The sequence below is a fragment of the Halomonas sp. C22 genome (genome assembly GCF_007655045.1).
Taxonomy (GTDB): Bacteria; Pseudomonadota; Gammaproteobacteria; order Pseudomonadales; family Halomonadaceae; genus Vreelandella; species Vreelandella hamiltonii.
This window is the reverse complement of the sequence record NZ_VBVC01000001.1, coordinates 570,067-625,250: the sequence shown is the minus strand read 5'-3', so window position 1 is coordinate 625,250 and position 55,184 is coordinate 570,067. Positions and strand designations below refer to the sequence as shown.

Below are 55,184 nucleotides of genomic sequence, written 5' to 3'. Positions count from 1 at the left end.
AGTTGCCTTGGGCAACACGCACGTCGCTGCCTGTCGCGCTGAAATTGGCCCACGCAGCATTGACCTGAGGGTTACTGACGATGCTTTGCTGAATGGTGCTGACCACATCTGTCGAGCCCGGCGCGTACAGCGTGGAAGGCAGGTTTTGAGCCAGCGCAGTCAGCGGCAGGCAACTGAGCGTTGCCACGGCTGCGGGGAGCAAGCCGCGTTGTAGAAAAGTGGGTGTTGTTGGTGTTGTCGCGTTGTTCTTCATGGCCATGGATCCCTTATGAACGTTTCTCGCTGCAGATGAGCAAGTAGCCTTTCCTTTGCAACAACGCGGACACTTTGCATTGTCACCCCCTTGGCTGCTTACCCGCCGACACTGACTCATCTATCGCGTTTTGTTTTTGCCGCGCTCAATTGGCTAAGCATTGTCTAGCAAGAAAACCTTAGCAAATTGATATTAGCTTAAATTAAACGCCTGAGTGCCAGTGGCAAGCCATAAAAACAAAAGTCACAAAAATTTACAATAAAGTGCTGAAAAAAACATTCAGCCCGTCTCGAGAGGCGCTTTTCTGGGCCATTGCTGGAAAGCCAGGCCCATCAATATCAGCAACAGGCCAATCAGCGTCGAGCCCAGCAGCGGCTCGCCTACCACGACATAAAGCAGCATGAGTGACACCGGTGGAGAGAGGAATATCAGCGTAGATACCTTGGCGGTTCGAGAAGTTTTGTGGATTGCCAACTGCCAAAGCACGAAGGCAATGCCCATCTCGAATAGCCCCACGTAAACCCCGGATGCCAGTGCCACCATGCCATGCCACTGAAAGCCAGGCCCCAAAAGTAACAGAACGGTTAAAACAGGTAACCCGACACTGAAATTTTGCCATTGCCCTACCAACGGCGGACGTGCATCCCGCGCATTCAGCAACCAGTACAGTGCCCACAACAGCGTTGACGCAAGGGCCAGCGCAACCCCTAACGCATCTTCGAACGCAACGTTCAATACGTGGCCTCGGGTCGCAATCACCCATACGCCCGCATAGGCAATGAGCCCTGCCACGATGTCTCTACGCGTCAACCGATGTCCTAGCAAGGGGACTGCCAAAAACGCCATGGCCAATGCCCAGGTGTAGTTCAAGGCCATGGCCTCTTGTCCCGGCAGGCGGTCGTAGGCTGCAAACAACACCAGATAATATGCTACGGGGTTCATTAGCCCCGCCCACAGGGCCGTACGCCATCCATGCCTGAGCGCCTGGCGCATGTGACCCTGAACGGCCACCAGCCCCCCCATCAGCAGCCACGACACCAATGCCGCCAGCCACATCAGCTCTATCGGGCTCATCCAGGAGAGCGCCAGCTTGAAGGCAGTCGCGACCGTTGACCATAGCGCCACGGCCCCCAGCCCATACAGGATGGCTGTTCTGTCCTGGCTCATCGGTCTATGTGCCCAAGATCACGCTCGGGGTCGATATGATCACGCACCTGCTGCTTGAGGGTCTTGATGTCTGGAAAGCCGCCGTCACGCTTGCGCTCCCAAAGCAGCGCGTCATCGCACCAGATTTCGAAGCTGCCGCCATGGGAAGGCACCAACGCCACCTGATCGAGCTGCTCACCAAAGGTGGAAAGTAACTCTTGAGCGTACCAGCCGCTGCGCAGCAGCCATTGGCACTGGGTGCAGTAGCGAATCCGGATCTGCGGCATGACGTACTCCTTATCGGTCGATTCCCAGGCAAGCTAAATTATCGTGTTGATTACGCTATGATGTTGATCAACCATTCTGTCATCTTATATTAGCAACTGCCAAGGAACCCCGATGGCCCAGCCGGATGTTACACAAACGCGTCTCTATGAGTGGCTGACGGGCGATGATGATAGCCGCATGTGCGCCGATATCCCTGACGGCGCCTGCCAAGAGCAGCCGCGCAATTTTTTTCATCATTTGTGGGCGGCATTGGGCAACAAGCTGGCGGATGAACTTTCCAGTGCGCGGCTGGTGCTGCCCTGGTTGATGGGCATTATTGGTGCGCCGGTCTGGATGGTGGGCATGCTGGTACCCATCCGCGAGGCTGGTGCGCTGCTGCCTCAGCTTTTCGTGGCAGGATTTATCCGCTTGAAACCTCAGCGCAAGTGGGTATGGGTCACCGGAGCGCTGCTTCAAGCCTTGGCCGCACTGTGCCTCGCGCTACTGGCGCTCTGGGGCAGCGGAACAGTGGGCGGATTTCTGGTGCTGGCGGTACTGGTGGTGCTTTCATTGGCGAGGGGGCTTTCGTCGATCGCCACCAAGGACGTATTGGGCAAGACCATTGCCAAGCGCCGGCGAGGCACCCTGATGGGTTGGAGTGGCAGCGTAGCAGGGGCCGCCACGCTGGTAGCAGGGGGGGTATTGCTATGGTTCGGTGATCGTCCAGGTAACGTGGCGCTGGCCCTGCTGCTATGTGTCGCGGCGGCGGGATGGTTGCTCAACGCGTTCAGCGCCGCGCGTATCAAGGAAGTGCCGGGCGCCGTAGAAGGCGGTCAAAATGCCTGGGACAGCATCAAGCTCGGGGTCACCCTGATGCGTGAGGATCGCACCTTCCTGCACTTCAACCTGGCCAGGGCGCTGCTGCTCTCCAGTGCGCTCGCCCTGCCCTATCTGGCCTTGCTGGGTCAACAGCAAAGCGGCAGTGAGCTGGGCGGGCTAGGCATCATGGTGGTGGTGTCAGGGTTGTCAGCAATGATTGCCAGCCCCATCTGGGGTAAACGCGCGGACCACTCCAGCCGCCGCGTCATGCGTGATGCTGCCATCGGTACCGCACTGTGTTGCTGCCTAGGCGCGGGCATTGCCTGGCTACCGGGCGAGTGGACCCGCAGCGTACTGCCCTACGCCTGCGTTTATGCCCTGCTGATGATCATTCACCATGGGGTTCGCCTGGGCCGCAAAACCTACCTGGTCGATATAGCCAGTCAGGACAACCGAGCACTCTATGTGGCGCTGTCCAACACTTTCACAGGAGTGCTCATGCTGGCAGTGGGTGGCCTGATTGGCGGGCTGGCACAGTGGCTTGGCAGCAGCACTCTGCTGCTGGTGCTGGCGGTCACTGCACTGGGGGCCATGGTAAGCGCTCAGCGCCTTCCAGAAGCAGAGTGATCTTCAAGGATTGCAAACCCGTGCAACGCTCGCCATGATGGGCGGGAATCACGGCGTAACGTGGTTTTTTTGCTATCCTAGCTGTAATCAGTGGTAAGTGGCATCGCCTACCCTGCCTATAACGAGCCTCGCGCTGACGAACAGCGACACGGCTAGAATGACGAGAAGCAACAGGAATCCATTGATGAAACGATCTCCCTTGATCAGTCCGGAGTTACTCGAACGCATTGTTGATGCTTCTGAAGATGGCATTGTCGTTGCAGAGCAGGAAGGTGACGAAAACATTCTGATTTACGTCAACAAGGGCTTCGAGCGTCTGACCGGCTACAGTGCAGACGAAATCCTTTATCGAGATTGTCGTTTCCTGCAGAACGAAGACCGCGACCAGGATGCCCTCGCGTCGATTCGTGACGCCCTGCAGGATGGCCGCCCCTCTCGCGAAGTGCTGCGCAACTATCGCAAGGACGGCACGATGTTCTGGAACGAGCTATCGATTACGCCCGTTTACGATGAGGCCGACAACCTGATGTACTTCATCGGCGTGCAGAAAGATGTCACCGAACGGGTCGAAGCCCAACTGGCCCTGGCGGCGTTGAAGAAGCAGCAGGAGCTGGCCGAATAGCGTCTATTGCCATTCCGCATTTGACAGCGATTGGTCACCTTGCTCGGCAGCTCGCAATTTTTAACGGCGGTCAATGCAAGTTGTACTTGAACTTCGCCTCAACTGACGTTATATAGCGCCTAGGCGCTTGTTTAGCGTTAGGTGCTTCCATTTGTCATGGCTCCTGGACAGCAAAAGGAGCCATGGTTGAAGGAAGCCGTTGTGATGCCGGTGCGCCGGCTTGGGTTGGAGGGCATACCATGAGCCGTGACCCCTTGAATCGCGAGACTTACACCAACGACGGGCTGGACGCTGACGACTTCGACAACCTTGACGCGGTCAACGACGACCAGTATGCCAAGAGCAAGCCCAGCAAAGCCGATACCCTGCGCGCTCGGCGCCAGGTAGAGGCCTGGTTAGAAGAACGACGCCTGCAACGCGCCATCGAAGATGACTGGGACGAAGAAGAGTAGCGCCTTACGGGCAGATGCTCTGTCGTTCGAACAGGGGGCAATCATTGGATTGCCCCTTTTCATTTAATTCAGCGCGTAATGGATTCAGGATAGCCTGGGTAGCCACCCAAACCTGCTTGTGGGAGGCCAATTCATTGGGCGACGGCCTGGGCAGGCACTGGTGCCTGAATCGTCGCGAGCTAAAGCTCCCTCCCACAACAACCCCCTCCCGCAGCAGTGAGTGCCTCCAGGCCAGCTTGTGGGAGGCCAATTTCATTGGGCGACGGCCTGGGCAGGCACCGGTGCCTGAATCGTCGCGATCTAAAGCTCCCTCCCACAACAACCCCCTCCCGCAGCAGTGAGTGCCTCCAGGCCAGCCTGTGGGAGGCCAATTGATTCACGCCCGTCTGCGTAGAACTTTTCATTTCCGTACGTTTTTTCGTTTCATCCTGCTCACCTGACTCAGTACCGTGCGGCTGGCCTTTAGCCGCGCTGGGCACTATCATCTGTACACCAAGCCAGCACTGCTGGCCCCGCTTTTACCACAACCTAACGGATTTCCATGGCGCAATACGTATTCACCATGAATCGGGTTGGCAAAGTCGTGCCTCCCAAGAAGCAAATTCTCAAGGATATCTCGCTGTCGTTCTTCCCGGGCGCCAAGATTGGCGTACTGGGCTTGAACGGCGCTGGTAAATCCACGCTGCTGCGCATCATGGCCGGTGTCGATAAAGAGTTTGAAGGTGAAGCTCGTCCGATGCCCGGCATCAACGTGGGCTACTTGCCCCAAGAGCCGCAGTTGGACGACGAGAAAAACGTCCGGGATACCGTCGAGGAAGCGCTGGGTGCCCTCAAGGAAGCTCAGCAGAAACTGGATGCCGTTTACGCCGCTTACGCAGAACCGGATGCAGACTTCGATGCCCTCGCCAGCGAACAGGCGCGGCTCGAAAACATCATCGAAGCCGCCGACGCCCATAACATCGAGCGTAAGCTGGAAGTGGCCGCCGAAGCGCTGCGTCTGCCGCCCTGGGACGCCAAGGTAGGTAACCTTTCCGGGGGTGAGCGCCGCCGTGTTGCCCTCTGTCGCCTGCTGCTGTCCAGCCCGGACATGCTGCTGCTGGACGAGCCTACCAACCACCTGGATGCGGAATCGGTGGCCTGGCTGGAGCGCTTCCTGCACGACTACAACGGCACCGTCGTGGCCATCACTCACGACCGTTACTTCCTGGACAACGTGGCGGGCTGGATTCTCGAGCTGGACCGCGGCCAGGGTATCCCCTTCGAGGGCAACTACTCGCAGTGGCTGGAGCAGAAAGAGCAGCGCCTGACCCAGGAAGCCAAGCAGGAAGCCTCGCGCCAGAAGGCCATCAAGCAGGAGCTGGAGTGGGTACGCAGCAACGCCAAAGGCCGTCAGGCCAAAAGCAAGGCACGTCTCAATCGCTTTGAAGAGATGCAGTCCGGCGACTACCAGAAGCGCAACGAAACCAACGAAATCTACATTCCGCCTGGCCCGCGCCTGGGTGACAAGGTCATCGAATTCCACAACGTCACCAAGCGTTTCGATGACAAGCTTCTCTACCAGGACCTCTCCTTCACCATTCCCCAGGGTGCCATTGTCGGCATCGTCGGCGGTAACGGCGCGGGTAAATCGACGCTGTTCAAGCTGGTCACCGGCAAGGAGCAGCCGGATGCGGGCGACGTGGTAATCGGTGAAACCGTGGATATCGCCTACGTCGAGCAGTTGCGCGATGCGCTGGATGACAAGCAGACGGTCTGGGAAGCGGTGTCCGACGGCCAGGACATTCTCAACATCAACGGCTATGAAGTCTCTTCGCGTGCCTACGTGGGTCGCTTCAACTTCAAGGGCAACGACCAGCAGAAGCGCCTGGACGAGCTATCGGGCGGTGAGCGCGGGCGCCTGCAGCTGGCGCAAACCCTCAAGCAGGGTGCCAACGTATTGCTGCTGGACGAACCGTCCAACGACCTGGACATCGAGACGCTGCGCGCCTTGGAAGAAGCGCTGCTGGCCTTCCCCGGCTGCGCCATGGTGATCTCCCACGACCGTTGGTTCCTGGATCGTATCGCCACGCACATCCTGGCCTTCGAGGGCGACTCGGAAGTGGTGTTCTTCGACGGCAATTACACGGAATACGAAGAAGATCACAAGAAACGAGTCGGCAACGACACGCCGAAGCGCATGAAGTACAAGCGCATCGACGCCTGACCGCAGGCGCCTTTCGCCCGCTAAAGCGACCTCCCACCAGTGCCTTTCAGGGCGGGTGTGGGAGGGAGCTTCAGCTCGCGATGGCTGACTTTGCCAGGGCGCATGACGGCGCCCTTAGCCCGCCAAAGCGAGCCTCCCGCGTTAGACTTAGCCTGCAGGCCAAGTGAACTGACGCCCGCCCATCAGGTGCATATGGATGTGGTAGACCGTCTGCCCGCCCATTTCGTTACAGTTCATGACCACCCGATAGCCGTCCTCGGCAAACCCCTGCTGTTTGGCCAACTGGGCAGCGGTATATTGCAAGCGGCCGATCACCGGCAGGTCGTCAGGCGCAATGTCATTGAGCGTGGCAATGTGCTTTTTAGGGATGATGAGCTGATGCGTAGGCGCCTGAGGGCTAATATCGTTAAAGGCAAGCACATGCTCGTCTTCGAAGACGATATCCGCAGGAATCTCGCGGTTGATGATTTTACAAAACAGGCACTCCATCGCAGCCTCCTTGGTGTGGCGCGTTATTGTCAAAAGAGCTGGCTAAACGCGCCTATCGGAAACGGCGCTGAGCCAGCAGGTGGCGAACCAACGGGGCGAGGATCAACTCCATCGCCAACGACATGCGTGCACCGGGCACCACCAGCGTGTGGGGCCGCGTCATGAACGCATCCTTGATCATGGCCAGCAGCCAGGGGAAATCCACGGTCGAGGGGTCGCGAAAGCGAATCACCACGAAAGACTCGGCATCGGTGGGGATATCCTGCACCTCGAAGGGGTTGGAGGTGTCGACGGTAGGCACGCGCTGAAAGTTGATATGGGTACGCGAAAACTGCGGCTGGATATAGCGCACGTAATCGTCCATGCGCCCCAGAATGGTGTCGATGACCGCTTCCTGGGAATAGCCACGCAGCTTGGTGTCACGATCGATCTTCTGAATCCACTCCAGGTTCATGGTCGGCGCAACGCCCACCAGCAAATCCACGTGCCGGGCAATGTCGTACTCCTGAGTCACCAACCCGCCGTGCAGCCCTTCATAAAACAGCAGGTCGGTGCCACAGGGCAGTGCCTGCCATTCGGTAAAGGTGCCCACTCGGTAACCGGCTTCGATCTTCTGCTTGTCCTCTGCATGGATGTAGTGCCGATAGGTGCCAGTGCCGTGTTCACCGTACTCGACGAACAGGCTTTCCAGACGATCCAGCAAGTTGGCCTCGACGGCAAAGTGAGAAAGCTCATCCTTGCGCTCGGGCTCTTCGCGGAAGATGCGCTTGAGGTCATCGCGGGTATAGCGATGGAAGGCATCGCCATCCACCATGGCCGCGTGGACGTCTTCTCTCAGGAACATGCGCTCGAAGCTGCGACGCACCGTCGTGGTGCCAGCCCCGGAGGAGCCGGTGACGGCAATGATGGGGTACTCTCGGGACATCAGCTCCCCCTTGCCTCGGCGAGTGTCTGCTTCACCGCGTCAGGAATGGGCACCGGCTTGCCAGCCCCCAGATCCAGCAGCAGCTTGTTGATTCGGGCCGTGGCGACCACGGTCTCGCTGCCTTCCTTCAAGACACGCTGATAGACGGTCAATGCCTTGCCCTGAGGTTCAGGCACCGCCGTCTCGATAACCAGCACCTCCGGGAAGCGCGCTTCCTGCTGATACTGTATCGCCAGGTCCACCACGACGCTGGGATAGCCGCCCATATCCCACTCGGGCAAGTGCAGGCTACCCAGTGCTTGTGCCCTGGCTTCATGCAGCAGCGACACCAGGGCATCATGCCCCAGGTGGCGGCCGTAGTTCATGTCGGTCACCCGCACCGAGAGGGTATGGCGGTGGATCACCGCGTCTGCGGGAAATTCGATAGCAACGCGTTCCATGACGGCTCTCCTGCTTGGGTGACGAAAGGGGTCGTTAGTGATTCACTTCCCGGGCAATGGCGCGGAAGGCGATGTCACGGCGGAACTCGGCACCTTCCCACTGGATGGCCTTGACCCCCTGATAGGCCTGCTGCTGAGCAGCCGATACGCTGTCGCCCAGCGCCGTGACACACAGCACGCGCCCACCGGCCGTGGCGATTTCGCCTTCATCGGTCAGGGCAGTGCCGGCGTGGAACACCTTGCACTGGGCCTGCTCGGCATCGGTCAGACCGTGAATCACATCGCCTTTGCGATAGCTGCCGGGATAACCGCCCGCCGCCATGACCACGCCCACCGCCGCACGGCTGTCCCATTCACACTGCTTGCCTGCCAGCTCGCCTTTGGCACCCGCCAGACAAAGCTCCGCCAGATCCGACACCAGACGCATCATGATGGGCTGGGTTTCCGGGTCACCAAAGCGGCAGTTGTATTCGATCACTTTGGGTTGGCCCGCAGCGTCGATCATCAAACCGGCATACAGGAAGCCCGTGTACGCATTGCCCTCTTCAGCCATGCCTCGTACGGTAGGCAGGATCACCTGCTCCATGATGCGGGCATCCACCTCGGGCGTGACCACAGGCGCCGGTGAGTAAGCCCCCATGCCGCCGGTATTGGGGCCGGTATCACCATCGTAGGCACGCTTGTGATCCTGACTGGTGGCCATGGGGACGACATGTTCACCGTCGACCATGACAATGAAGCTGGCTTCTTCGCCGTCCAGAAACTCTTCGATGACGACCCGGGCACCGGCATCGCCAAAGGCGTTGGCTTCCAGCATATCGCGAATGGCGGCTTCGGCTTCGGCTTCGCTCATGGCCACGATCACGCCCTTGCCGGCGGCCAGGCCATCGGCCTTGATGACGATGGGCGCACCCATGCGGGCTAGGTAGTCAAGCGCTGGCTCGACCGCCGTGAAGGTCTGGTAGTCGGCGGTGGGAATAGCGTGGCGGGCCAGGAAGTCCTTGGTGAAGGACTTGGAGCCTTCCAACTGAGCAGCCCCCTGGGTAGGGCCAAAGATGGTCAGGCCCGCTGCCTGAAATTGATCGACCACCCCTTCCACCAGCGGCGCTTCCGGGCCAACGACCGTCAGGGCGATCTGCTCTTGCTGAGCAAACGCCACCAGTGCCGGCAGGTCGGTTGCGGCTATGGCCACATTGCTCAGCTTGGGCTCCGTGGCCGTGCCTGCATTACCAGGCGCTACGAACACCTGCTCGACCTGGGGGGATTGGGCAAGCTTCCAGGCAAGGGCATGTTCACGACCACCGCCACCGATCATCAAAACTTTCATGGGTATCCTTCTCAAAACAGGAGAGCATCGATGGGCGCATTATGCCATAACGCAGCCGCTAGCGGGGCGCCAAGCGCTGTCTGAAACCCAGCGCTGTTGTGAAGCTAAGGCTTGCCATCCGTTGGGTCGTCGTCTTCCTTGGTGGAAGGCTGGTTGAGCGTGTTCTGCCAAAAGCGCATGTTCTCCTCGGCCAGTTCACGCATGAACTCCATGGGCGTATGCCGCATGGCCTGCTGCCACTGGCTCTGGAGGCGCTTCTGCTGCTCCAGCATCAGCTGGGTGCCCTGTTCCAGATAGCGCGCCAGAGGCAGCGGTGACGACATGTCATACACGCGAATCAACTGGGCCAGCAGGTCGTTGGAGAACACTTCCGCTTCACTATCGGCCTGCTCCTGTTCGATAATGATCGACAGTAGAATCGTGCGCGTGAGGTCTTCGCCACTTTTGGCATCTTCGACACGAAAAGGCTCTTCGTCGATGATCAGACGGCGCAAATCTTCCAGCGTCACGTAGCGGCTTTGTTGTGTGTCGTACAACCTGCGGTTGGCATATTTACGAATGACGCGCACAGCGTATCTCCTTAAACGCGATAAAGGCTTTTGTCGCCATGGCTGCTATTGTGCCTGCAACACACGCCCATGCAAGCCAGCTTAACGGATTAGTGCCGCGATGCGCGGCCTGCCCACGACTAATAGACGACCATCATGAATCTGATTTTGCTCGACCCCAGTGAGGTGAACGGCCAACGAGCCCACCTGACCGACACCCGCCGCCTGACGCATCTGCGCGACGTACATCGCGCCCAGCCGGGGGACCAACTGAGCGTGGGCGTTCAGGGAGGCAACATGGGCAAGGCCGAGCTGATCGAGCTGAGCGACAGCGTTGCCACCTTCCACCTGGGCCCGCTGGAAACGCCTCCACCGCCCCCGCTACCGGTGCATCTGGTGCTGGCCTTGCCGCGCCCGCGCATGCTGGCCCGCACGCTGGAACATGTCACTGCGCTAGGCGTGAAACAGATTACCCTACTGCACACCCAGCGTGTGGAGAAAAGCTACTGGCAATCGCCGGAGCTACGCCCAGAAAAGGTGCACCAGCATCTCCTGCTCGGGTTGGAGCAGGCACGCGACACGCAGCTCCCGCAGGTCACGCTGTGCAAGGGCTTTCGCCCTTTTCTGGAAGATCACCTGAACGGCGTACTACACGAGCGACGGGGGCTCGTTGCTCACCCCGGCATGCCCGACGCCTGCCCACGCGGCATCGACGAGCCCTGTGCACTTTTCGTGGGGCCAGAGGGTGGTTTTATCGAATGGGAAGTCGAGCAACTGCTGGCAACAGGATGCGAGGGCATGCACCTGGGCCCGCGCATCCTGAGAGTAGAAACCGCCGTGACGGCGCTGCTGGCACGGCTGTTCTGACTCACCCTATTGATCAGGTTTGATCGTCTTCGGGGTCGTGGGGAACGTACTCGGCATTCTCCCCACACTCCGGTGTCTGCAGGAACGTTCTGCGCACATCCAGCAATCCAAGGTGGCTGATCGTGCGACGCCCCAGCAGCAGCGGGTAAATCATTTCTTCACGGTCGCGCAGGCTGAACTGCTCTTCATAGATGGTGTCGCCCATGCACACATCCATCAGCACCACGGGGCGTTCATCGCGCCCACCGGCGCCGCGCACGGTTTGCTCACGATAAAGCGGACGTTCGATTTCGTCGCTGAAGGTCTCACCGCTGGCCTGATCCTCCAGCTTTAAGCGAAAGCGCACCCAGTCTTCGCCATCCTTCTCGAAAATCTCGATGTCACGGGCGTCCAGCGACGAGGTCAGCGCACCGCTGTCCAGTTTGGCCTTGACGCCAATGCCCCAAGGCTCGATGAACGCATTCTCCACCCAGCCGAACACCTTGTCCTCAGCCTGTACGCTGGCACTCGCCATCAGCACACTCGCCAGAGCCGTCATGCCCATGGCCTTTCGCAGTCTATTCACCATCGCAACGCATCCTTGATAGTTGGATTAAAGGGGTAATGGAATTATGGCAGTCGCTCGAGCAGCGATTGAGTGGCAAAGCCATCTGGCACCAGCCCTTGATCACGTTGGAAGGCTCGCACACCTGCCTGGGTATTGGGTCCCATGATGCCATCGGCGGTGCCCACCGAATAACCGGCGTTGTTCAACCGCTGTTGCAGCGTTCTGACATCGTCGCGCGACAAAGGTGCCTCATGAGTGGGCCAGGACTGAGTAATGCCCTGACGCCCGGCAATGGCATCGGCCAATGTCGCCACCGCCAACGCATAGCTGGTCGCATTGTTGTAGCGCAAAATGGCACGGAAGTTGGGGCCTACGATGAATGCTGGGCCACTGGCGCCTGCTGGCACGATGACGGCAGCGCTATCGAAAGCAGGCAAATCGCCATTCACTGCTCGTACGCCCTGCGCGGCCCATTGGGCCGAGCTCAAACGCTCGGTTTGCGAGTAGTCGAACGCATCAGGCAGCACCACTTCGGCTCCCCAGGGCTGGCCTGCTTGCCAACCGGCGCGGGCCAGGTAGTTGGCCGTCGAGGCCATGACATCGGGAATACTGCCCCAGATGTCACGCCGTCCATCGTTGTCGCCGTCCACCGCATAGGCTTCGAAGCTGCTGGGGATGAACTGAGTATGCCCCATGGCCCCGGCCCAGGAGCCGCGCATCTCATCGGCGGCGATATCTCCCTGATCGATGATACGCAGCGCTGCCAGAAGCTCTCCGCGGGCAAAATCACGGCGACGGCCGTCGTAGGCCAGGGTGGCGAGTGACTCCAGCGTCGAAAAGTCACCAAAGTTGCTGCCGTAATTACTCTCGACACCCCAGATGGCAACGATGATTTCGGCAGGCACCCCATAGCGCTGCTGCATCTGTTGAGCAGTATCGCGATGCTGGGCATACTTTTCACGACCATTGGCAATGCGCGTACTGGACACTGCGCTATCGAGGTATTGCCAGATGGGCCTGACGAACTCGGGCTGATAACGATCCAGCTCGATCACGCGCTCGCGATAACGCACACCGTCCAGCGCTTTGGCCAGAGTAGCTTCACTGATCCCTTGATTGGCGGCGTAACGGCGGAAATCACTCAGCCACTGGTTGAAGCTGGCATATTGAACCTGCTCGGCGGCCCTCGCATCGACTTCGGTCATCAGTTGAGGGCTGGCTTGGGCAGATTGCCCCCCCAAAGCCAGCATCGTTGCCAGTATCAAGGCTGGCTTGAAGGTGGGCGCGAAAGCGGGTGATGCTTTGGATTTCAATAACATGTCATCGTCTCATGGCTGTCCTTGGCGTGGCTGTGATAATGGCTCAGAAACGGGTCTGATACCAGCCTCAGGCCATGAGCCGCCACAGCACCACCAGGTGGGCAGCCCCCACGATACCGGTCAGCACACAGCGTAACCCTGTGTACCAGCGAGGAAATCCTTCACGGCCATCGCGGCTGACATCGTAAAGACCAATGAGCACAAAGCCTGCCAACAGCACCCATAGCCCCGTCACCACATCGAACATCAGCGCAGGCCAGGCAATCAGGCTAGGCACCATGGCCAGCAGCAGGCGCCTGCCGTTACCCAGCCGCGAGACCTGCAGCGCACTGCCCCAATGAACGCCACCCAGAAACGACAGAATCACCGCACTGTAGTAAGTAAACCCGTAAATCGCCGTGACCTGCCAGGCGGTAGGCGCCCACCATGCTGCGCCACTCGCCGCAATGAACGGGATCAGCCCGGCCAGACCCAAGCCCCATGCCAATCGACATTCGTTCATGACGCGTCCTGCTTCCTTACTCATCGGTCTCCTCGAACTCTTCGGCAGAAATCAGCCAGCGGTGCCATTCACTGGGCAGCACACAAGGCGCATCGAATCTGGAAGGCGCGACTCGCCAGGGCTGGTGCCGTTCGAGGCCAAAGGGCAAGGACTCGAGGGCGGGCAGCCAGTATGCGACATAGAGACCTTTGGGGTCGTAATGCCCCGCCTGCTTCAGCACATTGAAATAGCGGTCTTGCCGAGGGTCTCGCCCTACTCCGGCAATGTAGCGCCAATTACCCCAATTACTGGCCACGTCGTAATCGATCAGGCAATGCTCGAACCAGCCAGCGCCCAAGCGCCAATCAACGCCCAGGTCCTTGACCAGAAAACTGGCCACGTTCTGCCGTGCGCGGTTGGATATCCATCCGGTCCCTTTGAGCTCGACCATCGCCGCATCGATGAACGGGACCCCTGTCTTGCCATCACGCCAGCGATTGAACGCCTCGCTGGGTACGGGGAGTTGCTCGCGACCAAATAACGTGGCCCCTTCCAATTGCGCGGCACGATGGAAATAGTCACGCCACAACAGCTCGAACACGATCCAGTAGCTGGACTCGCAGCTACCGTTGATGGCTTCCCAAGCCTTGACCTCACGATGTATTTGCCGAGCAGAGAGGCAGCCTCTGGCCAGCCAAGGCGAAAACCGCGTCGAAAAATTGGCGCCCAGCAAGCCATTGCGGGTCTTCTTGTAAGACTCAGCGCCGTTCTGCCGCCACAGATAGTGCTGCAGCCGGTCTCGGGCGGCAGATTCACCGCCTACGAATACAAAGCCTTGGCGCTTGTCTGGCTGCCAGGCCGCGCTCTGCTGACACACATCCTTGAGCGGCGGGAAGCCACGGGGGGCGTCGTCTGGCCACCCAGGCAGCGTCACTGGCATGCTCAGCGGCTCGGGGATCTCGCAATGCTTTTCCACATGGCGACGAAACGCCGAAAAGCTGGCGGGCAAATCTTCCAGCGTAAACGGCAGCGCCGAGGCGTCAATCAGATAACCGCTATCGGAACGCACCAGTGAACAATACTCGGGCAGCGACTCGGCCACTTGATCGATGTGGGCACGCTCTTCGCAGCCTGAGTGCTCGGCAACCAACACTTGTCGAGCATTGAGACGCGTGGCCATGGCCACCACCTCTTCGGCAGGGTGACCGATACGTACCAGCAGATCGCTGCCTAATTGCAGCAGCTCGCCTCGCAGCTCCATCAGGCTTTGCCACAAGAAACGCAGGCGCGCCGGGCCAAGGCGGCAAGTCTCTTCGCCTGATATGTTGGAGCGCAACCATGCGCGGTCCAGTACATAAAGGCAAACCAGTTGATCAGGGGCGGATGTGAAATGTAACAAGGGGTTGTCCGCTACACGGAGATTATCCTGTAGCCAGACAATATCAGTCGTGCTGTTCATGCTCGTGCCTCCTCGGCGTGCTGTGCTGTCTGGCTTCGCGTCGGCAACGTTCGCTGCAAAAACGCACTTCCTCCCAACAGCGCGCCCATTTTTTCCGCCAAGTAAATGGGCGCAGGCATTGAACGCAGTCTTTTTCCGGTAGGTCTTGTTTTCGTCTCATCTGTCCATCTCGCTACGCGTCAATCACCGCGCCACGCTTTCATACATGGACACTATATCTTATACAGTACATATATTGTATATAATTTGGCGAGCATAGTGTGCCGCTACACGCATTGCGTAAAAGACAGCCCTCCGTTGGCACAGCCATAAAAAAAGCCACCCGAAGGTGGCCTTTAGCTAACTCGTTGATTAGCTGTCAATCAGGGTCTGTTGGTCGAGGTTGACGTTTGGCGTTTTCCTCGGTTTCCAGCCCACTCTTCAATTCATGGGTGAGCGGATCATAATTGGGCCTGAGCTCGTCCTTCACCGTACCGCTCCATAGACGGGAGCCCACGAAGTAACCCGCCCTGCCAATCACGTGAGCGGCAATGGGCGCTGTGATCAAAATAAAGACGATGATCGCGAACGCACGTGCGACCACCCCTACTTCGGCAAAGTGCATGGCCGCCGCCAGCATGATCAAGATAACGCCCAGCGCGGCGGCCTTGGTAGTGGCATGCATGCGGGTCAACAAGTCGGGCAGGCGCAGCAAACCGATGGAAGCCAGCAGCATGAAGCTGGCGCCGGTCAACACCAGCGTTCCTTTGACAAAATCAATCATCACGCGGTCCCCCACGTTCCAGAAAGCGAGCGAATCCTATGGCGGCCAAGAAGCCCATCAGCGCGATGACGATGGCGGCATCCAGAAAGCTCGATACACCTGACTGAATGGCGTACACCCCCACCAGCCCCACTACCGTGGTGGAAAACAGCTCCAGCGCCACCACTCGGTCCGGCAAGCTGGGGCCTCGCACCACGCGCACAAAGGTCAATATCAGGGCGCAGCCCATCAAGACCTGGCTAATCAAAATCACGGTATCCATCAGCGAAATAACTCCAGGGCTCGGTGCTCCATCTCTTTGAGGCTGCGTCTCAGCTCATCTTCATCGTCCAGGAACATGGCATGGATATAGAGCACTCGGCGATCATCCGAGACGTCCAGACTCAAGGTACCCGGCGTCAGCGAAATCAGGTTGGCCACCATGGTGATCTCCATTTCCGTGCGTGCCGCCAGCGGCAGTGCAATGACGCCTGGCTGCATGTGCCAGGGTGGCGTCAGGATGTCGAACGCGACACGTAGATTGGCCTGCACCAGCTCTTTCATGAAGAAACCGATGAAGCCGATGATGCGCGGCACTCGTAAAGGGTATCCCTTCAGCGCCTCGACCTGAGGCTCGATCAATACCAGCGCAATATAACCAAACACCATGCCTACCAGCAGGTTCAAGCCCGAGAAATCACCGCTCAACAGTACCCAGGCCAGGCCGAGTAACAAGTTCCAAATTGCACCGGTCATGGAGCTTCCTCCTGAACTTCACTCGCCTGATCCACGCCCGCATCTGCCGCTTCCAGCAGTGCATCGATGACATTCGCTGACTCGCCGAGCACGGCTTCAATGTAGCCTGCCGGGTTCATCAATTGATCGCCAATCTGATTCATGACCTGCATGATGGGCTCGGCGAAAACACCCACCAGCAGCGACATCATGGCCAATACGATCACCGGCAGATACATCATCCACAGGCTCGGTTTGAGCATACGGCCATCATCGCCTGTGGGCGTTTGGGTTGCAGGCACCTTGTTCTCTTCCGGCAAGGCTTTCCAGAACACTTCGTTCCAGATCTTGACCATGGAGTAGAGGGTCATCAAGCCCACGGCCAAAGCAATCCCGGTGGCTACATAGGCGCCCGCTTCCAGACCTGCTCGCACCAGTACGAACTTGGCGAAGAAACCGGACAGCGGCGGTATGCCTGCCAACGAGAAAGCCGAAATGAAGAACGCGACGGCAAGCCAGGGGCGCTCGCGATAAAGCCCGCCCATCTTCTTGAGCTGATAGGTACCCTGCAAGCGGTGCGTGATACCACTGATCAGGAACAGGTTCGTTTTCACGATGATGTTGTGCATGATCGCAAACACGCCACCGGCGATGGCCAGCGGGGTATAGAGCGCCAGACCAAGAATCATGTAGCCAATCTGGCTGACGATGTGAAACGAGAGAATACGGCGGAATTCATACTGCGCCGCCGCCCCCAGCACGCCGGTCACCATGGTCAAGACTGCCCCCCACAACATGATGTCCTGGAGATAGCCCATGGTCTGATCGAAGATCAGCGTGAAAACGCGGAACAGCGAGTACACCCCGACCTTCGTCAGCAGCCCGGCAAACAGCGCCGATACCGCCACGGGCGGCGTGTGATAGGACGCGGGCAGCCAGAAAAACAGCGGAAACGCGGCCGCCTTGATACCAAAGGCCACCATGAACATCACGGCCAGCACTTCCACCATGCCACTGTGTTCGGCTTCGTCCATGCGCAGGGCGATATCGGCCATGTTCAGCGAACCGACCGTGCCATACAGCAGACCGACGGCGGTCAGAAAGATCACCGATGCCAACAGGTTCAGCGTCACATACTTGATGGCTCCTTCCATCTGGGCACGCTCGCCACCCAGAATCAGCAGCGCAAACGATGCCACCAGCATCACCTCGAACCACACGTAGAGGTTGAACATGTCGCCGGTCAGGAAGGCTCCGGCCACACCGGCCAGCAGCAGGTGCATCAGCGGGTAGTAGCCGAATTTTTCATGGCCACGCCCGGTGGTGGCCAATGAGTAAATACCCATGGCCAGACCGATGATGCCGGTCAGCAGGATCATCACCGCACTGAGCATGTCCGCCACCAGTGTAATGCCGAATGGCGCGGGCCAGTTGCCCATCTGCATGGTGATATAGCCGTCGTTCAGTACCGCGACAAACAGCCAGAGACTGACCGCCAGCAGCGCAACGTTACCGGCAACGGCCACAAAACGCTGCATGGGCCGCGACCGCCAGAACAGCAGCGATATTGCCCCCGAAAGCAGAGGCAACAAAACGGGAAGTGCGACTTCAGGCCTCACGTGTCGGTATCCTTCATCTTGTCCAAATCATCCGCCTTGACGATTTCATAGGCGCGGCGAATCAGTACGACGGCAAACGCCAGCACGCCAAACGCGATGACGATGGCGGTCAGCACCACTGCCTGGGGCAGCGGGTCAGCCACGGGCCCCAATGGCTGCAGCATGCCCTCGGGAATCAGAGGGGGTGCGCCACGGGTCATGCCTGCGGTGGTAAAAATCAACAAGTTGGCGCCGTTGGAAAGCAGCAGCAAACCGATCACCAGCTTGACGATCGAACGTCGCAGCATCATGAATACGGCAGTGGCGTACAGCAAACCAATCGCCAGGGCCATTAACGGTTCCATGGGGAGCCTCCTGTGTTATCCGGGGTATGCAGCTCAAGGCTCATCCTTGTCCACCTCCATCAACGCCATGACCATGCCCATGACGGAACCCAACACCGCCAGATAGACGCCCACGTCGAAGATCAGCGGCGTAGAGGCCTTGAACTCGATACCGGGAATCGTCCACCACTGTGCGGTCAAGAAGGGCTCACCCATGAACCAGGCGGGCACCACCGAGATCATGCCCAACAGCAGCCCCGCCCCGACCAGGTCGCGGGGGTCGACCATGCGCAGCACTTCTCGGGTGGCGCTGGCACCAAAGGCGAACAGGTAAAGCGCAAACGCCCCCGCCGCCACCAGCCCGGCGATGAAGCCGCCGCCGGGCTCGTCATGGCCACGCAGCAACAGAAAAATAGAGAACATCAGTTGCAGCGGCATCAAAAAGCGTGCCGCCGTATTGAGAATGATCGTACCTGACTTAACCATCGTAGGGCTCCTTGACGCTGCTCTTCTCCGCCTCTACTGATTTGCCCTGGGGGCCATCGTGACGCAGTTTCAACATGGCAATGACACCAATGGCGGCCAGCGCCAGCACGAACATTTCGCCCAGCGTATCCAGGGCACGGTAGTCCACCAGAATCACGTTGACGATGTTGCGCCCATGAGCCAGCGGTGCGCTGTTCTCGACCATGTACGTGGAAATGGTTTCGAACTGGTCGATGCTCCATGCCGTCATGATCAACAGGAAGATCATGACCCCCATGGCAGCTGCCACGGCACCGTCACGCACGCGCTCGAGGCTGGTCGAGAGGTTGGAGTAACGCGGCAAGCGAAACAGCACCAGCACCAGCAGAATGACCGTCATGGTCTCTACCAGCAGCTGGGTGATGCCGAGATCGGGGGCACTGAACAGAATGAAGATCAGCGCAATCGAGAAGCCCATGATGCCAACCGACACCACGGCTCCCAGGCGCGAGCGCGAGATGGTGGCAAAAATTGCCCCCATGGCCATGGTACCGACCACGATGATTTCATGAAAACGTACGTCCAGCGTCAGCGCCAGCTGGGGCGAGTGGCGCAGCAGAATCGAATTACCGACCAGGCCGATCAACACCACCAGCATCACCAGAATGTAATTACGCATGTAGCCATTCTGCAGAATATGGGTCTGCCACTCGGAGAAGCGTACGACGCCATTCATGAAGCCTTCATAGCCTGCTTCCGGCCCATAGCGCATGACCGGTGCCAATCGCGCCAAATGGCTGCGCACCTCGTCCCAACGCTTGAACAGCAAAAAGCCCAGCGCCATGCTCACCAGCGACATGATCAACGCCACGTTGATACCGTGCCACAGCGACAGGGTAACCGTCAGCGCATCGCCCACTACCGAAGTGGCCGCAGCGGTCAGCAGTGCATCCACCCCCAGCAGCGCGGGCGCCAGCCCCAGCAGTAGCGAGCCGCAGGCCAGCAGTGCAGGCCCCAACAGCATGCTAAACGGCGCTTCATGGGCGACCTTGGGAGTGGCATGCTGCGCGCCAAAGAAAGGGCGCAGCGCAATGATGGCCGCCACGGCAATGGTCAGAATGGCCGAGAAGAACGCAAACAGCACCAGCATCAGACGCACGCTGTCGGCGCCCAAGGCAGCCTCCAGCATCAGCTCCTTGCCAATGAAACCGAACAGCGGTGGAACCCCGGCCAACGACAGCGCCGCCACGAAGGCAATCGTCGCCGTCACGGGCATGGCTCTCCGCAAGCCCCCCATGGCCGTGACATCCTTGGTACCCGTTTCATGGTCCAGAATACCCGCCACCATGAAGAGCGCGCCTTTGTACATGGAGTGCGCCAGCAGGAAGGTGACGAACGCCGTCATGGCATAGTCGGAGCCAATGCCCAGCAGCATGGTCAAGGTGCCCAGCGCCATGATCGTCGAGTAGGCCAGCAGCTTCTTGATATTGGTGTGGTGGATCGCCAGGAAGGCGCCCGTCAGCATGGTGGTCGCACCCACCACCGAGAGAATGCCCACCCACATGCCGGTACCGCCCAGTTCGGGCTGCAGGCGCGCCAGCAGGTAGATACCCGCCTTGACCATGGTGGCCGAGTGCAGGTAAGCCGAGACCGGCGTTGGCGCCGCCATGGCATTCGGCAGCCAGAAATGAAACGGGAACTGCGCCGACTTGGTGAACGCCCCGAGCAGCAGGCAGATCAACATGGGCGTATAGAGCGCATGCTCGCGCAGGTTGTCGTCGGACTGCAGAATCTCGCTCAGCGACCAGCTGCCGCTGGCCACACCCAGCAGGACCAGTCCCGCCATCAGCGCAAGGCCACCGGAAACGGTCACGAACAAGCCCTGGCGAGCCGACTTTCTGGCCTCGATATCGTTATGGTTGAAGCCGATCAACAGATACGAGGTGATACTGGTCAGTTCCCAGAACACGAACAGGGTCAACAGGCCATCGGCCATGACCAGCCCCATCATGGAGGCCATGAAGGCCACCAGCGCCAGATGGAAGCGGGCAATATCCGGATGGCCTTTCAAGTACCCGCCAGCATAGATCAGTACGCAAGTACCGATGACGGAAATCAGCAGGCCAAACAGCAGCGACAGGCCATCCAGCAAAAAGCTCAGGCTGATCCCCAGCGAGGGCACCCACGCCCACTCCAGCAGTTGCGGCCCTTCAGTCAGCACCACCGGCGCTTGGCCAATCAGCCACGCGGCCATCAGCGCTGGAAACAGCGCAAGCACCAAACTGGTTCGTTCCCTACACCAGAGGTTGAGCAGCGGTGACGACGCTGCCAGCACGAAGCCTATTAAAACGGCAAATTGCATCCGGCGTTCTCTCCCTAAAATAAGCGCAAACTATTCCCGTGAGCGGCGCATGGTACGACATGTGCCGCTTAAACGTTGAATAAATGTGATTTTATATGCACAAACCTTATACCAGCCCTTCGAAAAACTCCAGCCACCTCGCTGGCATAAAAAAGCCGCTCGGCCAGTGGCCAAAGCGGCGTCAGCGCGAGCAGAAATCTTACTGAGCGGGCACGGGCAACCAGCCCAACAGCTCATTGTTGACCACGGCCAACAGGGCATCGATATGGTCATCGCGATCATTCAGGCAAGGAATATAGCTGAACGTCTCGCCACCGGCCTCCATGAAGCTGTCGTGAATTTCCTCCTTGATCTCTTCGAGGGTTTCCACACAGTCGGAGGAGAAGGCAGGTGACAGAATGGCAATGTGCTTGTGGCCCTGCCTGGCCAGCTCGGCCACATGGTCCACGGTTTGCGGGCCTACCCACTTTTCCGGGCCAAACTGTGACTGGAAGGCGGTATCGACCTCCTCCTTGCTCAACCCCAGACGCTCACGCATCAAGCGCGTGGTTTTCTGGCACTGGCAGTGGTAGGGGTCGCCTTCCATCAGATAGCGTTCCGGCACACCGTGGTAGCTGGCCACGAGCTTGGTGGGACGGCTTTCAAAGCCGTCGTACGCCTCTTGCACCGAGTTGGCCAGCGCCTGGATGTAAGCCGGATGTTCAAAGTAGGCCGGCACCGTACGCAGGTAGGGCTGCCACTTCATCTTCATCAGCGTGCGAAAGGCCTGATCGTTGGCAGTAGCCGTGGTGGGCGAGCCGTACTGCGGGTAGAGGGGGAAGAATACGATGCGTTCGCAGCCCTTCTCTTTCATGCGATTCAGCACGCTTTCCGTGGAAGGGTTGCCATAGCGCATGCAGAAATCGACCTCGACACTGTCGCCATACAGCGCTTTCAGCCGGGCGGTCATCTTTTCCGTTTGTGCACGGGTAATGGTCAGCAACGGGCTCTCGTCTTTTTCGGTGTTCCAGATGCTTTTGTAGGCATGGCCCGACGTAAAGGGGCGCTTGGTCAGAATGATGAGCTGCAGCAGCGGCTGCCATTTCCAACCCGCATAGTCCACGACCCGCTTATCCGACAGGAATTCGTTGAGATAGCGCCGCATGGACCAGTAGTCAGTCGCATCGGGAGTCCCCAGATTGGCCAGCACCACGCCCACCTTGGCGGGGGCAACCGGAGGATGACTGCTTGGCGCGTGGGCCAAGCGCCCTTCACCTGGTTGATCCTTTACAACGCTGTCGGCCATCTCACTTACTCCTGGGGGCTGTCGATCATTCACAATGGTCTAAATCTTATCACTTTTCAGCAAAGACGCGGGATAAAGTTATACTATCAACATAATTTGTATAACTGTAGGCCAACCCATGTCCAAGCCTTTGCTACTCATTCTGGGCGACCAGCTTAGCCCGTCGCTTCCGACACTTCGCCAGGCCTCTGAAGGCGCAGTAGTGGCGTTCTGTGAGGTCGCTGAAGAAGCACGCTACGTCCCTCACCATATACACAAGATCGGCCTCTTTCTGGCCGCCATGCGACATTTTGCCCAACAACTGCGCGACCAAGGCTTCAACGTTCATTACAGCCGCATGGACGATGCGGATAACACCCAATCATTGATCGATGAAGCCGAGCGGCTGGCAAGACAGTACCAGTGCGATGAAATTCGTGTGACGCGCCCCGGCGAGTGGCGGCTGTGGAACGCCATGCAGCAGCGTCAGGCCGCTTCACTGCCCTGGAAAATCCTGGAAGACGACCGCTTCTTCACCACCCCAGACGACTTTGCCCAATGGGCCAAGGGGCGTAAGCAAATCCGCCTCGAATACTTCTACCGGGAACAGCGTAAACGTACCAGGCTACTGATGGAAGGCGACGCCCCCATGGGCGGACAGTGGAATTTCGACCACGATAACAGAGAACCCTTACAGCCTGAGCTGAGCTTCCCCCAACTGCCCATGCACGGGCAGGATGAAATCACTAAGGAAGCGCTGGCCAATGCCGCCGAGTGGTTCCCCGAGCACATGGGCGAGATCGAGACCTTCAACTTGCCGGTCACCCGACGTCAAGCACTGGTAGACCTGAAGCACTTCATCACCCACGGGCTGGCCGACTTTGGCCGCTATCAGGATGCCATCAGCGACCAGTCACCCTACCTGTACCACTCGCGCCTCTCTGCTGCCATGAACATTGGCCTGCTCACGCCCTTCGAAGTATGCGAAGAAGCGGCTGCGCAATATCAGGCAGGCAAGGCACCGATCAACGCCGTGGAAGGGTTCATACGGCAGATTCTCGGGTGGCGTGAGTACGTGCGCGGCCTCTACTGGACGCGCATGCCGGATTACAAACGTGAGAACCAGCTGGGTTTTCAGCGCGACTTGCCCGCCTTCTACTGGGATGCGAAGACCGACATGCGCTGCCTGCAACGCGCCATCCAGATGACCATCGACCACAGCTACGCGCATCATATTCAGCGCCTGATGGTCACGGGCAACTTCGCCCTGCTCTGCGGGGTCAAGCCAGAGGCGCTGTGCGACTGGTACCTGGCCGTTTACGCCGACGCCTGCGAGTGGGTCGAGCTACCCAACACCTTGGGTATGGTGCTGCACGCGGACGGCGGCTTGATGGGCTCCAAGCCCTACTGCGCTTCCGGCAAATACATCGACAAGATGTCCGACCACTGCCAGCACTGTCGCTACTCCCCCAAGCAGGTCACCGGCCCCAAGGCCTGCCCGCTCAACAGTCTCTACTGGCATTTTCTGGAGACCCATGCCGAACAGCTCAATCGGAATCCACGCATGAAACTGATCTACGGCTCGCTGGCACGCATGAAAGAGGAAAAACGCGACGCCATGCGCCAGCAGGCAGAGCAGTTCCTGGCATCGCTCCCCACTGCCGCCGATTACGGGCAAGCCGCTCACACCCAAGGGTACACCCACGAGGAGCGCTCCTCATGAGCCGTTTCGCCACGCTGCATGCCGAACCACCGGTCACGCTCTACCACGATGGACACTGCCCCTTTTGTCGCGTCGAAGTGGCCTGGCTGGCCAAACACCGACACCAGCAGCGCATTCGTCTGGTCGATATTCAGCACGAGGATTTCGACCCCGGCGCATTGGGGCTCAGCTTCGAAGCCATGATGGGGCAACTGCATCTTCAGGATCAGCAGGGAAATTGGTATGTCGGGATGGATGCCAGCCGGGCCCTGTATGCCGTGTTGGGCTACAGGCGGCTGGTAAGACTGTCTTGCTTGCCTGGCCTGCGCGCCGTCATGGATGCAGGCTATCGTTTCTTTGCCCGTCGCCGAATTCGGCTGGGCCAATGGTGGGAAAAATGCGGGTCACGCTCGCGCAATCAGTGATGCCTGGGCGTCAGAATACCAGCGGCATACGCGAGGTCAGCGGCGCGCTGTAGTGGGCGTCGCGACCAATGACTTCATCCTGAGGCACGTGCTGAACGAGGTAAGCCCGGTGGATACCGGCCCGCTTGAGTTCGAGGTACACATCATCCAGCGCTCGAAACAGCATAGGCTTGCCACGCTGGGTCAGCATATGACGCTCACCCTCGACGTCTTCGAGCTCGACCTGATAGAAACGGCTGCCCGAATGCGTGATTACCCGGATTTCAAAATTGTCATGACGTTCGACGAACTGTTTAAGCTCTTTAAGTTCCATGGTTCCCTCCTGTTATTGGTCATCGCCATGGAGCACAGCATACCTTTGCCCCATGACAATAGTATTACCTTGGCACTATCCCCCTAAGAGGGCAATAACAGAAAAGAGTTCCTGACCGAAACGTCAAGATGTGTGTCGTATTACTGATACTCCGAGGGGTCGATGGCCTTGCCAAGCGAGTTGCGATCGATCCAGTTGCCCCCTTTGGTTTCCTTGTAACGGAACACGACCTTGTCGCCAATGGTGACAGGTAATTCCGCATCTTCTGTCTGGTAGCTGTACTGCTCCCCTTCCACTACCAAGTGGTAGCGGTAGAGATCGGGCATGCCCAACCACTCTTTGAAGGGACCTTCACGCTCTAACGACTGGAGCTCACCCCGACCTTCCAGCTTGGGAAGCCGCTTACGGTTACCGCGCCTAAAACCACCTGCCATGCGTTACTCCTGTCTATCTACCAATGCGATTGACCCACGCTTTTCATCCCGCCCTTCCAGTGAGGGTTACCCAGACGACTCAGCCAACGGGGAGCGCATTATACGTGCTCCCCCCTCAGCCTCAAGTCAATCGCCGAAGGCTTCACCGTAACTATCCGGCGCCAGGTCTTCGAAGCGCGTGTATTTGCCTATGAAGGCCATGTGTACCGTCCCGATGGGACCATTACGCTGCTTACCAATGATCAACTCGGCCAGACCCTGGTTGTCCGGGTTATCGCGGTTATACACTTCGTCGCGATACACGAAGGCAATGACGTCTGCGTCCTGCTCGATCGCGCCCGATTCGCGAAGGTCCGACATGACTGGACGCTTGTTGGGACGCTGCTCCAGCGAGCGGTTCAGCTGGGAAAGCGCCACCACCGGGCACTGGAACTCCTTGGCCAGGCCTTTCAGCGAACGCGAAATTTCCGAGATCTCGCCCGTGCGGTTTTCGTTAAAGCCAGGAATCTGCATCAACTGCAGATAGTCGATCATGATCAAGGCGATATTGCCGTGCTCACGCACCACCCGACGTAGCCGTGAGCGCATCTCATTGGGTGACAAGGCTGCCGTGTCATCGATGAACAGCTGCTTGTCTTTCAGCAGGTTCACCGCCGAGGTCAGCCGCGGCCAATCTTCGTCTTCCAACTGACCCGAACGCACGCGGGTCTGATCGATACGTCCCAATGACGAGAGCACACGCAGCATCAGCGATTCGGCGGGCATCTCCATGGAAAACACCATTACCGGCTTGTCACTGGAAATGACCGCATGCTCGACCAGGTTCATGGCGAAGGTGGTCTTGCCCATCGAGGGCCGCCCGGCAATGATGACCAGATCGGAAGGCTGCAGGCCCGAAGTCATCTCATCCAGATCACGAAAGCCGGTGGAAAGGCCGGTCATTTCCCCTTTCAGGTTGAACAGCTCATCGATCCGATCCACGGCCTTGGTGAGCAGGTCACTCATGCCAATGGGGCCACCGGTCTTGGGCCGCTCTTCGGCAATCTGGAACACCAGCCGCTCGGCCTCGTTGAGCAGCTCGTCGGCGGGCCTGCCCTGAGGCGAAAAAGCCCCTTCGGCAATCTGGTTGGCCGCCCGAATGAGCTTACGCAGCGTGGCACGCTCACGGACAATATCGGCATAGGCGCGTATGTTGCTGGCCGAAGGTGTGTTGCGCGCCAGCTCGGCCAGGAAACTCAGCCCGCCCACCGTATCCAGCTGGTCGCGGGCTTCCAGCGCCTCGGAAAGGGTCACGACGTCCAGCGGCTGGCCCGATTCGGCCAGATGTGTCATCACATTGAACACCAGCCGGTGTTCATAGCGGTAAAAATCGTCGGCCACCAGACGCTCGGAGACGTTGTCCCACGCCTGGTTGTCCAGCATGAGCCCGCCTAACACCGACTGCTCCGCTTCCAATGAATGCGGTGGCAGTTTTAACGCTGCCGTTTCCTGATCAGCAGAAGGCTGGTCCTGCATTGCGAGCTCCTTAACAATTACCCGATAGCCAACGGCGCTTATCTTAGCCGTGCGGCTCGGATAACACCACTGGCCCCCACGTAAAGGGAGGGCTTTATAAGCCTGCTGTGTCGCCCCTTGCCAAAAGAGCCCCAGGGCCTAAAAAGACAAAGTACCTAAAAAGACAAAGGGCGCGGGAGAACCCGCGCCCTTTGAGGCGTCAGCGTTGGCGAGTATGATTACTCGGCGACAACGACCACGCGTACAACGGCGTCCACTTCTGCATGCAGGTGGAGGTCGATGTCGTATTCGCCAGTTTGACGAATCGGGCCTTGCGGCATGCGTACTTCGCTCTTGGCGACGTCGATTCCCGCAGAGGAGATCGCGTCGGCCAGGTCACGAGGACCGATAGAGCCGAACAGCTTGCCTTCGTCGCCTGCCTTGGACACCAACGACAGTTCGATGTCGTTGAGTTGCTCGGCACGCGCCTGGGCTTCTGCCTTACGCTCAGCGGCTTGCGCTTCGAGCTCGGCACGCTGCGCTTCGAACGCTTCGATGTTGTCCTTGGTGGCCGGTACGGCTAAGCCGTAAGGCACCAGGTAGTTACGACCATAACCAGGCTTGACAGTGACCTTGTCACCCAGGCCGCCCAGCTTACCAATCTTGTCGAGCAGAATGACTTCCATCTCGTAAACCTCTTGTCAGTTGCTGCGGGCAAGGCGTGCGCGAACGTTCGCAAATGTATCGATCAGCCCCAACAGCAGCACAATGAGAATCGTGGGCCAGGTCGTGATCAGCAGCACATAAAATGCCACCAGCCACAGCCCGTTCATCCCCTTTATTCCAATAAAACCATGCACCAACGCAATACCGGCAATCAGCAGCGGAACCCAACACAGCATCGCCAGTGCCTGCGCACCAAGCGCCATGCCTGCCACTCCCAGCACCACCAGAACGACAAGTTCACGGGGGTTCAGGCGCAACGCATGAAACTCTTCGCGAAAGCCACCGGGGTTGTACAGCCCGGCTTGCCAGCTGCGGGCCAGCGCCAGGCAGATAATGGCGGCCAGCAACACGACCAAGCCCGTCACACCACCGATGACCATGGCAGCCAAGGCCGTCGTATCGACGCCCTGGTTGGCAAACTCGGTGAGCATGCGGTCGATCTCGGTAGAGCTCTCCCGCAGCTGCTCCAGCATGAGCTGCGTTCCCCCTGGCGGGCTGAAAATGCCCAGCTGAACCATGACCGCGGCAGCCAATGTGCCCACGATCAAGGCTTCGCTCCAGCGCATCCGCTCGCGCAGGATGACGGACATCAGCGTGACCAGCAGAACGCTGGCCAGTGGTATCACATCACCTTGTGCCCACCAGAAACCGGCAGGCAGAGCAGCGGCGATGATGACCGGCAGCGCAGGAGCGAACCCCTTGCGCAAGGTCACCAGTGCGGCAATGGCAGCGCCTAGCCAAAACAGCCAGGGCACCAGCGATGCCAGGGCCGCCCCGCCTACGGCATAGGGCGTTCCGCGCATCAGCCATCTTGCCAGTGCCAGCATCACGTTAAACGCTTACTGATGGCTATCGGAGTAGGGCAGCAGTGCCAGGTAGCGTGAACGCTTGATAGCGGTCGCCAGCTGACGCTGATAGCGTGCTTTGGTGCCGGTGATACGGCTCGGAACGATCTTGCCGGTTTCCGTGATGTAAGCCTTCAGCGTGTCGAGATCTTTGTAGTCGATCTGCTTGACGCCTTCAGCAGTGAAGCGGCAAAACTTGCGGCGACGGAAAAAACGTGCCATGGACTAGCTCCTTAAAACGTGCAGTGGATAGAATCAGGCAGTTTCTTCAGCTTCAGCGCGCGGCTTTTCTTCGCGACGCGGACGCTTTTCTTCTGCCGGCTTCATCATCGGAGAAGCTTCGGTAACGGCTTCCTTGCAGCGCACAACCAGGCTGCGGATGATGGCGTCGTTGAAGCGGAAGATGTTCTCGATTTCTTCGAGAGTCTCGCCGGTGCACTCAACGTTCATCAGCACGTAGTGGGCTTTGTGGATCTTGTTGATCGGGTAAGCCAGGTGACGACGGCCCCAATCTTCCAGACGATGCACAGTACCGCCGCTTTCGGTGACGATGCTGGTGTAGCGCTCGACCATTGCCGGTACTTGCTCGCTCTGATCCGGGTGGACCATGAACACGATTTCATAATGACGCATGGAATCTCCTTGCGGTTTGGCAGCTTCCTGAGTGTGCCGGAGCATATGCTCTGACAGCGACTGGGAAGCAAGGAGTTGACTGAAATGCCCTTGGCAAGCCACGTATGGCTGAAAAGAACATCAAGCAGATAAAACCAGTGTCGTAGAGGGGTTACCAATACGAACGCCCGCTTATGTATAAACGGGCGCAAGCATTCTAGTGGGACGGAGGCTAACTTGCAAGCTGCCGCTGACGCACCGCTTCAAACAGACAGATTCCGGCAGCCACCGAGACATTCAGGCTAGATACCTGCCCCGCCATGGGCAGCTTGGCCAGATGATCACACGCTTCCCGCGTCAACCGGCGCAACCCCTTGCCTTCGGCACCCATCACCAGCGCGGTCGGGCCGGTGAAGTCGATATCGAATACGCTGGCCTGTGCCTCACCGGCGGTGCCGGTGATCCACACGCCCTCTTCCTTGAGCCTGGCCAGCGTGCGCGCCAGATTGGTGACCTGATAGACCGGCACCACCTCTGCGGCACCACAGGCGACTTTTCTGACCGTGGCGTTGAGCGGCGCCGCCTTGTCCTTGGCCACGATCACTCCATGGGCACCCGAGGCATCGGCACTGCGCAGGCACGCGCCAAAGTTATGCACGTCGGTGACGCCATCCAGCACCAGCAGCAAAGGAGGCGTATCCGACGGCCAGGCGCGGAGCTTGAGCCACAAGGACTCCTCACCTTCTGCCGTCAAGGGTGCACAGAAGGCAACCACCCCCTGATGCGCCGCCCCTTGGGTCAACTGATCGAGCACGTCACGCGGCTGCTCCTTGACCGCCGCACCGCTGGCTCGGGCATCGGCCACCAGCGTTTGCAAACGCTGACCTGCGCCCTGCTGCACCCACAGCTCCTTGGGCGACTCGCCCCGTGCCAGCAGACTCTCCAGGGCATGCACTCCATAGACGTGATCCAGGCCATCAGGCGTACGGACAGGAGTGCGTGTAGCCGGGCGCGGGCTACGTCGAGACGACGCCGATTTCATGCTCAACCCTTCTTCGAAGATGGTTTACGCGACCCACTGCGCGTACGGCGCGGGCCACGACGGGCGGGCTGCTCACCGGCAGCCGCCTTTGCTCCTGCTCCAGCGCCTTTTTCACCAGAGCTTTCACTACGACGCTTGCGCGGCTGACGCTGCGGGCGCGGCTTGTCATCGGCAAGACCAAAGTCGATCTTGCGATCATCCATGTCCACCCGCGCCACTTGCACGGTCAGGCCATCGCCCAGGCGATAGGTGGTGCCGGTGCGCTCACCCTTGAGACGATGCTTCTCGGCTTCGTAGTGGTAGTAGTCGGAAGGCAGTGACGTGACGTGCACGAGCCCTTCCACAAAGAAGTCATCGAGACGCACGAAGAGCCCGAACTGGGTCACCGAGGCGATGGTGCCCTCAAAGGTTTCGCCCAGCTTGTCCGACATGAACTCGCACTTGAGCCAGCTCTCCACGTCACGGGTGGCTTCATCGGCCCGCCGTTCGGTCATGGAGCAGTGTTCGCCCAGCTCCAGCATCTGCTCGAAGGTGTAGGGGCACCACTTGCTCGGCGGATCCACCGGCGCACCCTCTACCCGCACCACGGTGGCGGTCTGGCGCGGCCCGCGAATCACCGAGCGAATGGCCCGATGCACCAGCAGGTCAGGATAACGCCGAATGGGCGACGTGAAATGGGCGTAGGCCTGGTAAGCAAGGCCGAAGTGCCCCTCGTTCTGCGGCGAATAGACCGCCTGATTCATCGAGCGCAGCATCACGGTCTGGATGATGTCGGCATCCGGGCGGTCGGCAATCGCTTCCCGCAGTGCCTGGTAATCCTGAGGCGTCGGCTCGTCGCCGCCGCCCACCGAAAGCCCCAGCTCACTCAGGAACAGGCGCAGCTTGTCGAGCCGCTCAGGCGTTGGACGCTCGTGGATACGATACAGCGCCGGCAGGTCGTGCTTGTCGAGGAAACGCGCCGTCGCCACGTTGGCGGCCAGCATGCACTCCTCGATCAGCTTGTGGGCATCGTTACGGCTACGCGGCACGATCTTCTCGATCTTGCGCTCTTCATTGAAGATGATCGCCGTTTCCGTGGTATCGAAGTCGATTGCCCCACGCTCTTCCCGAGCAGCGCGCAGCAGGCCGTACAGCTCATGCAGGTTCTTGAGCGGCTTGACCAGCTCGGCGTGCTCCCGACGCAGCGCCTCCCCTTCTTCACTATCGCCGTCCAGCATGGCCGCCACCTTGTTATAGGTGAGTCGGGCATGGGAATTCATCACGGCTTCATAGAAGGAGTAGCGGCTGATGGCACCGGTCTTGGAAATGTTCATTTCGCACACCATCACCAGCCGGTCGACGTGCGGATTCAATGAACAAAGACCGTTGGAAAGCAGCTCGGGCAGCATGGGCACCACTTGCCCCGGGAAGTAGACCGAGTTGCCGCGGGTGCGCGCTTCGTCATCCAGCGCGGTACCAGGGCGCACATAATGAGAAACGTCGGCAATCGCGACGACCAGCTTCCAGCTACCGGACTTGGTCTTCCAGGCACACACCGCATCGTCGAAATCCTTGGCGGATTCGTCGTCGATGGTCACCAACGGCAGGTCGCGCAGATCGACGCGGTGCTGCTTGTCGGCTTCCAGCACTTCAGCGGAGATTTCGCTGATCTGATCCAATACCTCCGGCGGAAACTCGGCGGGAATGTCGTAGCTGCGGATGGCGATGTCGATTTCCATGCCGGGGTCCATACGCTCCCCCAGCACTTCGATCACTTCACCCACTGGCTGAACCCGAGTGGCGGGCTGCTGGACGATCCTGGCTGAGATCACCTGACCATCCTTGGCACCACCGCTGGCGGTGTGCGGGATGATCACTTCCTGGGTAATCCGCGGGTTTTCGGGAATGAGAATCCCGAATTCCGGCGTATTGCTGCGGTATACGCCCACCATGGTCTCGGTATTGCGGGCAATCACTTCGGCAATCGTGGCTTCGTCGCGGCCGCGACGGTCTCGCCCACTGACGCGCACCAGTACGTGGTCACCGTGGAAGACGCGACGCATCTGACGGGGCGGCAGCAGCAGGTCCGGCTTCTTGCCGTCATCACGCAGCACGAAGCCAAACCCATCCCGATGGCCCAGCACCTTGCCCTTGATCAGGTCGAGCTTGTCGATCAGTGCATAGGCGCCTCGACGGTCGCGCAGCACCTGGCCGTCGCGCTCCATGGCCGCCATACGCCGACGCACCGCTTCCAGATGGTCTTCGTCTTCGATGCCCAGCATGCGGCTCATGTTTTCATGGGTAATCGGCTTGCCATAGCTTTCCAGGGCAGCCAACAGGTATTCACGGCTGGGAGCCGGGTTATCGTAATTCTTCGCCTCGCGCTCGGCGTGCGGATCATCACTCAACGTCCAGTACTTCATGCGATCAACATCCTTGATAACGGTTGCGGGAGGCGAACAAAAAGCGCGGGCAGCGTGCACTGCGGGCGAAAGGCATGTGCGCCTCGAAGGGCGTCGTGTTCAACTAACGATGAGTTGAAATAAGTCATGTTTTGTTTGGTCATGGGCGCAGTATAGCGCCGCCCGTTCAATCACCCAACCACTTGGGGCTGCAAACCCAGGTTTTTTACATTAAAAAAAACACCCAGGGGCTTGCATTTAGCCACAGCCTCGGTATCATACGCGCCACTTGCCCAGATGGCGGAATTGGTAGACGCGCTAGCTTCAGGTGCTAGTGACCGTATGGTCGTGGAGGTTCAAGTCCTCTTCTGGGCACCAACTGTTTCATGTTATCCCCTTTCATGAATCAGAACGGTGCAGCGGCAAGTAAAGCAGTAAAAGAAAGGCAGTACGTTCGTGTTCGCCCAGGTGGCGGAATTGGTAGACGCGCTAGCTTCAGGTGCTAGTGACCGTATGGTCGTGGAGGTTCAAGTCCTCTCCTGGGCACCATGCGAACACCGACGTAGTGGCTGAATGTATTGTGAAAGCAGTACAGCAGTGAAAGAGTCGATACGCCCAGGTGGCGGAATTGGTAGACGCGCTAGCTTCAGGTGCTAGTGTCCGTACGGACGTGGAGGTTCAAGTCCTCTCCTGGGCACCATCGATGCCCCCCGTATCGCTCTTGCTTTCGTATTATCCCCTCTGATGTCCTTCTATCTGTTTATTATCCCTCATTAGTCGCCCTATTTTGGCGCACTCTCATCTGTATGCTTTTATTCTCTGATACCCTTTTGCTCTGATACTTTTTCTTCCCCACTATTTCTCTTCTGCCTGCCTTCTCTTCTGCCTGTCTATTTCATGTATATCGAGCCCATACCGTTCGAGCATGGCCGTGTCTGCGCTCAAGCGGCAGGCCAGGGCAACGCCTTGGCCTGCTAGCATGCAGCGTATCGTACTACTGGAACCGGCCTGGACGACGAGATACCTCCTCCAGCGCCCACCCCTGGGTGCGCAGCTCGCCTTCCAGCACGGCTTCAAGCTGGGGTGAGAGATTCGGGAAGAAATTCAGCCCGGTGCGGGCTTCGATCTCATCGATGGTCACCAGGTAGTCGTTCAGCGGCTCATTGCCCTGTACGTCCTGGGGCATGATGAAGGCCAGCGCCAAGGGCGCCTCATCATGGGGTGCCACGATGATCTTGTAAAAGGCTTCGGGTATTTCCACCCACCCCACGCGGTTGAAGACGTTATCCATGAAGCGCTCGGGGTAGACCGGCCCGGTAATCACCTGCAAGCGATCGAAACGCGGCGCAAAGTGATCCATGACGGAGGCTTCGAGCCGCTGCCAGAGCTGACGATTCAGATTCGGCCGCTGGGGAAGCATGTTGCTCATCAAGAACGTGTCCACCTGCGCGCTGCGCCCATGCACGGCAGCAATGGCGTAGTTGGGCGCCAGATGTCCTCTGTCGTAGCCACTGCCGGAATAGCTATCGGTACTCACCGGCCACAGCATGCGCCAATCTGGCTGGAAATTGGGCCTGGGCCCAATGCGCATGTCCTCAGGCACGGCCTCTACCTGGTAGCTGACCCATAACGCCCCCACTCGTACATCCGACCACCCCACTAAAAAGCCATCGTTACGCAGTACACGGTGCAGGCTGGTAGGGTGCAATGTTTCCCAGGTGGGTACGCCCATCCAGGTATAAGCCTGCTGGTGCTGGCGCCCTTGATACTCCCACAAGCCCGTACCGACCAGCACGAACAGCACGGCAATGCCCAGGCGTCGCCCCTGACGACGCCAGCGCAAAAGTGATTTAGCCAACGGAGGACTCCCCTGCTACCTTTCAAGACACCTTGTCAGCGGCGTTTCATCATTCGTTTCATCGGCTTTGCAAAGCCGGGGCGTTACCAACCAACGGAAAACATGGTTTCCAGGTCATGGCGTGAGTGAACCTGCATGGCGTTCAGCGTCTCGGTATCGCTGATGCCTTCCACGGCATTCAACCGCTCGGTCACCAGCTCGGCCAGGCTTTCGAAATCGCGGGTGCGCGCAATGGCCACCAGATCGTAACGGCCGCAGGTGGAGTACACCTCACTGATACCTTCCACATCGGCCAGGCGTTCGGCCACGGCCTTGATCTGGCCTTTTTCGGTATTGATCAGGATGACTGCGCTTTGCATGGCGTCCTCGCAAATGAGTGGCGGTAAGATGAATACTGCACGACGCAGCGAGTATAGCAGCCTGCCCGGCGGGGCCAAGCCTTGCCGGCCAGCGTGGCCAATTGTCGCGCTTTTCATAAGGTTATTCGCACTAATTTTACGCTTGCGCTAGCATGTACTAGAGATCTCCAGCAGCGTTTCGCTGTCGGAGTTTTATAGAGGTGGCCCACCACCCGATCACCGTAGCACACCGTCAGACCGTGACGATAAGGAGACACCATGGCTAATCAGAGCCGTCGTAAGTTCATGCGTAACAGCGTGCTGGGGCTTGCTGCCCTGCCGTTTGGTGCGGGTATCCTGTCGAAAACTGCTTTTGCTCAGGAGCTGCCCCGTCTGGACCCGTCCTCACCGACAGCCCAGGCACTGAACTACGTTGAAAATGCCAGCGACGCCAGCGACCACCCGGCTTTCGAAGAGGGTGAACTGTGCTCCAACTGCATGTTTTTCGTGGAAGGCACCGAAGGCTGCCAGCTGTTCCCGGAAAACAGTGTCGAGCCGGACGGCTGGTGCCAGTCCTGGACCGCACAAGGCTGATACCCTGGACCCCGCGCTCGCCGCGGGGTCACTGTTTTCAGGGATGGTTTTCCTTGTTCTCTTCTTCTACCGGCCACTGGTAGCGGCGAGTCACCCGCCCCTCGTCCAGCGACACCAGGTGCACCGGAAACCCCCACAGCTGCTGAAGGTGACGAATCACCGGATACACGCTTCTGGCCAGCGGACGACGATGGTCCTGAACGTGATGCAGTGTCAGGGAACGATCCCCCCGAATGGCGGCCTCCACTACTTGAATGTTGGGCTCGCGTACCGATAGCGCATACTGGGTCGATAGCGCATCGCGCACCCGCCGATACCCCCGCTCGTCATGAATCGCCGCCACTTCCAACATTTCCGACTGGTCGTCGTCGACGATCATGAACAGCTTCAGGTCACGCATCACCTTGGGTGATAGAAACTGCTGAATGAACGACTCGTCCTTGAAGTTACGCATGGCGAACTCCAGCGTGTCTCGCCAGGGGCTACCGGCAATGTCCGGAAACCATTCGCGATCTTCGGCGGTGGGGTCTTCGCAGATACGCTTGATATCCATGAACATCGCAAAGCCCAGCGCGTAGGGGTTCAGGCCGCTGTAGTAAGGGCTATCGAACCCCGGCTGATTGATGACCGCTGCGTGGGACTGCAGAAACTCCAGCATCAGCCCTTCGTCCACCTTGCCCTCGTCATAGAGCCGATTCATCAGGGTGTAGTGCCAGAAGCACGCCCAGCCCTCATTCATTACCTGGGTTTGCCGCTGAGGGTAGAAGTACTGCGCCAGCTTGCGCACGATGCGCACGATCTCCCGCTGCCAGGGGGCCAGCAGCGGCGCGTTCTTCTCGATGAAGTAGAGCAGGTTCTCCTGGGGCTCCGAGGGGTAGCGCCCGCCACTGTGCAGTCCTAGCGGGTCATCGTCGCTGTGCAGCGCCCCGGGTAGCGGCACGGCACCCGTCGGCGGCTCGGGAATGGTACGCCAGAGCATGTTGACCTGGGTTTGCAGGTAGGCCTCTCGCTCCTCCTGGCGCTTGGCCTCCTCCTCGGCCGACATGGGCGAAGGCCGCTTGTAACGGTCGACCCCGTAGTTCTGCAGGGCGTGGCAAGCGTCCAGCAGTTGCTCCACGGCGTGGGAACCGTGTCGCTCTTCGCACTGGGTAATGTACTTGCGGGCAAATACCAGATAATCGACGATGGACTCGGCATCGGTCCAGGTACGAAACAGATAGTTGCCCTTGAAGAACGAGTTATGGCCGTAGCAGGCGTGGGCAATCACCAGCACCTGCATCATCAATGTATTCTCCTCCATCAGGTAAGCGATACAGGGGTTGGAGTTGATCACCAATTCGTAGGCCAGGCCCATCTGGCCCCGCTTGTAGGCCTGTTCCACGGCCAGAAACTGCTTGCCAAACGACCAGTGGTGATAGCCCACCGGCATCCCCACGCTGGCGTAGGCATCCATCATCTGCTCGGTGGTGATCACTTCTATCTGATTGGGATAGGTATCCAGCCGATACTCGTCAGCCAGCCGCGCCAGCTCTTCGTCAAAGCGCTCCAGAATTCCGAAGTTCCAATCGGAACCCGTCGCGATGGGGTTGCGGTCGACACTCATGGCCCACTCCTTAACGCGCGCTAGCGCTCCTGGCTCAAGCGGCGCTTGAACAACTCACGGAAGACGGGATAGATATCCCCGGCATTGACGATCTGGCGCATGGCAAAACGCTCGGGAAACTGGGCAGCCACGGTTTCATACTCATGCCACAGCGACTGATGATCATGGGGAGTGATCTCCACGTAGGCGTAATACTGCAGCTGCGGCATCAGCTGCTTGACCAGCAGGTCGCGACAGATATTGGAGTCATCGTCCCAGTTGTCGCCGTCGGAGGCCTGGGCCACGTATAGGTTCCACTGGCCTGCCGGGTAGCGCTTTTCGATGATCTTGTTCACCAGCGTCAGCGCACTGGAGACAATGGTTCCGCCGGTTTCGCGGGAGTAGAAGAACTCCTCCTCGTTGACCTCCCGAGCGGCGGTGTGGTGGCGCACGAACACCAGCTCGACCTTTTCGTAGTGCTTCTCCAGAAACAGGTAGAGCAGCAGGAAAAACCGCTTGGCGATATCCTTGTGGTTCTGGGTCATCGAGCCGGAAACGTCCATCACGCAAAACATCACCGCCTGGCTCGAGGGTTGTGGCTGGGCGGCGAGTTGGTGATAGCGCAGGTCGTAGGTATCGATGAACGGAATCGCCTCGATGCGCTTCTCCAGCCGCTCCACCTCGGCCTTGAGCTCCGCCACCCGGGCCGGGTTGCGCAGCACGGGGTCCTTGCGCTCTTCCGCCGCCAGCGCCTCTTCGGCCTCTTTCAAGGCCCGTTTGATGGGGGCGCGCATGGCAATGCGGCGGGCGTAGGCTTCGCGCATGGAGCGGGTAATGCTGATGCGCGAAGGCACGCCGTCACGGGCCAGCCCGGCCCGCACCATCTTGATCTCTTCCAGCGACTTCAAAGGCTTGCGCTGCAAGTGTGGCAGCTCCAGACCGTCGAAGACGAATTCCAGAAACTCCTCGCGGCTGAGGGTGAAGGCAAACTCGTCGTTGCCCTCCCCCTGGTTGGACGCCCCGCCTTCTCCCGCGCCGCCACCGCCGCCGCCCTGCCCACCGGGGCGACGAATCTTGTCCCCCTGCAGAAACTCCTTGTTGCCGGGAGAAACGATGGTACGGGCGCCGCCGCTGCCGTGCTGGAATACCGGCTCGGAGATGTCTCGGGCAGGAATCGAGATTTTCTCGCCGCGCTCCATGTCGGTGATGGAGCGACGGTTCACGGCTTCCTCGACCGAACGCTTGATGTGCTTGCGGTAACGCTCCAGAAAGCGCTGCCGATTGACCGCGCTCTTGTGCTTGGCGTTAGGTCTGCGATCAATGAAGTAGGTCATTCGACCTCCTTGATACCTCAGGCGGGAGCGCTGAACATCCGCGCCCGCCCATCGTGAGGGTCACCCCTGCAACCGGCTGGTTACTGGGACTTGCGAACGCGCAGATACCACTCGGAAAGCAACCGCACCTGCTTTTCGGTATAGCCGCGGTCCACCATGCGCGCCACGAAATCCTCGTGTTTCTTCTGATCGGATCTGGATGCCTTGGCGTTGAACGAGATGACCGGCAAAAGCTCCTCGGTATTGGCAAACATCTTGTGCTCGATGACGCCCTTGAGCTTCTCGTAGGACTGCCAGCTGGGGTTCATGCCGTTGTTCTGCGCCCGCGCCCGCAGCACGAAGTTGACCACTTCATGACGGAAGTCCTTGGGATTGGAGATCCCGGCCGGTTTTTCGATCTTCTCCAGCTCTTCGTTCAGCGACTGGCGGTTCAACAGCTCGCCGGTTTCGGGGTCGCGGTACTCCTGATCCTGAATCCAGAAGTCGGCATAGGTCACATAGCGGTCGAAAATGTTCTGACCATACTCGCTGTAGGACTCCAGGTACGCGGTCTGGATCTCCTTGCCGATGAAATCCACGTAACGCGGGGCCAGAAACTCCTTGATGAAGCCCAGGTAGCGCTCGAACACCTCCGATGGCAGCTGCTCCCGCTCAAGCGCCTGCTCCAGCACGTACAGCAGATGGACCGGGTTGGCTGCCACTTCCTGGCTGTCGAAGTTGAACACCCGCGAAAGGATCTTGAAGGCAAAGCGGGTAGACAGCCCCTGCATGCCTTCATCGACGCCTGCCGCGTCGCGGTACTCCTGGATGGACTTGGCGCGGGGATCGGTATCCTTGAGGTTGTCGCCGTCATAGACCCGCATCTTGGAGTAGATACTGGAGTTTTCGGGCACTTTCAGCCGGGACAGCACGGAGAACTGGGCCAACATGCGCAGCGTATCCGGGGCGCAAGGCGCGGCGTTCAGGGACGAGTCTTCCAGCAGTTTCTGGTAGATCTTGATCTCTTCGGAGACGCGCAGGCAGTAAGGCACCTTGACGATGTATACACGGTCGAGGAACGCCTCGTTATTGCGGTTGTTGCGGAAGGCCTGCCATTCGGATTCGTTGGAGTGGGCCAGAATGACGCCATCGAAGGGGATCGCGCCCATGCCTTCGGTGGGGTTGTAGTTCCCCTCTTGGGTGGCGGTCAGCAGCGGATGCAGCACCTTGATGGGTGCCTTGAACATCTCCACGAACTCCATCAGGCCCTGGTTGGCGCGGCACAGCCCGCCCGAGAAGCTGTAGGCGTCCGGGTCGTCCTGGGAGTAGAGCTCCAGCTGGCGGATATCCACCTTGCCCACCAGCGAGGAGATATCCTGGTTGTTCTCGTCACCGGGTTCGGTCTTGGAGATGGCGATCTGGTTCAAGCGCGACGGATAGAGCCGCACCACGCGGAATTGGGAGATATCACCACCGTACTCCTTCAAGCGCTTGGCGGCCCAAGGTGACATGACGCTGCGCAAGTAGCGGCTGGCAATACCGTACTCCTGCTCCAGCAGCTTGCCGTCCTCTTCCGGTGAAAACAGCCCCAGCGGGGATTCGTACACCGGCGAGCCCTTGATGGCGTAAAACGGGATACGCTCCATGAGCAGCTTCAGACGCTCGGCCAGCGACGATTTGCCGCCGCCCACCGGCCCCAGCAGATAGAGGATCTGCTTGCGCTCTTCCAGGCCCTGGGCCGCGTGGCGGAAGTAGGCCACGATCTGCTCGATGGCCTCTTCCATGCCATGAAATTCGGCAAACGCAGGGTAACGGCGAATCACCTTGTTGGAAAAGATACGTGACAGACGCGGGTCTTTCGCCGTGTCGATCACTTCAGGCTCGCCTATGGCTTCCAGCATGCGCTCGGCGGCGCTGGCATACACCTTGGGATCACGGCGGCACAGCGCCAGATACTCCTCCAGGCTCATGTCCTCTTGCTGAACGCGGGCAAAACGGTCTTGAACGTGATCAAAGATGCTCATGGAACTCTCCTGTGGCCCATCCCCGGCAGCCATCGCCTGACCCAAATTCCCAGGCCGCCTGCCGTGCGAAGTGTCGCTCTATCAGCGTAGTCAGCATTAGCAAAATGTGATGACGAAACCTTCAACGCAGCGCAACTTTCCGCGTCTTATATGGCTATGAGCAAAGGCGAGGCAAAATAGTTGCGTTGAAAACACCGGGCTGACAAGAATCCTCTCCAACAACGCAACGCGCCGCCTGAACAGGCGGCGCGACGACCACGAACGAGCCTTGCTGGCGGCTTACTCCAGCACGGATTTGACGTCGGCCAGCAGCTGATCCAGCAGCTCGATGGTGGTGTTCCAGGCGCACACGAAGCGTGCGCCGCCCGCGCCAATGAAGGTATAGAAGGTCCATCCGCGCGCTTTCAACGCTTCGATGGCATGAGGAGGCAATTCAACGAAAACGCTGTTGGCTTCGGTGGGGAACATCAGCGAGACGCCAGGCAGCGCCTGCAACCCTTCCGACAAGTAGCGGGCCATGGCGTTGGCGTGCTCGGCATTGGTCAACCAGGCGCCGCTTTCCAGCAGGCCCAGCCAGGGCGCCGAGACATAGCGCATCTTGGAGGCGAGCTGGCCCGCCTGCTTGCAGCGGTAGGAGAAATCCTCGGCCAGTTCCCGATTGAAAAACAGGATGGCTTCGCCAAACGCCAGGCCGTTCTTGGTGCCCGAAAAGCACAGCGCATCCACCCCGACCTGCCAGGTCAGCTCGGCAGGTGACGCCTTCAGGCTGGCACAGGCATTGGCAAAGCGCGCGCCATCCATGTGCAGGCGCAGGTCGTGCTTGTCGGCCATGGCGCGAATCGCCAACAGCTCTTCACGGGAGTAGACCGTACCCACTTCGGTGGCCTGGGTCAGCGACACGACCTTGGGCTTGGGGTAGTGGATGTCGCTGCGCTTGGTGACCAGCGCTTCGATTCCCTTGGGGGTCAGCTTGCCATTGGCACCCGGGGAGGTGAGCAGCTTGGCCCCGTTGGAGAAGAACTCCGGGCCGCCACACTCGTCGGTTTCGATGTGGGCCAACTCATGACAAATCACGCTGTGGTAGCTGCGCCCCATCGCGGAAAGCGCCAGTGAATTGGCAGCGGTGCCGTTGAACACGAAGAACACATCGCAATCGTAGTCGAACATCTGACGAAAGCGGTCGGCGGCACGGGCAGTCCAGCGGTCATTGCCGTAGGCCAGGTCATCGGCCTGATTGGCTTCCATCAGGTACTGCATCGCTTCCGGGCAAATACCCGAGGTGTTATCACTGGCTAAAAATCGTGGGGTACACTCCGAGGGCATGACGATTATCCTTTTTCTCTGGCAGTCGTGCAGCGCAGGCCGGGTGCCACCTGCGCCTTAATTCCCTAACAGGGCTTAGTCGTTAGGGTTGACCTTCAGTCTATCGTCATTTCAACGTCAACGTCACGCGCTCAATATGGCTACAGCGTGGCAGCCAGACGGGTGCCCTGATCGATCGCTCGCTTGGCATCCAGCTCGGCCGCTTCGTCTGCGCCACCAATCACATGCACGCGTTTGCCCGCCTGCTCCAGAGGCGCCAGCAGGTCCCGCACCGACTCCTGACCCGCACACACCACGATGGTGTCCACCGCCAGCACCTGCGCCTCTTCACCCTGACGAACATGCAGCCCGGCATCGTCGATTTTCAGGTACTCGCAGCCAGTCAGGGTACGCACCCCTCGCTGCTTGAGCGACGCGCGATGCACCCAGCCAGACGTCTTGCCCAGGTTTTTACCAGGCTTGGAGCGCTTGCGTTGCAACATCACGATGCCGCGTGGCGAAGCGGGCGGTGTGGGGGCTTTCAGCCCGCCTGGCTCACTCACCGTGAGGTCCACGCCCCACTCTTCACACCAGGCCGCCAGATCCAGGGCCGGGTGGCCATGATGCGCCAGCAGTTCCGATACATCGAAGCCGATGCCTCCGGCACCAATCACGGCCACCCGGCGGCCCACTCGCTCGGGCTGCGCAATGGCTTCGGCGTAACTCAACACGCTGGGATGGTCGGCGCCGGGCAGGGTCAGCCCACGGGGCGTCACGCCGGTCGCCAGCACCACGTCGTCGAAGGCAGCCAGCACCTCCAGCGTGGCGTCGGTATTCAAGCGCACCTCCACGCCGTGCTTGTCGAGCATGACGCGGAAGTAACGCAGCGTTTCGTTGAACTCTTCCTTGCCCGGAATCTTGCGCGCAAAGTTGAATTGCCCGCCCAGCTCGCTGCGCCGTTCGAACAGCACCACCCGATGGCCTCGGCGGGCGGCTTCTACGGCGGTGGCAAGCCCGGCAGGCCCGCCGCCGACCACGGCCACTCGCTTGGGAGACTCGGCAGGCACCAAGGGCAGCTCGGTTTCGTGGCATGCACGCGGGTTGACCAGGCAAGAGGTCAGCTTGCCCATGAAGGTATGGTCGAGACACGCCTGATTACAGGCGATACAGGTATTGATCTCCTCGGCCTTGCCGAGCTCGGCTTTCTGCACCCATTCAGGGTCTGCCAGGAAAGGCCGCGCCATGGAGACCATGTCCGCGTGCCCTGACGCCAGCAGGCGCTCGGCCACGTCGGGCATATTGATGCGGTTGGTGGTGATCAGCGGGATCGACAGCGCGCTGCGAATTCGTTTGGTCACCTCGCTGAAGGCTGCCCGAGGCACGCTGGTGACGATGGTGGGCACCCGCGCTTCGTGCCAGCCAATGCCGGTATTGATCAGGTTGGCGCCCGCCGCTTCGATGGCCTGGCCAAGCTGCACGACCTCTTCCCAGGTGCTGCCCTCCTCCACCAGGTCGATCATCGACAGCCGGAAGATGATCAGGAAGCGGTTGCCCACGGCTTCACGAACACGTCTGACGATCTCCACCGCAAAGCGTATACGCCCTGCGAAGTCGCCGCCCCACTCATCGTCCCGGTGGTTGGTGCGGCGACAAATGAACTGATTGATCAGGTACCCCTCGGAGCCCATCACTTCGACCCCATCGTAGCCCGCCTGCTGGGCCAGCGTGGCACAGCGCACGTAGTCGGCAATTTGCTGCTCGACCTCGTCGCTGGTCAGCGCACGGGGCACGAACGGATTGATGGGCGCCTGCAATGCCGAAGGCGCCACCAGCTCAGGGGAGTAAGCGTAGCGACCGGCGTGCAGAATCTGCATGCACAGATGCCCGCCCGCCTGGTGAACGGCATCCACCACCTGGCGGTGCTCTTCCAGCTGGCTGGCCTCGGTGAGCGCATGTGCCCCCTGGAACACCGCACCCTCGGCATTCGGCGCAATGCCGCCAGTGACGATCAGGCTGACCCCGGCCCGCGCCCGCTCGGCATAGAACGCCGCCAAGCGTGCAAAGCCGTTGGGGGCCTCTTCCAGGTTGGTGTGCATGGAGCCCATCAGCACCCGGTTGGGCAGCGTCAGATGGCCCACGGTCAACGGGCGAAAAAGGTGCGGATAAGCGTGCATCACGGCGCTCCTTTGGAGTTGTTAGAACGACAAGCCTCTCATATTCAAACAAGCGTATGACATAGTTCCTTCGGCGTACAGCCTTTTACCGCCGTTGCCCCCTTGCTCATCATGGAAAAGCACGTCACATTAACCGGCTAACGATAAGAGGATGCTTACAAACTACTGCGCTAGGCCATGCGGCGTTGAAATCAGCCTCAAAATGCTCATTTACACTCTGTAAACTCCGCTTTTTCGGCTGATTTCGCCTTGCCTGGCCGTCGCTCGCGACATTTGTAAACATCCTCCAAGGGATTGTCTTAAGGGAATGCGCTATGCCATTGATCTACTTCTTGCCCCCACTGGCCACCGTGCTGATCTGGTCGGGGAACATGACCATCAACCAGTTGACGGTCGGCGCCATCGCGCCCAGCAGTATCGCCTTTTTACGCTGGCTGCTGGCGCTGGCGGTCATGACCCCTTTCGTGCTGCCTGCGGTATTGCGTCACCGCGACGAGATTCGCCGCAACTGGCTGAAGCTGGCGCTGCTTGGGCTGCTGGGCATGGGCCTGTGGCAGGGGCTTGCCTACGTGGCAGCCGAAACCACCACCGCCACCAACATGGGCATTCTGGCGGCCATGGTGCCCCTGCTGACGGTACTGCTCAGCGCGCTGATTCTGCGTGAGCCCCCCACGATGGGCGGCGTGGCAGGCGGCGTGCTGGCCTTCATTGGCGTGACGGTACTGCTGGGGCGTGGCAACCCGCTGTCGTTGCTGCAACTGCAGGTGGCCCAGGGCGACGCGCTGATGGTGGTGGCAGCCACCTGCTATGCGCTGTATGGCGTCATGCTGAAACGCTGGGCCATGAACCTTCCGCCCTGGGTGATGCTTTACGCCCAGGTCTGTTTTGCCGTCCTGTTCCTGCTGCCCTCGTACCTGATGGGCCCCATGACCCCAGTGGATAGCAGCAACGTCTGGCTGATTCTCTACGCGGGCATTCCAGCCTCGGTGATCACTACCTTCCTGTGGATGCGGGCCGTCCGTCAGATCGGGGCCAACCAGTCGAGTATTTTCATCAACCTGATGCCCTTGTTCAGCGCCCTGATTGCCATGGCGTTTTTGGGTGAGCGGGTAGCGGGCTTCCACTTCATTGGCGGGCTGCTGATCCTGGCAGGCGTGATCATGGCACAGACCTTGACCCGCCCTCTGGTCAGCCGCGTGGCGGCCAGTAAAACGAGCAGCGCCCAGCAATGATACAATAGGCTAACTTCATTCGCTGAATGGGAACCCCTGACCTATGTCCCTGGAAGAACTGCACCTTAATCTGCGTAACCTGAGTAGCGACGATTACGAGCAACTGAAGTCGCTGATGGACGCGGTGTATCATGATATTGGTGGCGCCTGGCCCGAGCACACCATCGCCAAGCTGATCCAGGAGTTTCCTGACGGTCAGATTGCCATCGAAGACGACGGCGTGCTGGTGGGCGTGGCCTTGACGGTACAAGTGGATTACGACGAGTTCTCCAACCCGCACAAGTACGACGACCTGATCGGCCATCGGGAAATCATCCTCAACAATCAGGACGGCGATGCCATGTACGGGCTGGATGTCCTGATCCACCCCGACTACCGTGGCTACCGCCTGGGTCGCCGCTTGTACGAAGCGCGCAAAGAGCTGTGCCGCTCCCACAACCTGCGCGCTATCCTGGCCGGTGGGCGCATTCCCGAGTATCACCAGCATGCAAGCGAGCTGACCCCAGCCCAGTACATCGACAAGGTCTCTCGCAAGGAGATTTACGACCCGATCCTCTCCTTCCAATTGGCCAACGACTTTCAGGTCAAGCGCCTGCTGCGCAAATACCTGCCGGAAGACGAGCAGTCGCGTGGCTACGCCACGCTGCTGGAGTGGAACAACATCCTCTTCGAACCCGCCGACAGCGTGCTGGATACCCGCCCGACGCAGGTTCGAGTGGGGGCAGTGCAGTGGCAAATGCGTGAGTTTGCCTCGGTGGAAGCAGCGCTTCAGCAGATCGAGTATTTCGTCGATGCGCTCTCGGATTACCAAAGTGACTTTGCCGTTTTCCCGGAGCTGTTCACCACGCCACTGATGGGCCTGCAGGATCGCGCCGCGCAGAAAGACCAGACCGCTGCCATCCGCTTTTTGGCGGGCTTCACCGACCGTTTCAAGAGCGAGCTGTCGCGGATGGCGGTGTCCTACAACATCAACATCGTCGGTGGTTCGATGATCGAGGTGGGCGAGGACGACCGTCTTTATAACGTGGCTTACCTGTTCCACCGGGATGGCGAGGTGGAGAAACAGTCCAAGCTGCATATCACCCCGCAGGAGCGGCGCGACTGGGTGATCGAAGGCGGCGACGATCTGCAGGTGTTCGATACCGATGCAGGCCGTGTCGGCATCCTGATCTGCTACGACGTGGAATTCCCGGAGCTGGGCCGACTGCTGGCCGACCAGGACATGGATATTCTGTTCGTGCCGTTCTGGGTCGACACCAAAAATGGCTACCTGCGTGTGCGCCACTGCGCTCAGGCGCGGGCCATCGAAAACGAGTGCTACGTGGTCATCTGCGGAAGCGTCGGCAACCTGCCGTCCATCGAGAACCTGGATATCCAGTATGCCCAGTCGGCGGTATTCACCCCCTCCGACTTTGCCTTCCCCCATGACGCGGTGCTGGCCGAGACCACGCCCAACACCGAGATGATCATCTTCTCGGACCTGGACTTGACCCGCCTGACCGTAGTGCGTGCAGAAGGCTCGGTGACCAACCTCAAGGACCGCCGCAAGGATCTCTTCGACCTGCGCTGGCGGGACTGGTCGCTGAAGTCCGGCGCCAAACGGGAAGAGTAAGCCTTCGGCCGCCGTGATGGCTGGATAAAAAAAGCCGCTCCCTCGAGAGAACCTCAGGGAGCGGCTTTTTATTGAACATCTTGCTTCGCGTCGCACCTGGCATGAGATGCCAAAACGGCTGTGCTAATCCGGCCATACCAGATGGGCGGGCACCCTGCCCTTGGCATCGAACACCACGCCCTCGTCACGCAACTTCTGGTGCTGGCGCGCCGCGCCGCCATGGTCGGCCAGCGTCAGCGATGCCGCAATCACTCGGTGCCAGGGCACCTGGTGCCCCTCGGGCAAGTGTCGCATGGCAGACCCCACCATACGCGGCGTGGCCCCTTCGGTCATGCTGGCCACGCGCCCATAAGTGGTCACCCGCCCCGCCGGGATCTGATCGACGATGGTATAGATCTGTTCCAACAGCTCGGGACGCGGCATGGCTACCTCGAATGCGTGAACTCCAAGGTGAGATGGCTTACAGGCCATCCACCAGTTGATCGATGGCCTGGAAGGCTTCTTTCAGTGCGCTATCACGCTGGGCATCACCCATGTTGAGGCCTTCCGCAAACACCACGTCCACATCGCTGATGCCCATCAGGCCCAGCATGGTTTTCAGGTGCGGGGTCTGGCTATCGAACTCGGTGCCGGCGTATTGGCCACCCCGGGCCGCCAGGATGATGGCGCGCTTACCTTCCAGCAGCCCCTGCGGGCCAGTTTCAGTATAGCGGAACGTTTCACCAGCGCGCAGCACGCGGTCGAACCACGCTTTCAACTGCGAAGGAATCCCCAGGTTGTACATCGGCACCGCCAGCACCAGCACGTCGTGGGAACGCAGCTCGGCCAGCAGCTCATCGGAGCGGGCCGCCAGTGCTTTTTGGGCGTCGCTGCGCTCGTCGGCGGGGGTTTGCCATGCGCCCAGCTCTTCGATGTCCAGGTGGGGCAGCGCATTGGCCACCACGTCGCGGTGGCTGACCTCCACGCCGCCACGGGCAGTGGCCTGCTGCTGAAAATGGTTCGCCAGCGCATTGGACTGGCCGTTTTCACTCAGAACGGAAGACGTGACTAACAGAGTACGAGTTGCCATCGTAAAATTCCTTGCCAAAGATTAAAGAGATGGCGCTATTCTAAGGCGCTTTCCAATAAGCAAAAGCGCAACGTTTTCCGCCTTTCATTCGACAAAATCGAATTGTGCTCCATAAAAAAAGCCCCGCTCCGTGGCCATGGCGGCAACACGGGCGGGGCGTTTTCATGACGCGTTCAGGGCTTTTTGGGCCAGGCCTTGGGGTCCACCTTGTTGGCCAGTTTGGGGAACTGGCTCGGGTCGAACACCGGCTCCTTGCCCGACTTCAGCTGCGCGTCGTAATCCTTGAACAGCGCAAAGGCAATGGGCGACAGCATCAGAATGGCCACCAGGTTGATGATCGCCATCATGCCCATGGAAAGGTCGGCAAAATTCCAGATGGCTCCCAGGCTGGCCACCGAGCCCACCATGATCATGCCCAGCACGGCCAGACGATACAGCATCACCGCCAGCGGTGCCCGGCGGCCAGCCAGGTATTCGATGTTGGACTCACCGTAAGAGTAGTTGGCAATCACGGACGTGAACGCAAACAGCAGAATCGCCACCGCAATGAACATGCCGCCCCACTCGCCCACATGGCTGGAGAGCGCCATCTGGGTCAGCTGGATGCCGTTGCTCTCCTCGCTGGCCAGCAGTTCCGGGCCCGCCATGATGATGATGGCCGCCGTGGCGGTACAGATCACCAGCGTATCCAGGAAGACCCCCAGCATCTGAATGAACCCTTGGGCCGCCGGATGATCCGGTCGGGTGCTGGCCGTGGCCGCCGCGTTGGGAGCAGAGCCCATGCCCGCCTCGTTGGAGAACAGGCCACGCTGAATACCGTTGATGATGGCCTGGGAAATGGCATAGCCCATGGCCCCGCCTGCGGCCTGCTCGATGCCGAAGGCGCTCTGCACGATGGTCAGCAGCGCGGCGGGCAGGTCGGCGATATTCAGGGCCACCACCACCAGTGCCAACACCAGATACAGCAAGGCCATCAGCGGCACGACCAGCTCGGCCACCTTGGCAATCGACTTCAAGCCGCCAAAGATGATCGGCGCCACGACGGCCATCAGCACCAGGCCCATGGCCCAGGTGGGAATGGCAAACGCCTGCTCCATGGCCTGGGCAATGGAGTTGGCCTGCACGCTATTGAAGGCCAGGCCGAAGGCAATGATCAGGCAGATAGAAAACAGCACGGCCAGCCAGCGCAGCCCAAGGCCACGCTCGATATAGCGAGCCGGGCCGCCACGGAAGGTATTGTCACCGTGGTCGGTCTTGTAGGCCTGCGCCAGCGTGGACTCCACGAAACTGGTCGCCATGCCGACCATGGCGGTCATCCACATCCAGAAAATGGCCCCTGGGCCACCGAAGTAAATGGCGACCGCCACCCCGGCCAGGTTACCCGTTCCCACCCGAGCCGCCAGGCTGGTCGAGAGCGCTTGAAAGGAGGAGATCCCGCCATTGGACTGCCGCGAGGTACGCAGCAGTTTGAACATGTGGCCAAAATAGCGAATCTGAATTCCCCGTGTCATCACGGTAAAATAGAGACCTGCTCCAATGAGCAGATAAATCAGTATGCTGCCCCATAACAGCCCGTTGCTGCGATCCACGACCGCCGTCAACAGGGATGAAAGTGTCGCATCCATGGTTAATCGACCTTGATTGAATAAAGTGAAGGCGCATCATTCTTCACGGCTGCACCAAAATGGCAAGAAAAATGGCAAATTAGTCCATACACGGAAAGAAACGCTGCGCCATGCTCAGCAGCCCGTGATGGTCGCCAGGATTCTTCTGGGCCCGCCCTGTTCGCGATGCTCGCCCAGCCAGATGCCTTGCCAGGTGCCCAGCGCCAAACGCCCATCGCGCACGGCCAGGCTCAGCTGGGTACCCAGCAGGCTGGACACCACGTGGGCAGGCATATCGTCCGGCCCTTCCAGGGTATGTCGAAAGTAATCCAGCCCTTCGGGCACCAGGCGACGCAAAAAGGCGTTCAGGTCGTGACGTACATCCGGGTCGCTGTTTTCATTCAGGGTCAAGGAGGCCGAGGTATGCAGAAGCTGTAAGTGCACCAGCCCCTGATGGCACTCTTCGAGGCAGGGCAGTGCCCGAGCAATCTCATCAGTGATCAGATGGAAGCCTCGGGGCATGTCGGGCAGGTGAATCTCTTGTTGGTGCCACATAAACACTCCTTTGTCATGGTGGGCCTGCAAACAAGCATGGGTGTCGTCAAACCCAAACGTTTCGTTCAACCATAGCCTATTTCGCCGCGCACCCATAAAACTCACCACAGGTCATCGCCGCCATGGCGGTGGCGTCGCCTCGCTGTTAAATTGAATGGCGATATTCCCATCGCTTGCAAGGAACCGTTCACATGGAGGTCGTCATGCGCTATTCCCTACTGTCGCCAAGGAAACTGGCAACGGCATCGGCGCTTTGTGTCTCGAGCGTGCTGCTGGCCGGATGCACGGGCATCCCCGATGGCACCGAGGCCGTCACCGGGTTCGAGCTCGATCAGTACCTCGGGGAGTGGTATGAAATCGCTCGCCTGGACCACTCCTTCGAGCGCGGGCTGGACTGCGTGACCGCCAACTACAGCCTGCGCGACGATGGCGGGGTGCGGGTCATCAACCGGGGCTACAACCTGGAAGAAGGCAGCTGGGACGAAGCCGAAGGCCGGGCCTATTTCATCGATGACGACAGCGTTGGCCGCCTGAAGGTAAGCTTCTTTGGCCCGTTCTACGGTGGCTACAACGTGCTGGCACTGGATGACGACTATCAGTGGGCACTGGTTTCCGGCCCTAACCGAGACTACCTGTGGATTCTGGCACGTACACCGACGCTGGATAGCGAGCTGGAAGCGCGCCTGCGCCAGCAAGCCGCCGAGCTGGACTTCCCCACCGACGAGCTGATCGATGTGGTGCAAGACGAGCGCTGTCCCGGCCGCTAGGCTCTGCCAGGCTCGCCTACTCAGCGTCAGGCAGCGCAGGCACTCGGCCCGCGATCTCCTGCTGGAGAAAATCGATCAGCGCACGGATGCGGGCCGGGGTATGGCGGCGCTGCTCGAACACCGCATAGAAGTCTGCCCGTACGCCCTGCCACTCGGGCAGCAGCAGCTGCAGCTCCCCACTGGCCAGGTGTTCGTTGACATCCCACCAGGAGCGCAGCATGACGCCATGGCCATCCAGCGCCAGTCGCGTCACCACTTCGCCATCGTTGCTGGCCAGGTGGCCACTGACCTTGACCGATTGCTGGCGCCGCGCTGCGGAGCGCTGCTCGAATCGCCACAGCGCAAAGTCACTATCGTTCTCGCGGATCAACAGGCAGCGGTGCTGCGCCAGATCCAGCGGCGTACGCAGGGCGGGCATGTTGGCAAGGTAGCTCGGCGACGCGCAGAGCATGCGCCGATTGGGCAGGATACGCCGAGCCACCAGCCGTGAATCCGGCGGTTCGCCAATGCGAATCCCCACATCGAACCCATGGTCGCTGAGATTGAGGGGAAAGTTGGTCAGCTCCAGCCAGCTCTCGATGCCCGGATGCCGAACGCAGAAGCGTGACAGCAGCGGCGCAATGTGGCGTCGCCCAAAGCCAAAGGTGGCATTGACCCGCAACCGCCCCTGCAGGCCCTGGCTAGCCGCGTCGCGCAGGTCACTCTCCAGGGCGTCCAGCTCATCGAGAATCAGACTGCCCTGGGCAAGATAGCGCTCGCCTTCGGCGGTCAGCGTCAGGCGGCGGGTCGTGCGCGCCGCCAGCGACACCCCCAGCCGCGCCTCCAGCTGCTTCAGCCGTTTACTCACCGCCGAGAGGGAAATACCCAACTCCCGGGCCGTTGCCGTCAGGCTGCCCGCTCGAGCCAACTGCTGAAAAAACGCCAGATCGTCCAGTGGAGCCATGGGATTCTACACCTGAAAGCAACAATGGCTTGAATAGTAGCCTGATTATCTCATCGCCAACAGCCGCTACACTGCATGAACGGTACGCCTTTCACACGACCATAAAAAAGGAGGCCCCATGGCCCATCAGATTGCAGTCATCGCTGGCGACGGCATCGGCACCGAAGTCATGCCGGAAGGTATTCGCGCACTGGAAGCGGTGGCTGAGCGCTTCGACCTCGCGCTGGAGTTCACCACCTTTGAGTTCGGTAACTGCGACTACTACCTCGAGCACGGCAAGATGCTGCCGGATGACTGGTACGAGCAGCTCAAGGGCTTCGATGCGCTGTTTTATGGCGCCGTGGGCTGGCCGGACAAAGTGCCTGACCATATTTCCCTGTGGGGCTCGCTGCTGCAGTTCCGCCGCCAGTTCGATCAATACATCAACCTGCGCCCCTGCAAACTGATGCCGGGCATCAAGAGCCCGCTGGCCGGTCGCGCCCCGGGAGATATCGACTTCTACGTGGTGCGTGAAAACACCGAAGGCGAATACTCCAGCATCGGCGGCAAGATGTTCGAAGGCACCGAACGGGAGATCGTCATTCAGGAAACCGTGATGAGCCGCACCGGGGTCGACCGGGTCTTGAAATACGCCTTCGACCTGGCCCAGACGCGACCACGCAAGAAGCTCACCTCGGCCACCAAGTCCAACGGTATCTCGATCACCATGCCCTACTGGGACGAGCGGGTCGCCGAGATGGCCAAACAGTACCCGGATATCAACGTCGACAAGTTCCATATCGACATCCTCACGGCCAACTTCGTGCTGCACCCCGACTGGTTCGACGTGGTCGTGGGCAGCAACCTGTTCGGCGACATCCTCTCCGACCTGGGCCCGGCCTGCACCGGCACCATCGGCATCGCGCCTTCCGCCAATATCAACCCGGAAGGCAAGTTCCCCAGCCTGTTCGAGCCGGTTCATGGCAGCGCACCCGACATTGCGGGCAAGGGCATTGCCAACCCCATCGGCCAAATCTGGTCAGGCGCCATGATGCTGGAACATCTGGGACACAAGGATGCCGCCGACGCCATGGTCGAGGCCATCGAAGCCGTGCTCAGTGAAGGGAACCCGCAGGTGCTCACCCGCGACGTGGGCGGCCAGGGCACCACGGAAAGCCTGGGCAAGGCCATTGCCGAGCGCCTGCGCGGCCAAGGCTAGCGCCAGGCCCCACTGGCCATGCCGTTGATCGATGTGGTTGGTAAAGGCGGTTGGTAAAAGTGGTTGAAACGGTAGTGGTTGAAACGGTAGTTGTAAAAGCGCGAACGCCTGCCCTCAAGGGGCAGGCGTTCACACTGTGTGCGCTTAGCGTTAGCTGGCCAGTTTGGCAGCGACTTCAGCCACGTATTTACCCTGGAAACGGGCAATTTTCAGCTCGCGATCATCCGGCTGACGCGAACCGTCGCCGCCTGCCAGCGTCGCCGCGCCATAGGGCGTGCCGCCGCTGACCTTCGAGATATCGAACTGCTCTTCGATGCCGTAACCAATCGGCACGATGACCATGCCGTGGTGGGCCAAGGTGGTCCAGGTCGACGTGATGGTCATCTCGTCGCCGCCGCCGGTGCCGGTCGAGGTAAACACGCTGGCGACCTTGCCGCGCAGTGCGCCCTTCGCCCATAGCCCGCCAGTCTGGTCGAGGAAGGTACGCATCTGCCCCGCCATGTTGCCAAAGCGCGTCGGCGTGCCGAAGATGATGGCATCGTAGTCGGCCAACTCTCCGGGCGTGGCTTCCGGGGTAGTGAAGTCCTGCTTGCCACCGGCATTCTTGAACGCATCTTCCGGCATGGTTTCCGGTACGCGCTTGACGGTGACCTCGACCCCCTCCACGCCTTCGGCGCCTTCTGCCACGGCGGCCGCCAGAGTGTCGATGTGCCCATACATCGAGTAATACAGTACCAATACCTTCGTCATGGCTCACTCCTTTCAGGTGACGACACGCTGCCCCAGACGGGCAGCAAGGACTGGTTACACCATAGTCCAGCCCCAGCCACTTATCAGCGAAAGTTTTCGACGCTCTGAATCGATTTCATTGATGTGGGCACCTTGCACTTTTGCCACTTCGGCACTAATTTTTTTGTATTCAACTTGTTTGCCGTTTCATTCGGGTACAACGCCAAGGAGCCAGGCATGACCATTTTCGAAGCACTGCGTAAAGACCACGATATTCAGCGTGACCTGCTGGCCCAACTGGTAGAGACCCACGGTGACAGCGACGCCCGCGATTCTCTTTACCAACGGGTACGGGCGGAGCTGAAGTACCATGCCAACGCCGAAGAGCGGGCTCTGTATATTCCGATGATGGACCTCGACCTCACCCAGGAAAAAGCGCGCCACAGCGTTGCCGAACACCACGAGATCGATGAGCTGATCGAGCTGCTGGACGACACCGACTACAGTGCCAGCCACTGGCTGACCCACGCCAAGCAGCTGCAGCATCTGGTGACCCACCATCTGGACGAAGAAGAACAGGAGGTGTTTCAACTGGCAGGTCGGGGCTTGCAGGAAGCCCAGAAAACCACGCTGGCCAAGGAGTATCAGGACGAAATGCAGCGCCAACGGTCGGGCTGACCTCCCGGCCTTACCCGCCCGGTATTGCAAAGCGCTTGTGGCTCACGCCATGGGCGCTTTTTTACGGGTTACTTTCATCCTCGCACCGACCATTTTCACGCGCACGACGCCACCCCTTGTGACACGAGCTGAGCGTGGTAAAGGTAGGGCAACACAAGTAGATGCCCATGACCAAGGACACTTTCATGCTAGGCCAATGGCTCGACTGGACCCTTGACGGTGAACGCCCGTCGCCACGCATAGGCCGCTTTGCCAGCGGCACCTATCACCTGCACCGTCCGGGCGTACTGGAATTGACGCCCAACATACTGCGCCCCCATGCCCGGGCCTGTGTCTTTTCCGCCGCCATTCATGGCAACGAGACCGCTCCGGTAGAACTGCTGGGCGAGTGGTTGGCTGCCCTGGAAGCCAGCACTCTCCAACTGGGCGCTCCCGTGCTGGTGATTCTGGGCAACATTCCCGCGCTCAAGGCCCAGCAGCGCTACATCACCACCAACCTGAATCGCTTGTTCAAGCGCGAACTGGCCGACCAGGGCGACGAGCCCGAACGAGCGCGACAACTGATGGAAGCCGTGGATACGTTCTATGCCCGCCATCACGCCCTGCCTCGGCTGCATTACGACCTGCACACCGCCATCCGCGACAGCCTGCATACCCGCTTCGTGGTCGAGCCGTTCGCCGAGTCGGCGACCGACCCGGAACATTGGGAGTGGCTGGCCGCCGCCGACATGCAGGCCGTGCTTCACCAGCATCAGCATAGCTGGACGTTTTCTCACTACAGCAAGCACTACCATGGTGCCCAGGCCTTTACCTTCGAGCTGGGGCGAGTCGCCCCGTTCGGCCACAACGACATGGACGCCCTGTCTCCCATGCTCGCGTTGATCAGTGCTCTCAGTAGCGGCTATACGCCCCCCTCCCAGTCGGCCAGCACCATGGCATTCTACCGGGTGCAGCATGAACTGATGCGTCACTCCGAAGACTTCACGCTGTGTTTCGATGAAGACGTGCCCAACTTCAGCCGCTTCGACACCGGCACCTGCCTGGCCAAGGATGCCACCGCCGGTGACTTCGTGGTGGAAGAGACGCCGCTGCACGTGGTGTTTCCCAACGCTCAGGTCGAGATAGGTGCCCGAGCCGCCTTGCTGGTGGCGCCGGAACGGACGGCAAACTAGCCAAAGAAAGTCCCGTTGAAGAAAAGATAGTTTGATAACAATAACGTAGAGGGGCCATCAGGAGTGCTCTTCAGGCAACACGACCAATGTCGCCCTGATAAAGTACGCGTCTCCGGCGCACTCCTGATAGAATCGCCCCTTTTTTCGCGCCAGCCGCACAGAAAC

Annotated in this window: 57 protein-coding genes and 3 tRNA genes (1 of these 60 running past the window's edge); 17 read left to right on the top strand and 43 right to left on the bottom strand. The window is 59.7% G+C overall.

Translation table 11 applies throughout. The features are described 5' to 3' along the window. The 3 genes from FEU76_RS02920 to FEU76_RS02910 form a co-directional block, all read right to left on the bottom strand. On the bottom strand, positions 1–253 hold the 5' end (the start) of the coding sequence (locus FEU76_RS02920) for a TolC family outer membrane protein (RefSeq protein WP_260851338.1). The gene continues 1,565 nt to the left of window position 1, outside the view; the window shows 253 of its 1,818 coding nt (coding positions 1–253); the start codon lies at positions 251–253; its stop codon lies beyond the left edge, outside the window. A 279-nt stretch (positions 254–532) separates the two neighbouring features. Further along, on the bottom strand, positions 533–1,420 hold the full coding sequence (locus tag FEU76_RS02915) for a DMT family transporter (RefSeq protein ID WP_144980157.1): 888 nt from the start codon (positions 1,418–1,420) through the stop codon (positions 533–535). Continuing rightward, entirely contained in the window at positions 1,417–1,686 is a 270-nt protein-coding gene (locus FEU76_RS02910; RefSeq protein WP_144980154.1) for a SelT/SelW/SelH family protein, read from the bottom strand. Before FEU76_RS02910 ends, FEU76_RS02915 begins: the two co-directional genes overlap by 4 nt. A gap of 112 nt (positions 1,687–1,798) precedes the next feature. Between FEU76_RS02910 and FEU76_RS02905 the strand changes: the two genes are divergently transcribed. The 4 genes from FEU76_RS02905 to ettA all read left to right on the top strand — a co-directional run bounded on the left by FEU76_RS02905 (position 1,799) and on the right by ettA (position 6,389). Beyond that, on the top strand, positions 1,799–3,112 hold the full coding sequence (locus FEU76_RS02905; protein ID WP_144980151.1) for an MFS transporter: 1,314 nt from the start codon (positions 1,799–1,801) through the stop codon (positions 3,110–3,112). Positions 3,113–3,296: 184 nt separating this feature from the next. Further along, positions 3,297–3,734, top strand: coding sequence for a PAS domain S-box protein (locus FEU76_RS02900; protein WP_039182065.1), 438 nt, complete (start codon positions 3,297–3,299; stop codon positions 3,732–3,734). Between the two features lie 239 nt (positions 3,735–3,973). Continuing rightward, positions 3,974–4,186, top strand: a complete 213-nt coding sequence (locus FEU76_RS02895; RefSeq protein ID WP_039182061.1) for a PA3496 family putative envelope integrity protein — start codon at positions 3,974–3,976, stop codon at positions 4,184–4,186. Between the two features lie 541 nt (positions 4,187–4,727). Beyond that, positions 4,728–6,389, top strand: coding sequence for an energy-dependent translational throttle protein EttA (ettA, locus tag FEU76_RS02890; protein ID WP_016916580.1), 1,662 nt, complete (start codon positions 4,728–4,730; stop codon positions 6,387–6,389). A gap of 147 nt (positions 6,390–6,536) precedes the next feature. Here ettA and FEU76_RS02885 read toward each other — a convergent pair whose 3' ends face one another. The 5 genes from FEU76_RS02885 to phaR all read right to left on the bottom strand — a co-directional run bounded on the left by FEU76_RS02885 (position 6,537) and on the right by phaR (position 10,139). After that, positions 6,537–6,878, bottom strand: coding sequence for a histidine triad nucleotide-binding protein (locus tag FEU76_RS02885; protein WP_039182057.1), 342 nt, complete (start codon positions 6,876–6,878; stop codon positions 6,537–6,539). Positions 6,879–6,930: 52 nt separating this feature from the next. Then, complete coding sequence (locus FEU76_RS02880) at positions 6,931–7,803, bottom strand: phosphoribulokinase (RefSeq protein ID WP_039182055.1); 873 nt, start codon at positions 7,801–7,803, stop codon at positions 6,931–6,933. Then, positions 7,803–8,243: an acyl-CoA thioesterase gene (locus FEU76_RS02875; RefSeq protein WP_016916577.1), complete on the bottom strand. Its 441-nt coding sequence runs from the start codon at positions 8,241–8,243 to the stop codon at positions 7,803–7,805. The genes FEU76_RS02880 and FEU76_RS02875 overlap by 1 nt, the downstream gene beginning before the upstream one ends. A gap of 34 nt (positions 8,244–8,277) precedes the next feature. After that, positions 8,278–9,570 (bottom strand): phosphoribosylamine--glycine ligase, encoded by a 1,293-nt coding sequence (gene purD / locus FEU76_RS02870; protein WP_144980149.1) that lies wholly within the window; start codon positions 9,568–9,570, stop codon positions 8,278–8,280. A gap of 104 nt (positions 9,571–9,674) precedes the next feature. Continuing rightward, the gene (gene phaR / locus FEU76_RS02865) at positions 9,675–10,139 is read right to left on the bottom strand and encodes a polyhydroxyalkanoate synthesis repressor PhaR (protein WP_016916575.1); all 465 of its coding nucleotides are present in this window, start codon (positions 10,137–10,139) and stop codon (positions 9,675–9,677) included. Between the two features lie 135 nt (positions 10,140–10,274). On the opposite strand from phaR, the gene FEU76_RS02860 reads away from it, so the two are divergent. Further along, complete coding sequence (locus FEU76_RS02860; RefSeq protein WP_144980145.1) at positions 10,275–10,985, top strand: 16S rRNA (uracil(1498)-N(3))-methyltransferase; 711 nt, start codon at positions 10,275–10,277, stop codon at positions 10,983–10,985. 13 nt (positions 10,986–10,998) lie between these two features. On the opposite strand, the gene rloA3 is transcribed toward FEU76_RS02860, so the two are convergent. From rloA3 to hemH, 13 genes are all read right to left on the bottom strand, one after another. Then, positions 10,999–11,529, bottom strand: a complete 531-nt coding sequence (gene rloA3, locus FEU76_RS02855; protein WP_016916573.1) for a retropepsin-like aspartic peptidase RloA3 — start codon at positions 11,527–11,529, stop codon at positions 10,999–11,001. 65 nt (positions 11,530–11,594) lie between these two features. Then, positions 11,595–12,851 carry a lytic murein transglycosylase gene (locus FEU76_RS02850; RefSeq protein WP_096921224.1) on the bottom strand — a complete coding sequence of 419 codons (1,257 nt, stop codon included), beginning with the start codon at positions 12,849–12,851 and terminating at the stop codon, positions 11,595–11,597. A 67-nt stretch (positions 12,852–12,918) separates the two neighbouring features. Further along, positions 12,919–13,377, bottom strand: coding sequence for a DUF3429 domain-containing protein (locus tag FEU76_RS02845; RefSeq protein WP_227407785.1), 459 nt, complete (start codon positions 13,375–13,377; stop codon positions 12,919–12,921). Continuing rightward, a complete protein-coding gene (locus FEU76_RS02840) occupies positions 13,370–14,791 on the bottom strand; it encodes a DASH family cryptochrome (protein ID WP_144980139.1) in 1,422 nt (473 codons plus the stop codon). Before FEU76_RS02840 ends, FEU76_RS02845 begins: the two co-directional genes overlap by 8 nt. Then, positions 14,775–14,951, bottom strand: a complete 177-nt coding sequence (locus FEU76_RS02835) for a DUF2256 domain-containing protein (RefSeq protein ID WP_144980136.1) — start codon at positions 14,949–14,951, stop codon at positions 14,775–14,777. Before FEU76_RS02835 ends, FEU76_RS02840 begins: the two co-directional genes overlap by 17 nt. Positions 14,952–15,149: 198 nt before the next feature. Beyond that, on the bottom strand, positions 15,150–15,554 hold the full coding sequence (gene mnhG / locus FEU76_RS02830; RefSeq protein WP_039182037.1) for a monovalent cation/H(+) antiporter subunit G: 405 nt from the start codon (positions 15,552–15,554) through the stop codon (positions 15,150–15,152). Then, complete coding sequence (locus FEU76_RS02825; RefSeq protein WP_039182034.1) at positions 15,547–15,816, bottom strand: monovalent cation/H+ antiporter complex subunit F; 270 nt, start codon at positions 15,814–15,816, stop codon at positions 15,547–15,549. The genes mnhG and FEU76_RS02825 overlap by 8 nt, the downstream gene beginning before the upstream one ends. Then, positions 15,816–16,289, bottom strand: coding sequence for a Na+/H+ antiporter subunit E (locus FEU76_RS02820; protein WP_039182030.1), 474 nt, complete (start codon positions 16,287–16,289; stop codon positions 15,816–15,818). The genes FEU76_RS02825 and FEU76_RS02820 overlap by 1 nt, the downstream gene beginning before the upstream one ends. Next, positions 16,286–17,887, bottom strand: a complete 1,602-nt coding sequence (locus FEU76_RS02815) for a Na+/H+ antiporter subunit D (protein WP_039182026.1) — start codon at positions 17,885–17,887, stop codon at positions 16,286–16,288. The genes FEU76_RS02820 and FEU76_RS02815 overlap by 4 nt, the downstream gene beginning before the upstream one ends. Then, positions 17,884–18,231: a Na+/H+ antiporter subunit C gene (locus FEU76_RS02810; RefSeq protein WP_039182023.1), complete on the bottom strand. Its 348-nt coding sequence runs from the start codon at positions 18,229–18,231 to the stop codon at positions 17,884–17,886. Before FEU76_RS02810 ends, FEU76_RS02815 begins: the two co-directional genes overlap by 4 nt. Positions 18,232–18,264: 33 nt before the next feature. Continuing rightward, on the bottom strand, positions 18,265–18,696 hold the full coding sequence (locus tag FEU76_RS02805) for a Na+/H+ antiporter subunit B (RefSeq protein WP_016916564.1): 432 nt from the start codon (positions 18,694–18,696) through the stop codon (positions 18,265–18,267). Further along, positions 18,689–21,037 carry a putative monovalent cation/H+ antiporter subunit A gene (locus FEU76_RS02800; protein WP_096921227.1) on the bottom strand — a complete coding sequence of 783 codons (2,349 nt, stop codon included), beginning with the start codon at positions 21,035–21,037 and terminating at the stop codon, positions 18,689–18,691. Before FEU76_RS02800 ends, FEU76_RS02805 begins: the two co-directional genes overlap by 8 nt. A gap of 199 nt (positions 21,038–21,236) precedes the next feature. After that, positions 21,237–22,322 (bottom strand): ferrochelatase, encoded by a 1,086-nt coding sequence (gene hemH / locus FEU76_RS02795; RefSeq protein ID WP_096921228.1) that lies wholly within the window; start codon positions 22,320–22,322, stop codon positions 21,237–21,239. Between the two features lie 118 nt (positions 22,323–22,440). On the opposite strand from hemH, the gene FEU76_RS02790 reads away from it, so the two are divergent. Next, on the top strand, positions 22,441–24,024 hold the full coding sequence (locus tag FEU76_RS02790; protein WP_144980134.1) for a cryptochrome/photolyase family protein: 1,584 nt from the start codon (positions 22,441–22,443) through the stop codon (positions 24,022–24,024). Next, the gene (locus FEU76_RS02785) at positions 24,021–24,428 is read left to right on the top strand and encodes a thiol-disulfide oxidoreductase DCC family protein (RefSeq protein WP_039182008.1); all 408 of its coding nucleotides are present in this window, start codon (positions 24,021–24,023) and stop codon (positions 24,426–24,428) included. The genes FEU76_RS02790 and FEU76_RS02785 overlap by 4 nt, the downstream gene beginning before the upstream one ends. Positions 24,429–24,438: 10 nt before the next feature. Here the strand turns inward: FEU76_RS02785 and FEU76_RS02780 are convergent, their stop codons facing one another. The 9 genes from FEU76_RS02780 to rnr form a co-directional block, all read right to left on the bottom strand. Next, complete coding sequence (locus FEU76_RS02780) at positions 24,439–24,741, bottom strand: DUF6482 family protein (RefSeq protein ID WP_039182006.1); 303 nt, start codon at positions 24,739–24,741, stop codon at positions 24,439–24,441. A 140-nt stretch (positions 24,742–24,881) separates the two neighbouring features. Further along, entirely contained in the window at positions 24,882–25,175 is a 294-nt protein-coding gene (locus FEU76_RS02775) for a hypothetical protein (RefSeq protein ID WP_039182003.1), read from the bottom strand. A 126-nt stretch (positions 25,176–25,301) separates the two neighbouring features. Continuing rightward, positions 25,302–26,690, bottom strand: coding sequence for a replicative DNA helicase (dnaB, locus tag FEU76_RS02770; protein ID WP_039182000.1), 1,389 nt, complete (start codon positions 26,688–26,690; stop codon positions 25,302–25,304). 218 nt (positions 26,691–26,908) lie between these two features. Further along, positions 26,909–27,355 carry a 50S ribosomal protein L9 gene (rplI, locus tag FEU76_RS02765; protein WP_016916556.1) on the bottom strand — a complete coding sequence of 149 codons (447 nt, stop codon included), beginning with the start codon at positions 27,353–27,355 and terminating at the stop codon, positions 26,909–26,911. A 15-nt stretch (positions 27,356–27,370) separates the two neighbouring features. Next, positions 27,371–28,222, bottom strand: a complete 852-nt coding sequence (locus tag FEU76_RS02760; protein WP_039181996.1) for a hypothetical protein — start codon at positions 28,220–28,222, stop codon at positions 27,371–27,373. 12 nt (positions 28,223–28,234) lie between these two features. Continuing rightward, on the bottom strand, positions 28,235–28,462 hold the full coding sequence (rpsR, locus tag FEU76_RS02755) for a 30S ribosomal protein S18 (RefSeq protein WP_009097135.1): 228 nt from the start codon (positions 28,460–28,462) through the stop codon (positions 28,235–28,237). A gap of 33 nt (positions 28,463–28,495) precedes the next feature. Beyond that, complete coding sequence (gene rpsF / locus FEU76_RS02750; protein ID WP_016916554.1) at positions 28,496–28,873, bottom strand: 30S ribosomal protein S6; 378 nt, start codon at positions 28,871–28,873, stop codon at positions 28,496–28,498. Between the two features lie 211 nt (positions 28,874–29,084). Beyond that, on the bottom strand, positions 29,085–29,894 hold the full coding sequence (rlmB, locus tag FEU76_RS02745) for a 23S rRNA (guanosine(2251)-2'-O)-methyltransferase RlmB (protein ID WP_039181991.1): 810 nt from the start codon (positions 29,892–29,894) through the stop codon (positions 29,085–29,087). Positions 29,895–29,896: 2 nt separating this feature from the next. Continuing rightward, complete coding sequence (gene rnr, locus FEU76_RS02740) at positions 29,897–32,296, bottom strand: ribonuclease R (protein WP_144980131.1); 2,400 nt, start codon at positions 32,294–32,296, stop codon at positions 29,897–29,899. A gap of 270 nt (positions 32,297–32,566) precedes the next feature. Between rnr and FEU76_RS02735 the strand changes: the two genes are divergently transcribed. The 3 genes from FEU76_RS02735 to FEU76_RS02725 all read left to right on the top strand — a co-directional run bounded on the left by FEU76_RS02735 (position 32,567) and on the right by FEU76_RS02725 (position 32,975). Then, positions 32,567–32,653, top strand: a tRNA-Leu gene (locus FEU76_RS02735). A gap of 84 nt (positions 32,654–32,737) precedes the next feature. Then, positions 32,738–32,824, top strand: a tRNA-Leu gene (locus tag FEU76_RS02730). Between the two features lie 64 nt (positions 32,825–32,888). Further along, positions 32,889–32,975 (top strand) — tRNA-Leu (locus tag FEU76_RS02725). A gap of 294 nt (positions 32,976–33,269) precedes the next feature. Here the strand turns inward: FEU76_RS02725 and FEU76_RS02720 are convergent. Next, entirely contained in the window at positions 33,270–34,133 is an 864-nt protein-coding gene (locus FEU76_RS02720; protein WP_227407781.1) for a DNA/RNA non-specific endonuclease, read from the bottom strand. Between the two features lie 83 nt (positions 34,134–34,216). Further along, on the bottom strand, positions 34,217–34,492 hold the full coding sequence (locus tag FEU76_RS02715; RefSeq protein WP_026002022.1) for an Lrp/AsnC family transcriptional regulator: 276 nt from the start codon (positions 34,490–34,492) through the stop codon (positions 34,217–34,219). Positions 34,493–34,750: 258 nt separating this feature from the next. Here FEU76_RS02715 and FEU76_RS02710 point away from each other — a divergent pair, with 258 nt between their 5' ends. Continuing rightward, positions 34,751–35,065 (top strand): high-potential iron-sulfur protein, encoded by a 315-nt coding sequence (locus tag FEU76_RS02710; RefSeq protein WP_039181982.1) that lies wholly within the window; start codon positions 34,751–34,753, stop codon positions 35,063–35,065. A gap of 37 nt (positions 35,066–35,102) precedes the next feature. Here FEU76_RS02710 and FEU76_RS02705 read toward each other — a convergent pair whose 3' ends face one another. The 5 genes from FEU76_RS02705 to FEU76_RS02685 all read right to left on the bottom strand — a co-directional run bounded on the left by FEU76_RS02705 (position 35,103) and on the right by FEU76_RS02685 (position 43,460). Then, entirely contained in the window at positions 35,103–36,668 is a 1,566-nt protein-coding gene (locus FEU76_RS02705) for a SpoVR family protein (protein WP_144980128.1), read from the bottom strand. Positions 36,669–36,688: 20 nt separating this feature from the next. Continuing rightward, on the bottom strand, positions 36,689–37,981 hold the full coding sequence (locus FEU76_RS02700) for a YeaH/YhbH family protein (protein WP_144980126.1): 1,293 nt from the start codon (positions 37,979–37,981) through the stop codon (positions 36,689–36,691). An 80-nt stretch (positions 37,982–38,061) separates the two neighbouring features. Further along, the gene (locus tag FEU76_RS02695; RefSeq protein ID WP_039181971.1) at positions 38,062–39,984 is read right to left on the bottom strand and encodes a PrkA family serine protein kinase; all 1,923 of its coding nucleotides are present in this window, start codon (positions 39,982–39,984) and stop codon (positions 38,062–38,064) included. Positions 39,985–40,263: 279 nt separating this feature from the next. Next, on the bottom strand, positions 40,264–41,307 hold the full coding sequence (locus FEU76_RS02690) for a threonine aldolase family protein (RefSeq protein ID WP_039181968.1): 1,044 nt from the start codon (positions 41,305–41,307) through the stop codon (positions 40,264–40,266). Between the two features lie 140 nt (positions 41,308–41,447). Beyond that, on the bottom strand, positions 41,448–43,460 hold the full coding sequence (locus FEU76_RS02685) for an NADPH-dependent 2,4-dienoyl-CoA reductase (protein WP_144980123.1): 2,013 nt from the start codon (positions 43,458–43,460) through the stop codon (positions 41,448–41,450). A gap of 314 nt (positions 43,461–43,774) precedes the next feature. Between FEU76_RS02685 and FEU76_RS02680 the strand changes: the two genes are divergently transcribed. Both FEU76_RS02680 and FEU76_RS02675 read left to right on the top strand, forming a co-directional pair. After that, positions 43,775–44,692 (top strand): DMT family transporter, encoded by a 918-nt coding sequence (locus tag FEU76_RS02680; RefSeq protein WP_039181961.1) that lies wholly within the window; start codon positions 43,775–43,777, stop codon positions 44,690–44,692. 43 nt (positions 44,693–44,735) lie between these two features. Further along, complete coding sequence (locus tag FEU76_RS02675) at positions 44,736–46,304, top strand: bifunctional GNAT family N-acetyltransferase/carbon-nitrogen hydrolase family protein (RefSeq protein ID WP_039181958.1); 1,569 nt, start codon at positions 44,736–44,738, stop codon at positions 46,302–46,304. A gap of 123 nt (positions 46,305–46,427) precedes the next feature. Here FEU76_RS02675 and FEU76_RS02670 read toward each other — a convergent pair whose 3' ends face one another. The 4 genes from FEU76_RS02670 to FEU76_RS02655 form a co-directional block, all read right to left on the bottom strand. Further along, a complete protein-coding gene (locus FEU76_RS02670) occupies positions 46,428–46,727 on the bottom strand; it encodes an MGMT family protein (protein WP_016916542.1) in 300 nt (99 codons plus the stop codon). 37 nt (positions 46,728–46,764) lie between these two features. Further along, positions 46,765–47,373, bottom strand: coding sequence for an FMN-dependent NADH-azoreductase (locus FEU76_RS02665; RefSeq protein WP_144980121.1), 609 nt, complete (start codon positions 47,371–47,373; stop codon positions 46,765–46,767). Between the two features lie 173 nt (positions 47,374–47,546). Continuing rightward, positions 47,547–48,998 (bottom strand): alanine/glycine:cation symporter family protein, encoded by a 1,452-nt coding sequence (locus FEU76_RS02660; protein WP_144980118.1) that lies wholly within the window; start codon positions 48,996–48,998, stop codon positions 47,547–47,549. Positions 48,999–49,112: 114 nt separating this feature from the next. Continuing rightward, positions 49,113–49,532, bottom strand: coding sequence for a secondary thiamine-phosphate synthase enzyme YjbQ (locus FEU76_RS02655; protein WP_016916539.1), 420 nt, complete (start codon positions 49,530–49,532; stop codon positions 49,113–49,115). A 203-nt stretch (positions 49,533–49,735) separates the two neighbouring features. Here FEU76_RS02655 and FEU76_RS02650 point away from each other — a divergent pair, with 203 nt between their 5' ends. Beyond that, a complete protein-coding gene (locus FEU76_RS02650; protein WP_052196467.1) occupies positions 49,736–50,299 on the top strand; it encodes a lipocalin family protein in 564 nt (187 codons plus the stop codon). 16 nt (positions 50,300–50,315) lie between these two features. Here FEU76_RS02650 and FEU76_RS02645 read toward each other — a convergent pair whose 3' ends face one another. Continuing rightward, positions 50,316–51,242, bottom strand: coding sequence for a LysR family transcriptional regulator (locus tag FEU76_RS02645; RefSeq protein ID WP_096921238.1), 927 nt, complete (start codon positions 51,240–51,242; stop codon positions 50,316–50,318). Positions 51,243–51,360: 118 nt separating this feature from the next. Here FEU76_RS02645 and FEU76_RS02640 point away from each other — a divergent pair, with 118 nt between their 5' ends. Further along, positions 51,361–52,440, top strand: coding sequence for a tartrate dehydrogenase (locus FEU76_RS02640; protein WP_144980115.1), 1,080 nt, complete (start codon positions 51,361–51,363; stop codon positions 52,438–52,440). A 150-nt stretch (positions 52,441–52,590) separates the two neighbouring features. On the opposite strand, the gene wrbA is transcribed toward FEU76_RS02640, so the two are convergent. Then, the gene (gene wrbA, locus FEU76_RS02635; protein ID WP_039181945.1) at positions 52,591–53,190 is read right to left on the bottom strand and encodes an NAD(P)H:quinone oxidoreductase; all 600 of its coding nucleotides are present in this window, start codon (positions 53,188–53,190) and stop codon (positions 52,591–52,593) included. A gap of 216 nt (positions 53,191–53,406) precedes the next feature. Between wrbA and FEU76_RS02630 the strand changes: the two genes are divergently transcribed. Both FEU76_RS02630 and FEU76_RS02625 read left to right on the top strand, forming a co-directional pair. Beyond that, positions 53,407–53,847 (top strand): hemerythrin domain-containing protein, encoded by a 441-nt coding sequence (locus FEU76_RS02630; protein WP_016916534.1) that lies wholly within the window; start codon positions 53,407–53,409, stop codon positions 53,845–53,847. 185 nt (positions 53,848–54,032) lie between these two features. Then, entirely contained in the window at positions 54,033–55,019 is a 987-nt protein-coding gene (locus FEU76_RS02625) for a succinylglutamate desuccinylase (RefSeq protein WP_039182097.1), read from the top strand. The last annotated feature ends 165 nt before the right edge of the window (positions 55,020–55,184 follow it).

Excerpts from the sequence above, each read along its gene's own strand:
- FEU76_RS02680 (WP_039181961.1), top strand. The coding sequence starts at position 43,775 with ATGCCATTGATCTACTTCTTGCCCCCACTGGCCACCGTGCTGATCTGG.
- FEU76_RS02625 (WP_039182097.1), top strand. The coding sequence starts at position 54,033 with ATGCTAGGCCAATGGCTCGACTGGACCCTTGACGGTGAACGCCCGTCG.
- FEU76_RS02630 (WP_016916534.1), top strand. The coding sequence starts at position 53,407 with ATGACCATTTTCGAAGCACTGCGTAAAGACCACGATATTCAGCGTGAC.
- mnhG (WP_039182037.1), bottom strand. The coding sequence starts at position 15,554 with ATGATTGATTTTGTCAAAGGAACGCTGGTGTTGACCGGCGCCAGCTTC.
- FEU76_RS02880 (WP_039182055.1), bottom strand. The coding sequence starts at position 7,803 with ATGTCCCGAGAGTACCCCATCATTGCCGTCACCGGCTCCTCCGGGGCT.
- FEU76_RS02825 (WP_039182034.1), bottom strand. The coding sequence starts at position 15,816 with ATGGATACCGTGATTTTGATTAGCCAGGTCTTGATGGGCTGCGCCCTG.
- FEU76_RS02850 (WP_096921224.1), bottom strand. The coding sequence starts at position 12,851 with ATGTTATTGAAATCCAAAGCATCACCCGCTTTCGCGCCCACCTTCAAG.
- FEU76_RS02835 (WP_144980136.1), bottom strand. The coding sequence starts at position 14,951 with ATGAGACGAAAACAAGACCTACCGGAAAAAGACTGCGTTCAATGCCTG.
- FEU76_RS02650 (WP_052196467.1), top strand. The coding sequence starts at position 49,736 with ATGCGCTATTCCCTACTGTCGCCAAGGAAACTGGCAACGGCATCGGCG.
- FEU76_RS02915 (WP_144980157.1), bottom strand. The coding sequence starts at position 1,420 with ATGAGCCAGGACAGAACAGCCATCCTGTATGGGCTGGGGGCCGTGGCG.
- rnr (WP_144980131.1), bottom strand. The coding sequence starts at position 32,296 with ATGAAGTACTGGACGTTGAGTGATGATCCGCACGCCGAGCGCGAGGCG.
- FEU76_RS02780 (WP_039182006.1), bottom strand. The coding sequence starts at position 24,741 with ATGGAACTTAAAGAGCTTAAACAGTTCGTCGAACGTCATGACAATTTT.
- hemH (WP_096921228.1), bottom strand. The coding sequence starts at position 22,322 with ATGGCCGACAGCGTTGTAAAGGATCAACCAGGTGAAGGGCGCTTGGCC.
- FEU76_RS02910 (WP_144980154.1), bottom strand. The coding sequence starts at position 1,686 with ATGCCGCAGATCCGGATTCGCTACTGCACCCAGTGCCAATGGCTGCTG.
- FEU76_RS02695 (WP_039181971.1), bottom strand. The coding sequence starts at position 39,984 with ATGAGCATCTTTGATCACGTTCAAGACCGTTTTGCCCGCGTTCAGCAA.
- FEU76_RS02785 (WP_039182008.1), top strand. The coding sequence starts at position 24,021 with ATGAGCCGTTTCGCCACGCTGCATGCCGAACCACCGGTCACGCTCTAC.
- FEU76_RS02700 (WP_144980126.1), bottom strand. The coding sequence starts at position 37,981 with ATGACCTACTTCATTGATCGCAGACCTAACGCCAAGCACAAGAGCGCG.
- FEU76_RS02715 (WP_026002022.1), bottom strand. The coding sequence starts at position 34,492 with ATGCAAAGCGCAGTCATCCTGATCAATACCGAAAAAGGCCAGATCAAG.
- FEU76_RS02760 (WP_039181996.1), bottom strand. The coding sequence starts at position 28,222 with ATGCTGGCACTGGCAAGATGGCTGATGCGCGGAACGCCCTATGCCGTA.
- FEU76_RS02805 (WP_016916564.1), bottom strand. The coding sequence starts at position 18,696 with ATGGTTAAGTCAGGTACGATCATTCTCAATACGGCGGCACGCTTTTTG.
- rlmB (WP_039181991.1), bottom strand. The coding sequence starts at position 29,894 with ATGAAATCGGCGTCGTCTCGACGTAGCCCGCGCCCGGCTACACGCACT.
- FEU76_RS02810 (WP_039182023.1), bottom strand. The coding sequence starts at position 18,231 with ATGGAACCGTTAATGGCCCTGGCGATTGGTTTGCTGTACGCCACTGCC.
- rloA3 (WP_016916573.1), bottom strand. The coding sequence starts at position 11,529 with ATGGGCATGACGGCTCTGGCGAGTGTGCTGATGGCGAGTGCCAGCGTA.
- rplI (WP_016916556.1), bottom strand. The coding sequence starts at position 27,355 with ATGGAAGTCATTCTGCTCGACAAGATTGGTAAGCTGGGCGGCCTGGGT.
- purD (WP_144980149.1), bottom strand. The coding sequence starts at position 9,570 with ATGAAAGTTTTGATGATCGGTGGCGGTGGTCGTGAACATGCCCTTGCC.
- FEU76_RS02685 (WP_144980123.1), bottom strand. The coding sequence starts at position 43,460 with ATGCACGCTTATCCGCACCTTTTTCGCCCGTTGACCGTGGGCCATCTG.
- rpsF (WP_016916554.1), bottom strand. The coding sequence starts at position 28,873 with ATGCGTCATTATGAAATCGTGTTCATGGTCCACCCGGATCAGAGCGAG.
- wrbA (WP_039181945.1), bottom strand. The coding sequence starts at position 53,190 with ATGACGAAGGTATTGGTACTGTATTACTCGATGTATGGGCACATCGAC.
- FEU76_RS02645 (WP_096921238.1), bottom strand. The coding sequence starts at position 51,242 with ATGGCTCCACTGGACGATCTGGCGTTTTTTCAGCAGTTGGCTCGAGCG.
- FEU76_RS02710 (WP_039181982.1), top strand. The coding sequence starts at position 34,751 with ATGGCTAATCAGAGCCGTCGTAAGTTCATGCGTAACAGCGTGCTGGGG.
- FEU76_RS02840 (WP_144980139.1), bottom strand. The coding sequence starts at position 14,791 with ATGAACAGCACGACTGATATTGTCTGGCTACAGGATAATCTCCGTGTA.
- FEU76_RS02775 (WP_039182003.1), bottom strand. The coding sequence starts at position 25,175 with ATGGCAGGTGGTTTTAGGCGCGGTAACCGTAAGCGGCTTCCCAAGCTG.
- FEU76_RS02905 (WP_144980151.1), top strand. The coding sequence starts at position 1,799 with ATGGCCCAGCCGGATGTTACACAAACGCGTCTCTATGAGTGGCTGACG.
- FEU76_RS02845 (WP_227407785.1), bottom strand. The coding sequence starts at position 13,377 with ATGAGTAAGGAAGCAGGACGCGTCATGAACGAATGTCGATTGGCATGG.
- FEU76_RS02900 (WP_039182065.1), top strand. The coding sequence starts at position 3,297 with ATGAAACGATCTCCCTTGATCAGTCCGGAGTTACTCGAACGCATTGTT.
- FEU76_RS02885 (WP_039182057.1), bottom strand. The coding sequence starts at position 6,878 with ATGGAGTGCCTGTTTTGTAAAATCATCAACCGCGAGATTCCTGCGGAT.
- ettA (WP_016916580.1), top strand. The coding sequence starts at position 4,728 with ATGGCGCAATACGTATTCACCATGAATCGGGTTGGCAAAGTCGTGCCT.
- rpsR (WP_009097135.1), bottom strand. The coding sequence starts at position 28,462 with ATGGCACGTTTTTTCCGTCGCCGCAAGTTTTGCCGCTTCACTGCTGAA.
- FEU76_RS02875 (WP_016916577.1), bottom strand. The coding sequence starts at position 8,243 with ATGGAACGCGTTGCTATCGAATTTCCCGCAGACGCGGTGATCCACCGC.
- FEU76_RS02820 (WP_039182030.1), bottom strand. The coding sequence starts at position 16,289 with ATGACCGGTGCAATTTGGAACTTGTTACTCGGCCTGGCCTGGGTACTG.
- FEU76_RS02675 (WP_039181958.1), top strand. The coding sequence starts at position 44,736 with ATGTCCCTGGAAGAACTGCACCTTAATCTGCGTAACCTGAGTAGCGAC.
- dnaB (WP_039182000.1), bottom strand. The coding sequence starts at position 26,690 with ATGCAGGACCAGCCTTCTGCTGATCAGGAAACGGCAGCGTTAAAACTG.
- FEU76_RS02705 (WP_144980128.1), bottom strand. The coding sequence starts at position 36,668 with ATGAGTGTCGACCGCAACCCCATCGCGACGGGTTCCGATTGGAACTTC.
- FEU76_RS02860 (WP_144980145.1), top strand. The coding sequence starts at position 10,275 with ATGAATCTGATTTTGCTCGACCCCAGTGAGGTGAACGGCCAACGAGCC.
- FEU76_RS02665 (WP_144980121.1), bottom strand. The coding sequence starts at position 47,373 with ATGGCAACTCGTACTCTGTTAGTCACGTCTTCCGTTCTGAGTGAAAAC.
- FEU76_RS02895 (WP_039182061.1), top strand. The coding sequence starts at position 3,974 with ATGAGCCGTGACCCCTTGAATCGCGAGACTTACACCAACGACGGGCTG.
- FEU76_RS02670 (WP_016916542.1), bottom strand. The coding sequence starts at position 46,727 with ATGCCGCGTCCCGAGCTGTTGGAACAGATCTATACCATCGTCGATCAG.
- FEU76_RS02655 (WP_016916539.1), bottom strand. The coding sequence starts at position 49,532 with ATGTGGCACCAACAAGAGATTCACCTGCCCGACATGCCCCGAGGCTTC.
- FEU76_RS02660 (WP_144980118.1), bottom strand. The coding sequence starts at position 48,998 with ATGGATGCGACACTTTCATCCCTGTTGACGGCGGTCGTGGATCGCAGC.
- FEU76_RS02640 (WP_144980115.1), top strand. The coding sequence starts at position 51,361 with ATGGCCCATCAGATTGCAGTCATCGCTGGCGACGGCATCGGCACCGAA.
- FEU76_RS02790 (WP_144980134.1), top strand. The coding sequence starts at position 22,441 with ATGTCCAAGCCTTTGCTACTCATTCTGGGCGACCAGCTTAGCCCGTCG.
- FEU76_RS02800 (WP_096921227.1), bottom strand. The coding sequence starts at position 21,037 with ATGCAATTTGCCGTTTTAATAGGCTTCGTGCTGGCAGCGTCGTCACCG.
- FEU76_RS02690 (WP_039181968.1), bottom strand. The coding sequence starts at position 41,307 with ATGCCCTCGGAGTGTACCCCACGATTTTTAGCCAGTGATAACACCTCG.